Here is a 57,671-nt window from a genome sequence, read left to right on the forward strand (position 1 = left end):
ATATTCTTCATCATTTCGTTAGCCATATTCATGCCCATCATCATGCCGGCCATGTCAGCAGCTGTACCGCCGCCATGCACCTTGCCCGATGAGATGCCATCTGTCATGCTCACCTGCTGATACCTTTGCAGATCGCCGATCATGCCCTGAGAAGCGGTCTTCGTAATCATATCCTGAATTTCTTGCGGATAATTGAAGCTCATGACCTGAAACCCCGTGATTGCGATTCCGATGTCACTCATTTCCATGTCCAGATCCTCGCGAATCCCCCTCGCAATATCCGAGGCATTCGCCTGCAGATTGAACATGTCCTTGCCCTCGCGACTGATCCACTTCATCAGCAGCTGATCCAGCACAGCGGTCATTCGAATTTTGACATCCTCCACCAAATAACTTTGCTTAATTCCCGCGACCTTATCGATCAGCACCATATAGTCATTCAGCTTAAAAGTGAACGTGCCGTTGGCGCGAATCGGCATCCCGCCCGGAAGCTGCGGCGTCGGGATCAGGACCGGATTCTGCGTGCCCCATCTGACGGTAAATTCCTTCGTGTTCACGAACAGAACCTCGACCCGCAAGCCGCTGTTGAAGCCGAATTTGAAGCCCTTCAATGTCGATAGGAAAGGAATGATTTCCGAATCGATGCTGAATGACCCTTCCTCCTGGAAAATCCCTTCCACCTTGCCGTTATTGATGAAAATCGCATCCTGCCCGGATCGAATGATAAGCTTGCTCCCCTTTTTAATTTCCCGGTTGCTCCACTTCCAGAAAATCATATCATCCCTGAATTCTTCCCATTCCACCACGTTTGAAAATTGATTTCCGAACAGTCCCATTATAGGCTCATCCCTTCTATATTCAGCATGTCATTCGTTCATTATCAAGCAGTCGTTCTAGGAAGTTAGAAAGAACCTTTGCTTCCACTGTGCGAATGGCCGCCACTACTAACGCCACCACCACCGCCGCCTGAACCGCCGCCATCGTTCTTCGAAATTTTGCTTTTCGTTATCGTTGTTCGAATGTACTGATCCGCATGATCCAGTACGGCTGATGTGCCTGAATCCTCATACGTTGCCCGGTTCACCGTAATCCGGCCGCCGGAGCGGTAAACCATGATGCCGACGATCAGCCCTCCGATGATGACAGCCGCTCCCACCTGAAACCAAAGGGCAAATAAGAGGTTATCCGGATTTACGCCGGGTTTATACCCCATATATTTATGTGCAAGTGTCATATACCGTTCAAAAGCCTGTTTATAATGCCCGCTCGTCAAATCCGGCGAAATCGCCTCTCTGATTAGATCCAGCCTGCCGCTGTCGAGGGAATCTTCCGCTTTCGCAAAGCCAGCCAAGTAAACCTGCCGATTCTTCATATCCATCGTCAAGATGACGGCATTGCCGTGAGCCTTATCATAACCAGGTGCTTGATCGTCATAAAAATCCTCTGTGATCCGCTGAACATCCTGGTTCGCTTGGTTCGTCGAAGTAAAAATAATGATGTCCGTCTTTCTTTCGGCCCCATATTGATTAGCCAAAGCGTTCAGCTCAGCTTTATCCTGCTGGCTAAGCAGATTCGCTTGATCATAGATCAGATTTTTGGACTCAACTGCCGCCGCTGTGGACCCGATGGGTATCGTCAAGCCTGCCAAACAGCCAACGAACAGGTAGAAAGCTGCGAGAATCCCGACATATTTTCTCATAGAAACCCGCCTCCCATCATCCAAGCGACAACCTTCAAGGACAAGAAAGAAACAGCAGATATGCCTGCAAACCATGCGGTTACCTTCGCCTTGCTGAGCGGGGGTTTACCCACGACCTTCCCCGTCTGACCATTCATTGCGAACGTGTATTCCGTCCGGTTAAAATTGTATTTCACCATCCATACAGGAAGCAGGACATAGTCGGCGTGTTTCAATTTCGTCTGAATTTGCTTGTCGGTATAGCTGACACTGTTGTACCCGGATACCGTCGAAGAAATATAAGCATCGATATAGGAACTGATTTTTTCCTTGGCGCGAGGGAATAGCTGTTCATCGGTATAGCTGTATTTCTCCGCTACATAACCGGCTAGATACGGCGTCTTGAACGTTTTCAATTCCTCGTATGGAAAAGGCTCCAGTTTATCCATCAGTTCATCGTTCATTTTCTCTGCTGCATCGACCGGCAGCCGGGCATAATCCAGACGAATTTTGCGATAGAAGTTAAAATGCTGCGTTTCCGTATATTGATAATCACTATCCGCATAGACCCTGACCTTGGTCCCCTGGCCATGCACCTCAATGCTGTTATGCAAATCATACAGCCAGAAAGGGACGTACATCCCCGTTATTCCCGCTATGCGATCTGCTGTCATAAAACCTTTGGGCGTCAGCAAGCCGTTCCTGCACCATTTCTTGAACGCTGCCGTCGCCGCCTCCTTCGTGATGGAGAAGGGAATCACCATCACCGGCGCATAATGACCGGTCAACCGGTCGCTCAGCATCACGGCGGAACCGCAAAAACTGCAAGCCGTTGCGCTCGTCTCCGGTTCCGTCACAATGACCGCTCCGCAGCTGGTGCAGTGATACTCCTTCACCTCATTTTCCGCAAACGTCACCTTCCTCAGCGGATCGGGAATTTGCTCGATATTCTCCTGTCGCCCGCAGCCGGTGCAAGATAATGTCCCTGTGACCGCATCGAAAACCATACCGCTGCCGCAGCTGGGGCACTTGTATTCAATAACCGCCTCCATAGATTCACCTCGACTTTAGTCTCTCCTTGATTGCTGCCAGCTCATCTTCCACACGGGTCGTCGCAGGTACAGCCGTATCCGCGTTGGCATCCTTCTCGAGCTGAGCGATTAACACATCTATATCATCTTCCTGTCTGCCACCCCTAAGTTCGGCCAGCGCCATAGCTTCATTTAACGCCAGGTTCGCTTGCTCTTCCATCGCGTTAAGCGCAGCGCGTGCACGTCCCGCAGCATCGTTGCCGGCATTGATTTGCTGCTGTACCTTGGCAGCCGCCATCTTGCCTTTCAGCTCCGCATACCGCGCCTCCAGCTGGGTTAAATCGGAAACCAGCTTCGTCTGCATCTGTTTCATCATCGCTGCTTTTGCGGAAGCTCGGGTATATGCGGCTTGCAGCTCTTCGCCTTTTTCCGCTTGCTTCGCCTTCTTTTCCAAAAACTTCAGCGCCTTCTCCTCTTCACCCGACTCTACGGACTTCTCAGCATACCGCTGCAGCTTCCTAACCTCGGTGATGCACTCGTCCAGCTCCCGCTTTGCCCTGCTCTCATCCGCCAGCATCGCAGCCGTCTCCGCTTTCACTTGGCCCAGATCACTGTTCAAGCTGCGCATATACGCATCCACAACCTTCTCTGGATCGTCAGCCCGGTCTAATAAGCCGTTCATATTGGCCTTCATCACGTCCCTAAACCTCGATAAGATCCCCATAACCCGTTCCTCCTTCGAAAGGTGTCATTGGTTTCAGTATAGCAGAAAATTCCACGATTTTTCATAAAGTGGGCGTAAAGAGAAGGCAAAAGGACAGCCGTTTGGGGGCTGTCCTTTTGAAAGAATAGGGGGTGAGCATCGCTTGGCAAACATTGCACCCATTTCAATCTTACACTGGCTTGTTTCTGCTGAACCCGTCACCCCTCCGCGCGCTCCGCCAACTCGAGGCGCTTCTCGAACACGGCGATCACCTTGAACTGATCGCCGTCGATGTCGATAGCGAGCGTGCCGCCCTGCAGCTCGACAATGCTTCTGGCGATGGCGAGGCCGAGGCCCGAGCCTTCGGTCTGCCGCGACTGATCGCCGCGCTTGAAGCGCTCGAACAGCTCCTGCGCGTCGAAATTCAGCTCGTGCTGGGAGATATTTTGGATGATGAAGGTGATGCGCTCGGCATCTTCCATCAGGGACACATACACCCGGGTGCCCGGCAAGGCGTATTTGAGCGCGTTGGCGATGAGGTTCTCGAAGACGCGCCACGTTTTCTTGCCGTCCAGCATCGCATACATGTGCGGGTAGGGCACGTTCACGCGAAAGGTCAGCGAAGACGCCTCGATCTTATCGCTGAACTCGGCCAGTGCTTGCGTGAGCAGCGCGGCGACGTCGACTTTTTCCCAGTAAAGCTCGGTTGCGCCGCTGGCCATTTTGGACGCTTCGAACAGGTCTTCGATAAGCACTTTAAGCCGCTGCGTTTTCCGGTCGAGCACCTCCAGATAGTGGGCGGACTGCTCGCCAGACAAGCCTTCTTTTTTCAGCAGATCCACGTAGTTAATAATGGACGTCAACGGCGTCTTGAGGTCGTGGGAGACGTTCGTGATGAGCTCGGTTTTGAGCCTGTCGCTCACCCTCTGCTTTTCCAGCGATAGTTGGAGCCCGTATTTCATATTGTTGATATGCATGGCCATACGGGAGAGTTGCCCCCGCCCCTTAGCGGGCAGCATCACATCGAAATTCCCCTGCGCCATCTGCTCCACGCCTCGGATCATGGCCCGCAGCTGTTTCACCTTGCGCATCAGATAAGGGAGCACGATGAGCAGGAACAGAATGTACCAAGCGAACGTGAAGACGACAACGACAGCTTCCGCTTCGGAGGCTGCGACCACCACCGGCAAAAAGCCCATGATGCCGACGATCAGCGTGAACACCAGCAGTTTGAACCACAAGCCACGCTGCTCCAACGAGTCCTGAAGTGTGTGCCAGAACGAGGACGTCAAGCTGCGCTGCCATTCCCAAGCCAGCATTTCCGGGTCCTGGAGCAGCTTTACCGCCCCGCGCAGACCGCTGCAGACGATCAGCAGCAGCACAGCCGCAAGCGCCACAACGAGTACCTGATACAAACTGACGTACGTCGGCGCTGCGTAAAAGATGTCATTTTCCATCACCACGCCGAACAGCGCAGCCCCTGCAATAAACGTCGCCCATGCCCGAACGTCGAGTGGAAACACGCGGGCCATCACCCTATGGTAGACTTCCGTGCTGAAGTCGGCCCTGCGATATTTGGCAACATACGCGCTCAACCCCAAGGTTAGGAGGAGAATGCCGATAAATATGTAGACAGAATTCTTGGCTTCCCGCTGCATCGAAAGGTACGAGAGATAGTCGCTTTGTATATTCCCGCTACCGATAGTCGGATATAGAATATAGAGCGTGCCCCTCATGGGGTCCGCCCCATAAGCGTTCAAATAGCGCAGTTCCCGGCTCGGCAGCTCCACGGTATGCATCATGCTGCGCTGCGCCTGCGCCTTCTGCCACACATCGTTCGACACGTTGCTGAACGTTTCCGCCGTTCTTTCATTTTTCACCGTGTAGTACACGGAGGTTTTATAGCTGTCCAGGTTTTTCCTTGCTACAGCAAATTCTTTTTGCTTCGCCTCGACGGCGGCTTTGAACTTTTCCTCGAACGCTGCATTCTTCTCCTTCGTCAGCTCCTGCAGCTTCGCGTCCATCTCGGCCTCGAGCCGATCTACTTCGTCGTTGTCTCCACGGTTCTTGGCGGTGTCGATCCGCGAATCGTATTTCTGCTGGATGTTGTTCCAACGATCCTGCACTAAACGCTGCGCATCCTGCTCCAAATTGTAGTAGCTGTTGTTGCCGATCTGCTCTTCTCGCGATTTCTCGCTGAAATGCGGCGCTTCGATATGCACCTGCTGAATCAGGGCATACAGATTGCTGATTTCGCGCTGGAAATCCGCGCTTTTAAAGTACGCGTCCGCCCCAAAATACTTGCTGTCCCGATACACATTCGCCGCGGCGAACAGCGTCAGCGTCCACATCACAACGACTGCGCCGAGCAGGACGAGCGAGACCGATCTACTTCTCCATTTTGTAACCAACGCCCCACACCACCTTCAAATATTTCGGATCTTTCGGATTAATTTCGATTTTTTCCCGGATTCTTCGAACATGCACAGCTACGGTGTTTTCGGCGTTAAAGGCAGGATCCTTCCATACCTTCTCGTAAATTTCGTCAATTGAAAAAACACGGCCTTTGTTCACCATCAGCAGCTCCAAAATTTTGAACTCCGTCGGGGTCATGCGAACCTCTTCACCGTCCACCGTGACTTCCTTCGTCACCTGGTTGAGGACAAGCCCTCGCACGCAGAGTTCCCCGGTTTCGGAGGCCTCCACCCCGTAATGCCCAAGCGCCGTGTAGCGTCTCAGCTGCGACTTCACCCTGGCGATCAGCTCCAGCGGATTGAACGGCTTCGTCAAATAATCGTCGGCGCCCACGTTCAGCCCGAGAATTTTGTCCGTGTCCTCTGTTTTCGCCGAAAGCATGAGGATCGGCACGTTGCAGGTTTCCCTGATTTTGAACGTCGCCTGAATCCCGTCCATCTGCGGCATCATGATGTCGAGGATCACCAGATGAATCTCCTTCTCCTCCAGCATTCGGATCGCTTCGCGTCCATTGTTGGCCTTGACGACCTCCATGCCTTCGCCTTTCAAGTAGATTTCAATCGCTTCCTGAATGTCGACATCGTCGTCGACCACTAGCACCTGGTATTTCGTCACGTTCCACGCACCCTTTTCCATCATTTCTCTCTACTCCCTGTGCAAGCCTAATGTTAATCCAAACAATTTACGAAAAATCGGATATAATTCTTACGAATTTATGAAGAGGAGTCCGTTATGTAGGTTGGTAGAGTTAGTGTAGCATAGGCGGACAAGCCGAAAAACCCCCGAACCGATTGCGATTCGAGGGCTGGTACTAAAAATCCTATTGCAAATTGTTAAGCCGATTCACTTCCTCATCAAGTGCTTCATTGGCCTGTTGGACCTCAGGGCGATCAGACTGATCGTTGAGTTGGACAAGTGCATTGTTCGCTTGCTCAATGGCGTTCAACGCCTCAACCTCCGTCTGTGCTGTCGGATGCGACAGTGCGTGGGACACGGCGTTGTGCGCGTTTTCGACCGAGTTTTGCGCGGAAGAAATCGGGTTTTGGGCTTGTAGACTGGAATCTTGTTGCGACATAGTTCGTCAGCGACCTCCTCAAGCATAATGGCATACCTTGCTAGGTTGAGGAGTTTGGCTTCATTTTATGCGTGGATGGCTGCATGCAGATCCGGCTTCTGCTTGGTCGCGATTTCACAGAGCACCGACAGGTTTCCAACAACACCGCCGGTCGATATGCGCGGCGACTTTACTTGGCAGGCACAGTGGACGCTTGTCCGCCTTGAGTTTGCCCGCCGGTGCCGCCAGGTCCCCCTTGGCCTTGTCCTTGGCCTTGACCTTGGCCGCCCGCTCCGCCTTGTCCCTGGCCAGGCCCTCCTTGCCGCTGCCCGCCGAATTGTTGTTGGCCATTTGACCCGCCACCAGGTCCGCGGAACTGCCCCATACCTGGCCCGCCCTGCATGTCGCGGTGCACCATTTTACCGCCAAGATGGCCGGTGTAGCTCACAAGCACCACCACGGCAAGCGACAGGATCAGATAGATCACGTTCTGGCCAAGCTCCAGCTTCTTCCACACGAGAAAACCGACACGAACCACCGCCAATACAATCGACAGCAGCATCGTGATCTGTGCGAATTTTTCATGCGCGCCGACTCCCGGATTCGGAGAGTCCGGTCCTGTCAGCACACTGGCGATTGCGCCAAGCGCGCCCACGACCAAGCAGAGCATGCCGGCCGCATGCCATTCGTTCTTCCTGAAGATCAGCGCCAATACGTCAAATACAAAACTAAAAATCAAAAGTGCAATCGGAACGTGCGTAAAAATAAAATGCGCATTTTTAATGATATAGTCCACTGCGACACCTCCGCCAATTGGAAAATACTACACACTACATAGTGTAGTGTTTGTGGGGAGGGCTTGTCAAATGTTTTATCTGGTTGCGAGATGATAGCATGTGATTGATCAGACACCTGGGTGCGATTGACAAGCTAGTTCTTGGGATTATGCTACTTATATGGGGCAAGAAATAGAAGGCTGGGTTCTGGCTAACGGGTGCCAGAGAGCTTATTTGGGCTCAAACGCCCTGAAAACAAACTTAACGGTTGCAACAATGGCTATTTAGAGCAAAACCATTCCGAACTCGCCATTTCCGGACCAATAGCCTCGCCGGCAACCGTTAGGTGCGCATGACCACCCGTTTTACCTGATATAGCCACTCCTACAACCGTTAGACTGTCGGTCATAGCGACGAGCTACGTAGTTCCTGCAATTATGCAGGAATCGTCCCGCAACAACGGCATTTTCCGCAAAATGCCTGCGATAAAGCAGGTTTTAGGAGCTGAATCCGCTCAAAAAGCGGGTCCGGGCCAGAATGCCTGCAAAATCGATGGCATTTCATCGAAGCAAGAGCAGAGACGAGGAAATTCATGCAGATTCGCACGTTTGGATCACCCCCGATCCACATACACCTCTCTCGCATCCGGCTGCTCAGCGGCGCATGTCCGCCTCAAGCGCCGGCTGCCAAAGGCCTCCGGCCTGCCTGGCTGGGCGCATGGCGAGCGGGCCCGGCCCGCACTCGCGCTCGCCATGCAGCGTCGCCGCCCGAGGCGCTAGCACAAACAAGCCTAGCCCGAGCGTCAGCCAGGTCTAGGCCTCTTTGGTGTTGGGCGGCACAGCCCCCAACGTTTAAGCACAGGGGCTAGATCAGCCCCTGCAGCAGCACCAGCGCCGCGACGGAAAGCGCGAGGCGGGCAATCGGCCACCGCACGTCCAGCGGCAGCTCAGGGTCGAGAATGTGACGAATGCGCAGATTCATCGACGATTCGGCAAAAGACGCATGCGACATCGCCATATGCAGCGTCGTTTTCTCGCGCAGCATTTTCAGCAGCGCACTGCCCAGATCGGCCGATTGGGCCATCTGCCCAATCGCGAATTTGTCGGCGCGCAGCTCGATCATGATCGGGTATTTGTGCGACATCCACGTAAACATCGGGATGTAGCCCATCGCCTTCGACATCATGGTCAACAGAAAAATCCCCAGCGGGTCCCGGTACCGCACGTGACACTTTTCATGTTCGATCACGGCGCGCAGCTCGCTCTCTTCCAGCATGGCGATCAGCCCCGTCGACAGCACGATGCGCGGCCGCCATAACCCCACGGTCATCGCCAGTGGCGATGCATGCCGGATGATGCGCAGCTGTTCCGGCCGAAGACCGGAACGAGCGGCAATCGAGCGGGTCTGCTCGGACGCATGCAGCTTCCGGATGAATCTGCCGGCTTTGACCGCGGCCCATGCATGCTGCGCGGATAACCATGCCAGTGTCCCCCACGTCACCGCAATGAGCACACCGACAAACCTCATCGCGAAAGGCGCCGGCAGATGCAAATAGGTAAACAAGACAAAACACAGATCAAACAAATTGGGCATCGGCCTCAGATGAAAGAGATGCCCGATCACAAACTGCAGCATTTGCCAAAGCACCAGGCCAAAAGCGGCAAGAACCGCCGCGTACAGCCATTTGAATCGCGATTCCGTCATCGTTATCGATCCTTTTTCAAAAGTTTGATGTGCTGTTCCAATTGGTCCAGCAGCTCTGGGTCCACCTTGTCCAGCGCATCCACCATATGAGTGACGGCCAGCGGACCGAATTGTTCAATCAGGTCGTACGTCAGCTCTTTCGACTGCGTCTCCATAAAGGCGTCTCTCGTGACGACCGGCTTGTATTTCGAGGAGCGGCTCTCCGCGTTTTTGCTTAAAATCCCTTTGTCCACTAATCGATTCATCACCGTCATCACCGTGTTGAAGTTCATAACTTTATCCTCATCCAATTTGAGCTGGACATCCTTAATCGTCATCTCCGCCTCGGCCGACCATAGAACCTCCATAATCCGGGCCTCCAGCGGACCGAAAAAGCGGTTCAAGCCCGTTTCTCTCAGCTTAAAACTCTGCATTTTCATACGTACACGCTCCTTACTGATTAAATTGTAGAGGTGCTGCGGGGAAGAAGTCAAGCGGTGATCGCGGTGATGGTGTGGTTGTGAAGCGTGCTCAACCATCCCCCTTTGACAGGGAGAGAAAAAAGTTTTATAATACTTACATAAAGTAAGTTATTAAATAATATTTAGCGTAGAGGGGTGCATGGTTATGGCGATTCGCGTATTTTCTGTAGAAGAACAAGGCACTGGCGCATTCGACGGCGGCAAGTTTGTGGAACAGCGTGCAATCTCTTTCCCCGGCGAGAAAACGGCCGTAGATCGGGTTGGCCCTTTATTTTATTGGGCATGGGGCAAAGCATCAGACGTGTCGGAGATCGGCATGCATCCGCATAAAGCATTTGAAATCGTCACGTACGTCATCGACGGTCTGGTCGAGCACCGCGATTCACTGGGGTCCTTGGAAACCGTAACGAACGGCGGCGCGCAGGTGATTCAAGCAGGATCGGGCGTCTACCATGCCGAAGCATTCCGCCGGGCAGGCAGCGAAGCGATGCAAATCTGGTTCGAGCCGCACTTGAGCCAATCCGGTAAAAAGCCGGCCACCTACCGTCAATATAACCACGAGGAGCTGCCAACGGCGCAAGTCGACGGGGTAACAGCCACAACCGTCATCGGAAGCCATTCCCCGATTGTGATTGACGCTGACGTCCGCCTATACGATTGGGATCTGGCGGCTGGCGCCAACTACAGCTACTCGCTGCAGGCAGGCCGCTCGCTGGCCTTCCTCGTCATCCGCGGCAGCGGCACCATGACCGGCGATGAGGAAGCGGTGCTTTCGCACAAGGATTTTGTTGTCACGGAAGCGTCAGCAGAGGCCACACCGCTTGTGTTCCAAGCTGCGGCTGAGCAAGCACTGCGGCTGATTGCCATTGACGTGCCAACCGATCCCGGCTATCCGTTATACCGAAAATAATATGCGCGGCGAAATTGACAGCCTCTCGCGCCCTCCAGTATGATCGAAGTAATCGATTGTGATAACGATTATCATTCTTACATGGGGGCGTGATGAGGTTGGCCGCGGAACGGCATGTTGATTTTTCAATCGTTGAACGCTATTTGCATATTTCCCCGCAAGGAATGGATAACCCGCTCGTTCGCATTCCAGGGGCACAACTGCTGGAAGAAGCGACGATGCGTAGACTGCTCTCGCAAGGCCAGACGATGCTGAAAGGCAAAGGTCTCGATATTGCCGCTTCGCACATGGGCTTGACGATGTTCAATGTCATTTCCATGATGTATCTCTTCATGGCGCAGTACAACTTATGGCTCTCCCTGCTGCCGGAAGATTTGGAGTTCCAAATTGAACAGCACGACGATCACGCACATGCGGGGTTCCAGCTGTTGGCGCTGCGTTGGAAGGAAGTGCCGCTGGTGGACCGCGCTGCGTTCATCGAGCAGGAAATGCGCACACTGATGCAGACGCTCGTCATCCCAGTCATCAACGTCACTGCCGCGAGCGCCAAAGTGAATCCGTCGATGATCTGGAATCAGTTCGGGGCGAGAATGGTGTTTTTGCGGGATTTTGTGCTCGAAAATGACCCGAGACCGCACGTTCGTGAACAATTCGTCCATGACTACGAAGTGCTGTCCAAGCAGCTGACGCCGGACGTGTTTGAACGCAAAACCAACCCGTTCGACCATGAGCCGACGTATTTGTCGAGCCCTTACGAAGAAGGCAAACGCGTCATTCTTCGCTCATCTTGCTGCTTCTACTACCGCCGGGAAAACGGGGAAAAATGCTTCACTTGCCCGCTCCTTAACAACGAGCAGCGCGAGCAGATGCGCGAAGACATCACGCGCCAGCGCACCGCCGCATCCGAGGCTACCGCGGGGTAAACCGCGCTAACTGTTGTCTCGGGTGCTCATAGACATGCATGTAATTTCCCAAGTTCCGCCTCATTTCGCCTATTCTAGGGCTGGATCCGCTAATTTACCTGCACAAAATGCAGGTTGTGTCCCTGGAATTGGCAGCATGGGCTTTTTTAGATGACTTTATGCAGGTAAGACTGCTGAGAATCACCTTTGGACGAAAGCGATCGTTGGAGGCCACTATCCTAATCATCCCACACCCTCTGGTGCCGCACTGCGGCCTGGATTTTACGACACTCAAGCCAAATACCCCCGCGGCAATTGAGCGCTGTGCTCCGCCAGGGGGGTATCTCGACTATCCAAACCCTTCGCCTAGAAACCGTTCTCCTCCTCGTCCTACTTGCCTTCCTGGCATAGTAACGCTTGACCGTCGTATACTCCTCCGTAGGACGGAGCCAGTGTCAAGAACTTTTGGACATATTCGCTATCAAACTGCGTACCGCTATGGAGCAGCAGCTCCTCTACCGCATCATGGATTGGCATTCCTTTACGGTAGGGACGGTCGGAGACCATGCTATCAAAGGAATCGACAATGCCACAAATCTGAGCCAGTACGGGAATATTTCTGCCGCCCAGGCCCAGAGGATAGCCTTTGCCGTTCAAGCGTTCGTGATGAAAATGGATGATGTCAATAATCTCGGGCTCTACTTCGTAATCGAGAAGTATTTGTGCGCCCCACTGTGTGTGCTGCTGCATGATTTTCCATTCGTGGGGGCTTAGTGCCGACGTCTTAGTTAAAATATACTTGGGCACAAACATTTTTCCCACATCATGCAAATATCCCCCAAGAAGTAACCACTTGGCTTGCTTCTCATCCAGACCTAACGGAGCTGCCATTGCCGCGCACAACTTCCCAACCCTCACACTATGCTCATACGTGTTCAGGTCTTTTTTCAGCAGTTGCTTCATCACGTCTTTGTAGAGGCAATCCTTCACCAGCATCTTCTCCTTTCATCCTACAGCCTGGCGCAAGAACCGATACATTCAATCCCTCCGCACCATCAGTCCCTGCATAATAGACCAGTCGAACTTTGTCTGCTTCCTTTGTACATTGGCTAAGTAAGTGGACCTTCTCACAGTACTTTCCATACGTTAGCATGATTGCCTGCATGATCTCCGCTCGAAACGATTGTTGAATTTTCATTACATCCAAATCATGGTAAAGTGAAGATTCGCACAATTATCGTTGTTCGAATCATTCAGGGAGGAAAAAGCTTGTCATGTTAAATTCTGGAATCATTTCTCGGCAATTGGTTCAAATCCACAACAATGGGAGCTACTCTAACGATCAAATCGTCAATATGTTTTTCGCAGCCTATCCACGCTCTAAGTATACGGTACGCAATTATCGAAGCGCCTTTGACAAGTTTCGAAATTTTATCGGGGACAAGTCTTTAAACGATGTGACCTGGAAAGAGGTGGAGATCTACAAAATCGGATTAATGGAGGGACTTTTAGGCAAGAAAAATAAACCTAAGGCTCCAGCTACTGTTGCTATTCATATAGCGCCTTTACGTACTCTATATAAGTGGGGAAGCGACTCCAATATCGGCATTTTCCAACACAATCCACTAACCAGCGTCAGGACACCCAAAATATCGGTCACAAGCAAGAACAATTACTTAACCAAGCGTGAGGTTATCCGGCTTTGTGAGCAATTGAAAAAACAAGGTCAACGTGAGTACTTGATCGGATTAACCTTGATCCTGCTCGGACTTCGGGTATCCGAACTGGTTGCAATGGAGTGGGGCCATTTTCATACCGACCCTGAAGAAAGCTCGATGTGGCTGACGGTTTACGGAAAAGGCGAAAAACAACGCGAAGTGAAGATACCTCCATTGCTTTGGAGTTTATTCACGAAGTACTTCCCTCCACTTACGCAAAAATCTGCAGCGTCAGATAGAAAGATATTTCCGTTGTCCGTCAGGCGCATTGAAAAGATGATTCAAACAGCACGCGAGCAGTGCGGCTTAGAAAAAAAGGTCACGCCTCACTGGCTGAGACATACCAATGCTACTCTGGCGCTGCTAAACGGGGCAACTTTACAGCAAGTTCAAGAATCATTAGGGCATTCGCATATCAACACTACCCAGCGCTACCTGCATACGGTGCAACAAATTGAAAAAGCTGCTCCCGATTTTGTGGAAAGCAGCCTGAAAGATAGTTTGTAGAAACTTCCAGAATCATAGGTCACTTGAATTGTCTGGTAAAATTTAATATAATGCACAATATCGGATTATTGTAGAAGTAAATCATAATATGAAGGAATTTCATAGAATATGTCGAACAACGATAATTGTGCGAATCTTAGTTTACTATACTTTCATTTATGAGCATTCTGCAAAATTTCTAATCTTCATCGGCGACACTTCTTGCACACGACTACTTTGTATTGAATTTCTCTATTTCATACATCGTTGTAAACGACCTATCGTTTCCTGCAGCGGCTCTCACCACCATTACGCCAATTAACCTTCCGGGTTAATTGGCCTGCAAGCTTCTCCTCATGCTCCTGCTTCTCCCGAAATGGCCTTTCTTACGTTTGATTTCACTTCCATTTTCCCTACCTTGATACTAGCTCAACAATCTAGCTTTCCATCTCCGAAGCTTAGCTTTAGTATAACTGATCTATTACCTCCTATGGCTTGGGCAATGTGAAGCTAGCAGCTTAAATTTCGCACTCTAGCGGCTACCGACATAGTCAGTATGCCACAGATGTCAAATACCCCCGCGGCGGGGCGCTATGTCTTGCGCTCCGACACGAGGGTATTTTGCTGTTCAGGCTTCCGACTAGAAATCGTTGTCATCTTCATCCCATTTTCGGGAGTAGGCCTTCTTCGTGACCCAGATCGTCAACCCGATTACAATCAGAATCGTAATAATGCTCAGAATAATGGTCAATACCATACGGAAACGCTCCCTTACTGTCTGTCCGGATGCTCTGCCACCTATTGTAGCAAAGTTGAGCGGCTATGGCACCCTGTCTCCGTCCAATCCCCTTCACTCAAACAGCGCCATCTGCTCCGGCGGCTCCGGCGGCAGTTCCCTTCGCTCCTGACCGAGCATCTCCATCAACTGCCGCGCATTCGCGGCCGCATCTCCGCCTGAGTTGTTGTTGAAAATAACGCACAACTCCTTGCTCTCCCGCTGCAGCTTCTCAAGGCGTTCTTTCCACGCCAGCAGCTCCTCCTGGCTGTACTTATACAAGTACCGCACCGCGCGCCAATCGTCCTGCCCGTTGTTCGTCCACCCCGGCGCATTGCGCCCGTGAAAACGGACTACCGTCAGCGCCGGGTGCGTCGCCTCCGGCACAATCGGCACCGAGCCCGGCATCACCTGCGGCTCATCGCAGACGCTGTGCGCCCAGCCTTCGTCTCGCATGAACTGCAAGGTTCGCTCCCGCATGCCGGGTTCGAACCAGCTTTGGTGCCGGAACTCCAGCGCGAGCGGCACATCGTCCATCCGCCGCCTGGCGGCGCGCACAATCTGCACATGCTCTCGCGTGCAGTCAAACCAAGGCGGGTACTGAAACAGTACCGCCTTCAATTTGCCCGCGTCGATCAGCGGTTCCATCGACGCCCTGAAATTCCGAAACAGTTCCGCCATGTCACTGTCCGAATACTTGACCTGCGATTGCCCCGTCATGCCTTGGAAGGCCTTCACCAAAAAAGTAAAATCCGCGCTCGTTTCCGCCGCCCATTTCTCAAACATCTCGGGCTTATGAATCGCATAGTACGAACTGTCGACTTCCACCGCCTTGAAATAGCGATTATACGTTCTCAGCTTATCCGGCTGGCGAATCCCCGGGCCATAGATCAGGTCGTGATCCCCCCAGCCGGCCAGGCCAATCGTTATCATAAGCTCTCCGCTCCGATCCCCGCGCAGCCGGCTCCGAAACTGCGACGAAATAAGGTATACCGCAAACTTCCCGCAGCTCCCTAGACCCGGCTCTCCACCGGCACCCAGTTGGTTACGCCGTTATCTTCAATAATGCCGATGGTCACGTCCGTAATGTCCGGGTCAAGCAGCAGCTTGTCGCGAATGCGGAACTTAATATCGTCGGCATCCGCCAGCGATAATCCGCGCTTCAGCTCGATCAAGCCCTCAACGTGATAATAACGGCCTTCCTGCAGCACACGCAGTTGGTAAATGTCTGTGACCTGTTCATTTCCAAGGATTAGCCGCGCAACCTTCGCTTCCACATCCGGAGGGGCCGCTACACCGATCAGACCGACCATATTGTCATACCCGACGCGGAACGCAACGCCGACCATGAGGAACCCAATAAGCATCGTCGCAAGTCCGTCGAATACAGCAAGATCCGTGAATGTGGTGACAACGACCGCAATCAAAGCCAGCAGCGAGCCGGTCGTCGCGACCAGATCTTCATAGAATACAAGACGCGTCGGAGGCGCCGCTCGCTTCACATTCCGAAATGCAGCGGCAAAGACCGCCACCCCTTTCGCTTCATTACGGGACTCGTGCACGATCTCTTTCATCGCTTTCACGAGCACGTAGCCATCAACAAGAATGGACAGAATCAGAACGACAAAATTTAATATAAAGCCCGACGAGTGCTTCACAGGATGGGCAATTAAATGAAAGCCCTCTTTGATGGTTTCATAAGCCATGACCGTCACAACAATTACGGCGACCATACAAAATATATTTATAACCCGCCCGAATCCAGTTGGAAAACGGCGAGTCGGTTTCTTCTCTGCAAGAACGCTGCCGACAAAAACAAAAGCCTGATTGATCGCATCGGCGATCGAATGCATCGTAGAGGCGAACATCGCGCCATTGCCTGTCAGCACGGCGGCGACCCCCTTAACGATCGCAATAAACGTATTGCCAATGGCTGCTGCCATCGAAGAGGTGTTGCCTTTTTTAACTAACTGCCAAAAACTTTCCTGCTCTGATTCCATCTGAACGATGATACCTCCTGTTATTTGTTATGACAACTACATACGCGTGTCCGCCTGAAAAGTTCCAACCGCAACCGGCTACGCCTGAACCGATTGCCCAATGGCTCCACCTTCTTTCCGACGGATTTTAGGCGGCAAATTTTCCCATGCCGCCACGCTTGTCCTGTGATTTTACCCAAAAAAGCGCGAATTTTCAAATAGATCTAGAATGCCCATTGCTTTTTATATCGAGCCTTGATATACTCACGTTACGATATATCATAACACGATATAACGAATCGCGATGCAAGACAAGGAGCCTCCCATGAGCCAAGGAAAATTGTATCAACACTACTTGCCTATGTCGGAAACCGCCTACTATATATTGCTTTCATTGACTGAAAATCGCCACGGTTACGGCATTATCCAATTCGTCGAGGAACTGACCGGCGGTCGGATTCGTCTAGGTCCCGGAACGATCTACGGCAGTCTCTCGCGCATGGAGAAAGACCGGCTGATTGCAGCGATTGCCGAAGAAGACCGACGCAAGCTGTACCGGATCACGCCTAGCGGAATCGAGCTGCTGAAGCTTGAAATCGCACGGCTCAAAGAGCTTTACGAAAATTCAAAACTGCTGGAGGGATATGGAGATGAGTGAAATCAAACACGTGTTCAAATGGTGGAGCGCAGGCCGGTCCGATCTGCTTGAACGGTGGCTCGAAGACATGGAGGCGCAAGGCTGGCATCTGGATAACATTGACCGTTTGGGAACCCGCTTCCGATTCAAGCGCGGGGAGCCGCGCAAGATGAGCTACTGTGCTGATTATCAAATCCGAAAAGACCCCAACTATATTCGGATCTGCGAGGATGCCGGCTGGCGGCAGTATTATTCCGGCAGCGGCTGGTATATCTGGGGCATCCCCTATGAGGGAGCCAAACGTGCTCTGTTTACCGACAGCGACTCGCTTATCGAACGTAACAATCGGCTAATTGGTCTGTTTGCCTGCGTGCTTGCTGGGCAAGTTCCGATGATTACCATGAATTGGGATCGCCCTGCTTTCCTATATTTTCTCATTCTCTACATTCCTCTGCTGGCGCTGATTGCTGGAACGCTCATTCAACTGGCTGCCGCCAACAAACGGCTGAAGCATAAAAAGAACGGGTTATAGCGGGTCCATGCGAAGTCGAAGATCTGTTCCTGCAAGTGCTTTTTTGCCCAAAAGTCTTTACTTGCCCTGCCTGCCCCTGTATAGTAAAAACTGAAATCACATAATGCACGTTCCGGAGGAGTCTGTCAAAGCAGGCTTCTTTTTGTCTTTTTTCGGACATAGAGCGCCACTCCTCTGGAAAACCTATGCAGAACACTATTCTAGGAGGCTCTATGGAAGATCAAGCTTACTGGGCAATCGGCATCTTTGTGCTCATCTATGGCATTATTATTTCTGAAAAAATTCATCGTACCATCATCGCCATGGCAGGGGCCGTCCTGATGGTCGCCTTCGGCATCGTCAGCCAGGAAACGGCGGTGCATCATATCGACTTCAATACACTAGGCTTGCTGGTCGGCATGATGATTATTGTGGGTATTACGGCCGAGACCGGGCTATTCAAGTTTGTCGCCTTGAAAGCCGCCAAACTGGCGAAAGGCAAGCCTAGCCGCATCTTAATCGCTCTCGTCGTCATTACAGCTGTCTGCTCGGCGTTTCTGGACAATGTCACTACCGTTCTGCTCATGGTTCCGGTTACGCTGAGCATCACCAGACAGCTCCGTGTACATCCGTTTCCCTTTCTGTTCACGCAAATCATCGCTTCCAACGCGGGAGGTACGGCAACGCTCATCGGTGATCCTCCCAACATTATGATCGGGAGCTCCGTACCAGAGCTGACCTTTATGGCATTCATCGACAATTTGGCTCCGATTGTGCTCATCATCATGGTGATCTATATCCCCATCTTTCTGCTGCTTTTCGGCAAGCAAATTCGCTCCACGCCTGAACTGCAGATGAGCATCCTGAATATGGATGAGAATGCCATGTTGACCGACCGCAAGCTGCTATGGAAATGCCTGATCGTGCTGGGAGTAACGATTGCCGGGTTCTTCCTGCACCAGAGCATCCACCTGGAATCGGCGACTGTCGCCCTCGCCGGCGCATTCCTGCTGCTGCTCCTAACTGGAGAGCGCATGCTGGAGCCTGCGCTGCACAGCATCGAATGGCCGACAATCTTATTCTTCGTCGGATTGTTCGTACTCGTCTCCGGGCTGGTGGAGACCGGGGTCATTGCCGAGCTTGCTGCCAAAGCGATTGAGCTGACAGGCGGCAATGAGGTTGCGACCTCCATGCTCATTCTATGGATGAGCGCAATCGCCTCTGCCTTCCTGGACAATATTCCCTTCGTCGCCACTATGATTCCCATGATTCACGAAATGGGTAACATGGGCGTGAACAATCTGGAGCCGCTCTGGTGGAGTCTCGCGTTAGGGGCATGCCTTGGCGGCAATGGCACACTGATTGGCGCCAGTGCCAATCTAATTGTAGCAGGGCTGTCCGGTAAAGAAGGATATCCTATTACATTTATGAAGTATTTGAAATTCGGTCTACCTTTGATGTTGTTATCCATTGTACTGTCAAGCTTCTATATTTATCTGCGTTATCTTATGTAATCATAAAATTGGGAGGTGCTTGCTATGCTATCCTACACGTATGATGCCAGCCAGCTCACGATTCAAGAATCACAAAACGGCGACGACATCGAATTCCGGATTCATGTACTTGGCGGAGATGCCGTTGACGGGCAAATCAAGGGGGTACAGCATGATTTCGAGAACAATCATGTGCTGACCGATGTCCTGTTCTATGCTTACAAAAATCACGACTACCAATTTATCGTACGCCCGGATTTCTACGACGATTTCCTGCTCTCACTGATGAAACATCGTTTGCTGACCGGACTAACGTGGACGTAAATTAAACGGAAGGTACGGCATGCAAAAAAGAAGCACGGCGTTCAAGAGAACTACCGTGCTTCTTCTTATGAAAATGGCTTCAGCGGCTACAAACCCGCTTGCTGAACCAGCTTCGTGCTCTCCTCGTTCAGCCCGACAAGCTGGATTTCGATGCCCAGCGCTTGATATTTTTGTACGGTCTTGGTAATCGCCGTCACTGCTGAATGATCCCACACGTGGGAACTGCTGAAATCGATAATGACATGGGCAGGGTCTTCTCGATATGTGAACAGATCGACAAAATGGCTCATCGTGCCGAAGAACAACTGACCCGTAATCCGATACACCTTCGCCCCTTGCGGGTCGATGTGCGTAAGAGTTTTGATGGTGGCAGATTTCCACCCAAACGTAAGCGCGCTGAGGACGACGCCGGAGATCACACCGATGGCGAGATTCGACGTCGCGACGACAATCGCCACCGTCACGACCATGACGAGGGCGTCGCTGCGCGGGATTTTGCCCAGTGTGCGAAGCGAATGCCAGTCGAACGTACCGACCGACACCATGACCATTACCCCGACAAGCGCGGCCATCGGAATCTGCTTCACCACACTGCCGGCAACGAGAATCAGGAACAGCAGGAACACCCCCGCGACGAACGTCGATAACCGTGAGCGCCCACCGGATTTGACATTAATGACGGTCTGCCCGATCATCGCGCAGCCGGCCATGCCGCCGAAAAAGCCTGTGATGATATTGGCAATGCCTTGACCGCGAACCTCTTTATTCTTGTCGCTTTTCGTCTCAGTCATTTCATCCACGATCGTCGCCGTCATCAGCGACTCGGTGATACCCACGACCGCGAGCGCCAGCGAGAACGGCAGAATATGGCCGATGAGGGACCAGGAAAGCGAAATATCCGGAATGTGGAAGAACGGCGGTGCCTGCGTAATATCGCCCATATCGCCGACGGTGCGCAAATCCAGATGGAACGCGACAGAGAGGATTGTCATCACGATGATAGCAACCAGCGCCGATGGCACTGCCTTCGTAACAAGCGGCAGTCCATACACAATCGTCAACGTACCAGCCACCATCAGATACATCGCCCAGGTAGCTCCGGCGAAGTTCGGAAGCTGCGCCATAAAAATGATGATCGCCAGCGCATTCACAAATCCGGTAACGACGGAATGGGGAATAAACGTAATAAAACGGCCGAATTTGAGTATACCCATCAAATACTGAATGACACCGGTCAGCACCGTCGCTGCAAACAGCGTCTCAATGCCGTATTTGGCCATCAGCGGCCCCATGAGGGAAGCCATCGCGCCCGTCGCGGCGGAAATCATGCCGGAGCGTCCTCCGATGAATGAGATCGTCACCGCAATAACGAAGGATGCATACAAGCCGACCATGGGATCGACTCCCGCCAGCAGCGAGAAAGCAATCGCTTCCGGAATCAGGGCGAACGCCACCGTCATGCCGGCAAGAACGTCCTTGCGCACGTTGGAGAACCAAGCTATTTTCAATTGTACGAACAACCAAAACCACTCCTCTTTCATCAAAATTAATTGGTTTTCCACTCTCAGAAAAACCGGGGCCGATAGTCAATGGTTCTAATTATACATAGGTTTGGCAAGAAACGAAACAACAGATATTAGGAGGTTCCTATGATCCACTACTGGTTAGTGCTGACGGCGATTGCCGTAGCGATCGCATATATCGCTCACCTGATTAAGCAGCCTTACCCTACGCTATTAGTCATTGCGGGGCTGGTGTTGGGTATCGTCCCTATTAGCGCGCTGCACGACATCAAGGAATATGTTGCATCCGATCATGTATTCCAGACAACGGTCATTCTGATTTTCCTCTCCGCGCTCATTGGCGATGCCGCCCTCAAGCTGCATTTTCACGAGGTCAAAGAAAACAAGCGCTCCATTCTGCTGCTGGCGCTGCTCGGCACGCTGCTTACTTTCCTGCTGATAACGGTGCTCTGTCACCTGCTCCTCGGCCTTTCCTTGCAGAAGGCACTCGTCTTCGGAGCCCTGATGGCCGCTACGGACCCCGTGTCAGTGCTCAGTATTTTCAAATCACTTGGCCTGAACAAGCGACTCTCGATCATTGTCGAAGGCGAGAGCCTCGCCAACGACGGCGTCGCCGTCGTCCTGTTCAAAATCGCCTTAGTGACCACCGCGCTCAGCGTATCCGGCGTCACCAGCGGTGCCTTATCGTTCTTGAAGGTGATCGTCTTCGGCATCGCGATCGGGCTCATTGGCGGCTATCTCGCATCCCGCATTACATCGCGCATCGACAATTATCTCGTCGAAATCGGACTCTCCATCGTGCTGTTCTATGGCGTATTCGAAATTGCCGAAGCCTTTCATCTCTCCGGCGTCATCGCCGTCGTCTTCGCCGGTCTGATTCTCGGCACTTACGGCAAGAACGTCGGCATGTCCGATACGACGCTGGAGAAAATGGATTCCTTCTGGGAGGTGATCGCCTTCCTCGCCAACGCCATTATCTTTTTGATGGTGGGTCTTGAAATCTCCAACATCAATTTTGTCGACAAATGGCCGGAGATTGGCGGCAGTATACTGATTGTACTCGCGGCAAGATTTATCGCGGTATACGCAAGTCTGGCGCTTGACCGCACCGTTCCCGAAGCATGGAAGCCGATTATCGCCTGGGGCGGCCTGAAAGGCTCCTTATCCATCGCCTTGATTCTGAGCGTCAGTCCCTCCTTCGAAGGACGTGACTTGCTGCTGGCCATGACATTCAGCAATGTCGTGTTCTCTTTGCTGGTGCAAGGGACGACGTTGAGTAAACTGGTCAAAATATTAAAAGTCAAATAAAACATCCCCGGGCTGTATTAAAGTCCGGGGATGTTCTACGCTCAGGAAACAATTGACTGTCCTATCCGCACATACGTTTCATAATCGCAAATGACGAACAGGCGGGCATCGGGCGGAATCGTCTCCTTCAGCCGCTTGTTAATATCGAGGCGGTCACCTTCGGCAATCAGCGTCGCCCCCTGACGAAGCAAGGCGTGGAAGGCCTCTTCAAATGTCACCCACTCCGACTGCTTCGGAATCTCATACAAATCTTCACCGTCCGGGGTTCGCGTCAGCAATTGGGAGACAATCCGGGAACTGCCGGGATTAAACGCCGCGCGCACCGCCAGTTGGGAAATCGTCTCGCTTCCGAATATAAACTCATCCACATGAATATGCTCAAAATTCGGCAGATTCCGCTTGTCCCGCACCTCAACAACGGTGTACACATGGCTGTAATTGCGCTCAACGGTTGCGGCGACCAGCAGTGTCCGACCGTCCACATAAGACGGATCGCGCACCGTATTCTGATACATCGTCACCTCATCGGCGAAAATAAATACGGCTTTGGCCTGCCCGGTATTCGCCATTTCGAGTGTCTCTACATGTTGAGGATTGCCTTGAATATAATGGACCCGCTCATGCCGAATCGGGCTTCTCTCCATCATGTCGATCAGCACAATTTCCGCCTGCGGATCCGTTTGCAGAATCTCCTTCATGGCATTGTCCGCATGCTGCGTCCAATCAATCAATACAAAGTGACCCTCACCTGAATATTTCAACTTCCCTTCCTCCCTCCGTCGCTGGTACACGAACAGCGCATCGACCACTTTGCTGATGGTAATGGAAATGATGCCAATGCCGAACATATACACAACAATTCCTAAGCATTTGCCCGCAACCGTATGTGGATAGAAATCGCCGTAACCCACCGTCGTCACTGTCGTCATGACCCACCAGAACCCGTTAAAGCGTGTTTCAAAGGTGTCCGGCTCCATCGCATACGCCAACAGGGCACTGAAGACGATGAAGAGCGCAGCGCACAGCACAACAAGCCAATTATTCAGGTGAATCAGCCGTCGCAAAAATTTTGCGAAGAAAAGCATCCTGTCCCCTCCCGCACCCATCCTAATCTTTCCAATACGTTTATTGTAGCATGAAATGAATGTAAATATTGCGAAGAGACGGGGCAAACAACTGAGCAGGGCAGGCTCTCCATTCGTTTGCATGCAAACGAAAAAACCTCCCGCTGATTCGGGAGGTTTCCTTCGTAATGGCGCCGAGGCTGCTTATTGCTTCGCCCGCTTCGCCCACTTCGCTTGCAATGCGCTCTGGATCTCGGCAAACACCTGCGCCGTCGTCTTGCCGTCCGTAGAGATGCCAAGCTTCGCCGCCCTCTTGTTCACAGCGTCCGCTTTTTTGGCATCGCGTTCGGATTTTTTCGCAGCCTTAGCGGCTTTCAGCGCCTCTCGCAGCTCCTTATTCGTTTTGCCGTCACTGCCGACACCAAGCTTATCGGCTTTCGCTGCCAGCTTCGTGTGCACAGCCGCCTGCAGATCTGTCTTCAACTGCTCCGCCGATTTACCATCTGTGGCGATGCCGAGCTTCGCCGCGGCCGCCTGCAGACGCGCCAAACGGTCCGCCTCGCTTGCGCTTTTGATCTCCGCTTTTATTTGCTCTTTCGTCTTGCCGTCCGTTGCAATACCGAAAGCCGCGGCTTTCTCCTGGAGCAGCTGCTTGAGCGGGTGGAACGCCTCCGCCTTCGGAGCCGTCCCCGAGGTATTCTCCGCAAACGCCATGGTCGGCACGGCAGCTATGATGGCGCCTACGAGCGCGAGACTTGCTAACTTTTTCAACATAGAAGATCACTCCTTGGTTTAGATAAGTTTGGATCAAGTTTGCCTGACTTGCTGACAGTTCCTATCTTACTGCAGAGTTATGTCATAAGTTTGTCGCGGAAAAGTTTCCTTGCAGTTGACTTTTTCAACTGAAATCAACGACGAATCCATTGCTCCACATGGCAGAAATCAGAGATAATTGGGTCAAGGAGATGATCATCACGCCATGAAAGAAATTCAACTCGCTACGATTCTAGCCGCCAAACGAAGAGAAAAAGGCATTACCCAAGACGAGCTTGCCGCCTATATCGGCGTGTCCAAAGCATCGGTTTCCAAGTGGGAGACAGGCACCAGCTATCCGGACATCACGTTCCTTCCCCAGCTGGCCGCTTATTTCAATATCTCGATTGACGAACTGATGGGCTATTCGCCGCAGCTGCCCAAAGAGGAAATCACCAAACTGTACCGACAGCTCGCTGCCAAATTCGCCTCGCAACCGTTCGAGGAAGCGCTAGCGGAATGTCAGGCATTGATTCGAAAATATTACGCCTGCTTCCCCTTGCTGCTGCAAATGGCGGGGCTGCTGCTGAATCATCACATGCTGGCTCCCCATCCAGAGCAGCAATCAGCTGTCCTTCGGCAAATTAGCGAACTCTGCGAACGAACCGCCCGCGAAAGCGAGGATGTTTGGCTGGCGAAAGACGCCGCGTTCCTACACGCTACATGCCGTTTGATGCTCGGCGAGCCGCAATCGGCGCTTGGCCTGCTGGGTGAAGAGGTACGCCTCGAATTGCCGGCGACCAGCCTCATCGCCCAGGCGTACCACCAGCTTGGTCAGGCCGACAAAGCGAAAGAGGTACTCCAGGCCGCCGCCTACCAACATGTGATGAGCCTGCTCGGGGCGATGCCTTATGAACTGCTTTTACACGGGGACCAGCTGGCCAAAGCCGAAGAGATTCTGCGGCGCGCGGAAGCGCTCTCCGGCATTTACCGCGTGGAGGCGCTCAATCCGAATCTGATGATCCAGCTGTATATGGCGGGAGCGCAGCTGTATCTACAGCACGGGCTGCCTGAAAAAGCGCTCGACATGCTCGGCAAATATGTCGAGATCTGCGGCGCGTTTCGCTTCCCCGCGGCGCTGAAGGGAGACGATTTCTTCGATCGCATCGGCCCATGGCTGGCCGAAACCGCTACGGCGGCTCCCCGGGAGGAGCCCGTCATCAAAGCCAGCATGGTGCAGGGGCTGACAGCGAATCCCGCATTGGCCAGCTTGACGGAGCTACCCGCTTTTCACCGTCTGATAGAGCGTTTGAAATCCAAATTGGAGGTGCAGTAACATGCGATGGATCCATTCCCATGCGTTACGATTCGCTCTGGCCATGCTGCCTGTCGGCCTGCTCGGGGGAGCGCTTGTTGGACTCACCACGTTCACCGACGAGATCGCCGCTCAAGCCCATCTGTCCAAATCCGCCTATGTGCTGGTGACCGCTCTGCAAACGGGCGTGCTGTACACGGGACTGCTCGGCTATTTCGGCTACGTGCTGGCCGGCAAACTCAATCTGCTGCGGCGCATCAGCTGGAACACATCCACCCTCTTGCCCGCAGTGTTCACTGGCGTGATCGGGATGCTCTTCTTCCTATTCGACTATGCTTTCTTCGGGCCCAAAATCCCTCAAGTTGCTGACAGCTATACGAAAGCGCACTACAGCTTACTGCAAGTGTTAGCCGGCGTTGTGTACGGCGGCATCATCGAGGAGGTCATGTTGCGGCTGTTCATGCTCTCGCTGCTCGCCTTCTTGCTGTGGAAGCTGACCCGCGGCAGGCGCGACGCTGCACCCGTCGCTCCCTGGATCTACGTCTGCGCCAATATCGGCGCGGCGCTCCTGTTCGCGGCAGGACACCTGCCGGCTTCCTATGCGCTTTTCGGCGAACTCCCCGCGTTGATCGTCATCCGCTGCTTCCTGATGAACGGTGTGCTCGGTCTGCTTTTTGGCTGGCTGTACATCAAAAAAGGCCTACCCGCCGCCATGCTCGCCCATGCGCTGACGCATGCGATCACAGCTGTTGTCCTGGTAAGCCTGGTCCTATAAAGGGTTACCTCTGAGCTGACCCCCGGATGAGTCTAACCACACTGCGCGTGCAGCCGTACAGGTTCGGCTCCGCCTCCGCCATGCACGCCTCTAACGAGGCCGGCCCCGGTACAATCGCGAAGATGGCGTCGAATACGTCGAACAGCTTCTCACTCTCCGCTCCGAGAGAGCCGGAGATGAGCACCGCTCGCTTGCCCGCATCCTTGGCCCAACTCGCGACACAGAAGGGCAGCTTCCCGAACAGCGTCTGCCCGTCGCTTCGCCCTTCTCCCGTCAGCACCCAGTCGGCCTGACGGATGTGCGCTTGAAGGCCGGTCAGCCGGGCCACGACCTCGGCGCCGGAGCGCACGCTCGCCCCGAGCGCGAGCAGCGCGAAGCCGAGCCCGCCAGCCGAGCCGGCGCCGGGTGTATCGCGGTGCGCCGCGGTGCCGAGCGCCGCCGTCACGACGTCGGCGTAGCGCGCCAACGCGCCGTCGAGCAGGGCCACCAGCTCGGGCGTCGCGCCCTTTTGCGGGCCATAGACGTTGGACGCCCCCTCTGCCCCGCAGAGGGGGTTGGTCACGTCGCTGGCCACGGTGATGGCGCACGCGGCGAGGCGCGGGTCGAGGCCGCTGAAATCGGCGGCCACCACCAGCGCCAGGTCGCGGCCGAAGCCGCCGACGGGCTCGCCGTCTGCGCCGGTGAACTGCGCGCCGAGCGCGCGCAGCAGGCCGAGGCCGCCGTCGTTCGTGGCGCTGCCGCCGAGGCCGATCACCATGCGCCGGATGCCGCCATCCAGCGCATGTCGCATGGCTTCGCCAAGCCCTGCCGACGTCGTGTGCAGGGGATTGCGCCGATCGGCGGGCACCATCGGCAGGCCGAACAGATTGGCGGCCTCCAGCACCGCCGTCCGCTCGCCTTGCTGATCGATGATGCCGTAGCACGCATCGACAGGCTCGCCCAGCGGGCCGGTCACGGTGACCGGCACCAGCTCGCCCCGGCAGGCGGCGACCACCGCCGCGACCGTGCCTTCCCCACCGTCGGCCATCGGCACGACGGTGACTTCAGCCTCGGGCAGCTCCTGCCGGATCGCCCGTTCAATCACTTCCCCCACCTGGACCGCCGTTAAACTTCCCTTATACGAATCTGGTGCTACGACAAATTTCATGCCTCGATCCCCTTTGGCAAAAAGATTTTGAAAATCGTCCCCGCCTGCGGCCCCGACTCTACCTGAATCGAGCCGCCGTGCGCGTCGACAATATGCTTGCAAATCGTTAACCCGAGCCCGGCTCCGTTGCGGTTCCGGCTCTCGTCCGCTTTGTAGAAGCGGTCAAACAGATGCGGCAGTTTCTCCGCCGGAATCCCTGGCCCTTTATCCCACACCTCGATCCAACGTTCCTGCCGCAGAACGCGAATATGGATGCCCGCATGGGAGCCTTCCGGAATATGATTGATCGCATTATCCAGCAGATTGATCAGCACCTGCCGCAGCCGATCGCGATCAGCTAAGGTCATGTACGCGCCATCACTGGCCGCATGCAGCTCGATGCCCTTCGCTTTCGCCTTCATCGTGAGCTGTGTGACGACGAGACCCGCCAGCTCCGGCACGTCAACCTCTTCAAGGTGAAGCTTCACTTTCTTCTCTTCAAACGAAGACAGCTCCAGCAGATCCTCAACGAGCCGGCTAAGCCGGAGTGTCTCCTGGAGGGAGACATCGATATATTCCTTGGCGTCCTGCGGCTCGACAACGCCGTCAACGATCCCTTGCAAAGACGCCCTGATGGTCGTCAGCGGCGTCCGCAGCTCGTGGGAAATTTCCGAGAGGAACTGCTTGCGGCTTTCTTCAACCTTTTGCAGCTTGCCGGCCATGCGGTTGAGCGAACCGGCCAAGGAAGCGATCTCGTCCTTGCCGCGCACGGGCACGCGATCGCCGAAGTCCCCCGTGGCGAGCGCTTCTGCGGTTCGGCTCATGCGCTGAATCGGCTTCACAAAATGCCGTGAAGCGAAGTAGAGTCCTGCGACAGCGAGCAATGCAATGACCAGCGCTGCACTATAGATCGCGCGATTAATCTCCTGAATCGTGCCCTGAATGTTGACGAGAGGCGTGTACAGAAAAATCGCCCCCACTACCCGGTTGTCCTGTTTGACGGGACGGCCGACGATCAGCATTTTGACGGAACTGTTCTGTGCAAAAATGCCCCGCGTCGTCACCGGATTGCCGGACAGCACCTTTTCCAGCCACACCTGCCGCACGGGCTGTTCCCCGATCGTCATCCCGCGTTCCGGATTGGCCCGAGGCGTTTTCATCACCGCTACGCGTACGTTTGACGACTTTTCGAGCGCCTGAATCTGCTTGCGGAAATCCTTGATCGGCGTCTCGTTATTGAAATAGTCCGCCGTCAGCTCCTCCACCTGCTCCACCTTTTCCAGCAGCAGCTTTTCGCTGCGGTCGTACGTTTTCTGCTTCATCGTATACGAGATCGTGCTCGAAATCGCCAAAATCGATACCAGCGTAATCGCGATATAGATAAACAACATCTTACGGTAAAAGGAATTCAGCATGCCCCCGGCCCCTCAAACTTGTAGCCGACGCCCCAGACGGTGCGGATGCTCCAGTCGCTGCTGCGTTCGGTGAGGGCGGTGAGCTTTTGCCGCAGCCGCTTGATGTACAGGTCGACGACACGATCTTCGCCCTCGAAATCCCAGCCCCAGATTTTCGTAATGAGATCTTCCCGGGTGAACACCTGGTTCGGGTTGCGCATGAAAAAGAGGAGAAGCTCGTACTCCTTCTTCGGCAGCTGCACGGGATGACCCTCCACGGTGACCTCGTGGGAGAGGCTGTCGAGGCGCAAGCTGCCGCTCTCGTAGATATGCGGCGCCGCTTCCGGCGCGGCTCGCTTCGATGACCGGCGCATAATCGTCGCCACGCGCGCCACCAGCTCGTTCGGGTCGAACGGCTTGACGACGTAATCGTCGGCGCCCATCTTCAGCCCCTCGACCCGTTCGTCCACTTGCCCGCGCGCCGTCAGCATGAGGATCGGCACGTCGCTGCGTGCCCGAATGCTTTGGCACACGGCCCAGCCGTCGCGCTTCGGCATCATGATGTCAAGCACGATGAAATCCGGCTGGATCTCCTCGAACTGGCGAAGCGCCTGCTCGCCATCGTTCGCCGTCACGACCTCGTAGCCGTTTTTCTCGAGGTACAGCTTTGTGATTTTACAAATGTTGATATCGTCATCTGCGACCAGAATCGTTGCCACTCACGCACGCCCCCAGACAGGTTTTCTTCTATTGTACTGGAAAAGTGTGAAGGAAAAATTACTTTTTTTCGCAAAAAAAAGCCATCCCCCGCCTGCTAACAAGCAAGCGGAGAATGGCTTGAAACAACGACAGTATCGGACTTACGCCTTACACCTCTATTTCTTCGTATACCACGCGTTTAACGCGTCGGTGACTGTCTTGCCCGCAAGGGATATGCGATAGGATGTCTCTCCATTCCAATTCGATACGAAAGGTTTCACGGGCCCCTTGTTCGTGAGCAGCGCTGAGCTGGCGGATTGCCGTTCGAACTTGACGGCATCAGCCCTCGTATAAATCATGTCCGCCGGAAGGGTTGGTGGATCTACCGTCGTCGGAGTCTCTCTGGTTAAACGAACATACTCGGTGCCGTCTCCTGTAAAATCGAACGTGCCCAGATTCACCCAACCCGACGTGCCGACAGTCGCATCGATATACGTGACCTCGGTAACCGACTGATGCTTCACTTCCACTTTAACATGATTATCGTTTGCCGTCGTATGGACGATTTTGTAGATAGAGACCGTATATCTCCCCTCTGGAAATTGAGCCTTCCATGTCGCCGACGATCCTTGCACGGTTGAATAACGGGACTTCACGCCAATTTTGTAGCCGGCTAAATTACTTTGGCTCCATGACCCTTCCGTCGTATATAACCCGGTCGTATTCGTGCTGTCGACGATAACCGTCAGATCCTTGATCGCGATGGTCAAAGGCGGCGTTGTTAAGGTCGCTCCGTCCATCGTTACTGTGGCCCACACCGCGATATGATCCGTAATCCCATCAAGACTTTGCAGAGTCAGTGCACCGTTACTGTCTACATGAGCTAGATCCGTTCTATCAACAAAATACTGCACGTTTGCCTGCGTTAAATCGGCGATCAGACCGTTATCCAAATGGCCAACTACGTTCAGTTGAGCAGCTTGAGTCATCTGCAGTTCATCCCGATCCGACAGGATCGCCACTGATTCCAAGTGGTGCGCCTTATTCGGATCCACCCACATCATGGCATCGGCCACTACCCGTGACTTGTTGGCCATATTGGTTAATTCGACATACCCGCTATCGCCTGCTGCAAAAGGGTAGGCTCCCAGGAACACCCACGTCCCATTGGCCGCTGACTCATCAACGGTCACCGTCTCGGAGCCCCCGCTATAATAAACGGTAAAAGCGGCATTGGTTGCCCAATTTTCGCTTGAGGCAGTGATTTGCGGCAGCTTGTAATACACGCTATACGTGACACTTTGCGGCAGCTCTGGCCGCCATTTGATTGTACTTGTGGCTGTACCGGCAGTCGATTTGGCATATACGTAGTTATCGTAGTAATAATCATTGGCGGTTGTATCTCGTATCCAAATGCCTTCTGTCTCCGCCTCTGTATTATCTACAACAATGGATGGTCCCTCCTGCCATTCCGGTTGAACCGGCGTTGCCGCTACCTGATCAGGCAGATATAGCGTCCGCGCGCGGGTCTGCTTGCCGTCCGATTCCACGTAATAAGTAAAGGTTTTGGATAAATCGTTTACCCGTATCGACCATTCCATCGGATAGATGGTATCCGGAACGGTCGTGTACGTGGCCCCGCCATCCAAAGAGTAATGGATCGTCGCCGGTTTCGTCGTTTTGGCCTCTACGTAAGCATCGTAGGACGTTTCGTCGGGCTTAACGATGAGCATGCCTTTCACCGCATCGATTGGGCTGTGCACATCAAAGAAATAGCTTGCATCCGAGGAATCGGCTGTTCGAACCTGATGTAACGGCACATCAATGTTCAGCCCCTCCACAATGATTGCTGTTATTCCCTTGCCTGACACGGTGGCTTGGATGATTCCGCCGCTCATTATCGCTTGCTCTGGTGCCCCATTGTCGCGGATGATCGTTACGTTATAATTTTGTGCTGGGTTGAACCCGATCATCTGTGCATTCAATGCGATCGGCGTCTGGACCTCGGCCGTCGATTCGTTGCTTAAACTGATGTAGAACTTATTTCCGCTCTCTCCCGTTATCCAGTTCAATTGCGGATCGTTCGTCTGAATGATCCCTTTGGGCATCCAGAGCCAAACGTTCGAATTGCCGTAGAATTGACCTGGCTTATTCCCATAGAGGTGATATTTGAACCACAGGAAATTCGTTTCGAACACGGAAGGGAAGGTAATGCTTCCATTCGATTTGAGCGATTGTTCGCTAATCAAATAATCCATCGTTTGCCCGAGCTGCGCCGGCATATGGTGATAATAGATGGATGTCGCCCCGCTTGGCCCCTCCAAAGGAAAATCCGGCTCGAGTTGACTAACGGCGAAGCCCTTATAATAATACCCCGGATAGCTGGAATAGCGTCCGATGACTGCATTATGGGCAATATCCTGCAGCAGTTTATCGCCGGTATAGAGCGATAATCTCAGCATGAATGGCGCCTCCTGCGCATTCATCCGATAATAGCCGGTCGTACTTCCCGCTTCAAACGTCAATCCGTTGGGTGACACAAGCCAACTGTCCGCTTGTACGCCCCCGGCTGCATCTTCAGGGAGTTTGGTCCTTGGATATGCGTATTTACCACTTTCCGGCCAATGGAACGATTCCGCGTAATTATACGTCTCCGGCTGCGGGATCGTAACGGTGCCTTCAGGAACCGGACGAGCTACAAACATGGTGGCGTATCGTTTGGCTTCTTTGTACGCGGCATTCAAGTATTTGGGATCCTTTGTTTCTTCGTAAAGCTCCAAGATCTCCATCCACAGCTTGCCGTAGTAATAAATAAATTCATTTTTACTCACATTCACGGATGCAGGCGTATCGATATATTGAGCGATATAGTTGTCGGCTGCATCCTTGGCAGCCTGTAAATACTGCGTATTACCTGTCATCCGATACATCATCAGGGGCTGAATGACAGGTCCCCGGTCTTTCTGATCAGGATCGCGCATCAGGTACTCTTCCTGCCCCAGCGCCCCAATGCCAGCCGAAGTGCCCAGCATTTGATTGACGGCGGCTACGCTGGAAACATCAAACGGCAAGGTTGCCATTTTCCATAACGACGGTACACCGTATACCGGCTTCTGTGTCGGCGACCAACCGATCCCGTTTCGCGATACCCCGTACTGTATGGACGGCAGCGCCCGCGTATCGTAAAGCTGGTCGTCCCCTGTTAAATAGTAGGCCCCCAGAAGCGCCGCACTGGATGTTGTTCGTACGCTATCCTCGTTCTCGATATCAATGAAACCCTTGGCCCGGTTCCACCACCCGCTGGGAGACGGGACATAATTTACAGAATCATCTCCCTGCGGTTCGATCTTGAGCAGATCAATCATATTGAACATGGCGTCCGTCAGCGATTGACCCGCGACATTTTCCCGGTACGCCGAATAATCGTATTCACTGCGAAGAATGTCTTCGTAGGCTTCATACAGACTGCTTCTCTGAGCGATTAGCCCCATATGAAATTGATAGGTGTTTTCCGCAGTCATTTGCGAATACGTCCCTAGCTGCGGCGCGTACAGGATCGGCTGCACGCTGCCTTCGTTGTTGACAAGACTCATCCCAAGCCGCTGTTGGGAAACGCCTCCCGTCGGTTCAAATTCGACCGGCAGTTCATCCGACGGTACGAATACGCCATACGTCAAGGCGTTCCCCGCACCGTCATTCTTTTCAACCAGACTCATCGGAGCGCTTAACTCCCTCAAGCTGGTCGATTCCACCGAACCTACCATTTTCGCATGCGACCTGAAGCCATTTAACACTTCATTGATGCCAGCGGTTGACTCTGCTGTGAAAGACTGATAGCCGACCACATAATTGCCATCCCGGCGAGGCGTAAAATCGAAGGATACATCAGGTTTGTCCCCTGCCATGGACCATTTCACTTGTAGATCGTAATCGCTTCCATGCAAAGAATCGGTTAATATAGCCGTATGGCTGTCTGGAAATTGAATCCCGTCAAATGTAATCCACCGTTTGTTCATCGTATCGTAGTAATTGGTCCGACTCCCTGCATTTCCATCCAATAAAACCCATTGCTCTTCAAGTCGTTCCGCGACATTATTAATGGGTACCCAGTTTCCTGTACCCGTATCCTTGTAGAACAGATCACGAACGATGGTTTTGCCACCATCCCAAGCTGCTTCATAGAAAGTTGCCTTATAGTTTGCGTTTGCTATGCTGCCTTTCTCCGTATAACTGAGATTCGCTAATGTGCGGCTGCGCAGCGGCGGCAAAGGTGGCGCTTGCTGCCGAATATTCCCTTCGAACTTGACGCTATCTGCCCGCGTAATGATCGTTCCCGTCGTAGGCTGCATGCGAGTCAACCTGACAAATTCGGTATCATTTCCACTAAAATAATAAGAACCTAAATCAACCCAACCGACGGATGGGCCTGATGAGGGCCTTAGATCCATAAACATAACATCGGTAATCCCATTGTGAACAATTTCGATTTTCACATTACTATCTGCTTTATCCGCCCAATCAAGCTTGTAGAACGATATTTTCGCCGTTCCCGCTTCCAATCGCGGATTCCAGGTGATAGTTCTTCCCACAGCATCTGTATAGCTGGAACTGGAATTATTGTACCCCTTCACCCCCGTACTGGTACTCCAATAAGGAGCCGAGTATCCGTTATTCTTGTTATCCACATCGATGGTGACGACACCATCCGTCGTGATGCTTCCATTATCAATAATGATCGTCTTATAAGGCCCTTTCTGCTGGATATTCCCTTCGAACTTGACCGCATCCGCACGCGTAAGAATCGAACTGCTGCTGGCGGTAGACCGGGTCAATTTAACGTATTCTTCACCAATCCCGGAAAAATAGTACTCGCCCAGATCGACCCATCCCACAGGCGCCCCGAACGAAGGTCTTAGATCGATGAACTGAACATCCGTACTACCATTATGGACGATTTCGATTTTCACATTGCTATCTGCTTTATCCGCCCAATCAAGCTTGTAGAACGAAATTCTCGCCGTTCCTGCTTCCAATCGCGGATTCCATGATATGGTTCTGCCAACTGTGCTTGTATACTTGGAACTGGAATTATTGTACCCCTTTACCCCTGTACTTGTGGTCCAATTCGGAGCCGAGTATCCGTTATTTGCATTATCTGCATCAGGGGTCACGACACCATCGATTGTGAGGCTGCCATCATCAATGATGATTGTCTTATACGGTAAGGACTCCGCCTCAGCGGTTCTTATTCCAAGAAAGCTTAAAGGAATGATCATCGTCATCATCAAAACCATTAAGATCAGCTTCCTTTTCATCCTATCACTCACATCCTCTCCATAGATTGTTTGCGCTTTCAAAACATCATATCCTCCTTTGCTGGCATGATCGCAAAGAAACGACTAGCCCTATTCCGGCTAATCCTCCTCCGTCTTGTTTATCATAGCATCTCACCTAACCGCGAAATTTCTTTGATTTCAAGAATTTCTTATAAGATTTTAAGTAAAAAAAGCCTGTCTCGAATCTGACCGCTCCATCGCAGTCAGTTACAAGACAGGCCCTCAAGAGGACACTTACTGTGGCGGTTGCACCAGCAATAACTTCCCAAGCTGGATCACCGTTTGATCATACCAATCGGGATGCTGCCGAACATGCTCTCTACTTCGTTCATTGCCGCATGCCTCAAACACAGCCGCTTTGTCCGTCTTCTCGTGATCGATTTCGAAACGAACCGTGTGTTTCCCGTTCGGAAGTTCCGGCAAGTACACATACTGATTCCGATTATGGTCGTTGTATGTAGTGAATCGGTCGACAAGGAACGGTTCCCCGCCATCCACCGTCACCTTCAATCTGCCGGAATCCGGCCCTCCGATATCGAACAGCCCGATGTGCGTGCCTTCGAACTGCACCGTGAATGCCTCTCCAGGATCGACCGCACGCCATAAGCCAGGGAACAACCAATGATACTCGCGGGCTAAAGTGAAATCATCGGCGGTCATGTAGGACCATCCTGCCGATAAAACGGCATGCCCCTCCAGTGGCAGCATAGCGGCGTACTCCCAAGGATTGGACGGGACCAAAGGGTCCTGCGGCAAGTTATGTGCCACACTTCCCGAACCAACTTGAAGTTTACGAATTCGCTCCAAAGACCGGGTAATCGTATCCGTATAAATCTGATGTCCCTCGGGGATGATCGGATGGATGGAATCATGCGTAAAAACAATGGCCCCCGGAATGGACTTGTCTGCCCCTGAACCCCCTGAGGTAAATATAAGCTTCCCTTCCGACACCAATTGACTGACCCTCACACCAAGATGAATCGATGGAATACCATAATAATCGGCCACTTCCTCCTGCATAAGGGCCCCTTTCTGGTACTCCCCAGACTGAAAACCTGCGACATCTCGCTCCTTCAGCGTGTAAACGAACAGAATATCGATAAATCGGCTCCGCTTACGAATTTGACGGACAATGCCTTCGATCCGCGCCTTCGACTCAGGCACGCCGCCATCATTGCCGACGAACTCAACAAACACAAGATCAGGCTGATGACGAAGCACATCCGTCTCCAAGCGGGCACAGCCCAAGTCGGATCCCGTGCCGTCGATACCCGCATTCACAGCGCGGATATCCGCCTCGGGATATTGCTCACGCAGCCATTCCGCCGTCATGACCCGATAACCTGCAGAACGCGTATTACTACCGCCAAAATAGGCTATGGTCACGGTTTCCCCATTTTCCAGCTTCTGAATGACATTAGGTAATCCTCTTCGAGGGAACAATTCCTGCATCGCGACTTCACCTGACCTCACTGATTATTTTTTGGCGCATACAATTTCACAGCAAACACTTCATGATACGGCGCACCGTAGGTTGCGCAGAAATGAAACCGGATTCGGGTTACACCTCTCGCATCCGCCTTGTGTTTATTCAACGTGAGATAATTTCCACGGATATTGAATTCCCTCTCGGTTCCATCTTCAAAGGTTAAGGTCACATCATAATCTTGGATGAGGGAGTCAATCGGATCGTCGAAATGCTCCAGATCCAGCTGTGAATTGAAAACAAGATGGATTTCGTCTACATTTTTGGGGCTTGCAAAACAGAATTCCAACCATTCCTGCCCCTCCGTACGCTCCGAAATCCAGCCGTTCGGCAGACCATACGGTCGGGAGTAACCGTTGACGACATTCTCGGGATTATACATATGCTGGGCTGGCTGTAGGTCCCTAAAGCAAATGCTCTTGTTGAATTTCTTCAGCCTGGACGGCTCCTCCGGCCTATAATGGAAGCTGACCGCTCCTGTAAGCTTCTCTTCATTGCCGTATACGGCAAGACTCGCCGTTCCTTCCAGTACGATGTAAATTTTATCGTCTGCTGGCTTCTCTAGGCCCAAATCCAGCGTAATCCAGTCGTCATAACCGACGGCAATGGCCAAGCTGTAGTCTTTCAACTGGCTGGCGGGAATATAGTTTTCCTTCCGTTCCCCGCCAAACAGCTTCACATGCAGCGTTTCGGAATGCCTGGAACTATTTTTTATTTTAATCCGCACGCTTTCCGCCACGGAGGTCTCGATCGGCAAGACCAAACATAACCCTTCCTCCAAGGGAATCGCTTCAGTTGGATGAGGATTGTCATAGCTGCGCTGGGATGAGGCACGAATCTGTAATCCGTCGGCGAAGTAAGGATCTAGTTCTTCTTGAAGGCCTACAATTGTTTGTCCGTCTCGAAGCAGCAGCGCCTGCAGCTCGCCCATATGAGCTTCGACGATGGTTGCCGGGTCGACTTCATATTTCGAGCATAACGAAGCAGCCGTTCCAACCGCCTGCCCCATACAACCGCAGGTTGCCATCACCCTGGTGGATCCGAAAGCGACATGAGTAGCGCTTATATTGCGGCCAGCGAACATGAGGTTCGGAATATTCCGGGAAAATAAACTGCGGAACGGAATATTGTACAAGCCAGGTACGAAATTCCACGCTGTAGCCGGACCCTCATCATAGATGCCCTTAGCCGCATGTAAATCCATATACCATCCCCCGACAGCTACGGCATCTTCGAAATGCGGCTTTGTGGTGAGGTCGTTCTGAGACAACATGTGATTCCCCACAAACCGTCTCGACTCGCGTTTCCCCGGAATCGGGCATACATAATCCAGAATAAGATTGTCCACATCGTCAAATTCGCCGCTGTTTTTAATATAATCCCAAATCCCGTACACCAATTTCCGCAGCTCCAAGGCGATGTCTTCATTCTTTGTGATGACATCCAGATGCCCGCCGTATTCCAGCCACCACAATCCGCCGAGTCCGTTGATTTTTCTAGGAAAAGACCGGTGGTTCAAGCCTTTTCTGATACTATCAAAAAAAGGCAGCTTCGTAATATCATACGCAAAGGCAGGCCTCTTGTACGGAACGTGATACTCGACATCACGGGCTTGGAAAAGAATCGTGTCGCCCATGGTGTAGTGGTCCGCCACTTCTGGGGCCAAATCTTCCCCGTATTCATGCTTCGCTTCTCTCCCCCATCGGTAGAGCGCACCTGCCTGATACCCGACGACCCCGTCTCCGGAACAATCGATGTAGGTTCGGCTTTCAAAGCGGAATTTCCTTTCGGAAGCCAATTGAAGGCCCTCCACCCATTGGATTCTGCCGTTCTCCATGCCCGTTGCATGCACGCATGTATTTAGAAATAGGGATATGTTGGGCTCCGCATAGACCATATCCAACAAGACTGTATCCGACAGCGAAAGCATAAGTTTTTTGTTATATAACGGATTATAGTGGAAAATCTTCAACTTGAGCTCTTCCACCAATCCCCCCTCACGCGCATAATAGGAGGGACTTTTTCCGAGATAAGCCGACCCGTTGATATGCACTCTCACCTCGCTGCTGGCATTTCCCCCTAGAACCGGCCGATCATTAATGAGTGACACTTGCAGCCCTTGACGAGCAGCCGCAATGGCCGCACATAGCCCAGCAATACCTCCGCCTACGACGGTTACATCCGCTTTAATAAGCTCCATTTGGTTAACCTCCATGATAAGATACATCTATCATGGTAGTTCTTTTAATCCCCGTTTTTTTACAGGATTTCGCGAAAAACTCATACATTTTTTTGCAACCTTATTTGGATTCATACCGTGTCATTTTAATCCGATATTGCTTAGGTGTATCGCCCGTATATTCTTTAAATAGTTTGCAAAAATACCCTTCATTGACGATGCCTACTTCCTCGCACAATTCCAATAACGAATAATCCCGGACATTTAGCAGTTCGAGGGCCAGTTGAATTTTTTTACGATTGATGTAGCTGATCACGCCTTCGTTCATCGTTTTTTTAAACAGGCTGCTAAAATACGATGGCGCTAAGTTCACATCCTCGGCAATCGCCTCCAAGGTTAAACGCTGTGTCAGATTGTTCTCTATAAACCGTAAGGCTCTCATGATTTCTGCACGGTGCAACAGTTGGCCGGCGTGTACATATTCAAAGGTAAAGTCGCCAATATAGGCGAGCTGCTCCCGAAATGCCATAAACGCCATAGGAAACTCTGCTACATCCAGGGTTAAGGTGTTCCCCGCTTTAAACTTCGCGGCAATATCTCTATACAAGTCCCGAAGCATAGGGGCCATGATGGACTTATGGATTTTATGATCCGTAACAAATTGGTTCAAATCAGCAAGTTCTTTCTCCAACTCTTCCTTAGAGGCCTTCCTTTGCACCCATGCAAGAAAATCGGCGAGCTTCTGCTGAAAGTCCGCTCTTCTGTCGTTACGGTAATGGAACCGATGCGCGGGTGTTTTGACGACTTTCTCTGCATGATAATAGAAATCGTCACTCACATGATGGGCTTCCTGGTAAGCTTGTTGAATGGATTCCCAGCCCCGATGCGAACCGCCAAAAGCTACAGATACACTTTGATTCAAATACTGATGCAAATGGGCGACGAGCTGACTTCCCAAGGCCTGACAAGCATATTCCGTATCCATCTCACTGCGATTGTTCTCCCAGGAAAGAAAGCCAATAAACCGATTATCCGCCAGCTCGGTGGCTGTCCCCCTGCCATAATACATCACCGTTTCTTCGATGACATTCGTAATCGCATATTTCAAGATGTTTTGGTCCGCCGCTGAGTATTCATTTCGGAAGCTTTCATACAGATTCATTTCAACAATAAAGCAGCAATAGTTGGCTTGAAAGAACTGGAACTGCATGCTCCCCGCAAAATGCGATATCCGATGCGAAGGTATTTCGCCTCTAATCAACTCGTTAAAAAATTGCTTGCGGACTCTATATTTATTTTCAAGAACCGATACGTTCAGGGATTGAAATTCTTCTTCTTTTTTCTTAACCTCGTCCAAAATGCCGGCTGCCTTACCCAAAGCCCGATCCAAATCTGCTTCATTTAACGGAACCTTAACAATGTACTCCAATACGTTCGCCTGAATAGCCCGCTGTGCGTATTCAAAGGACGAATAGGCGGTCAGCAGAATGTACTGGGTATGCGGCAGCTCCGGTTTTAACTGCTCAATCATGGCGATCCCATCCATTCGCGGCATCACAATATCGGAGATCACGATATCCGGCTTTAGCTTTAAGATCTCCTCGATCCCCTTCAGCCCATTATTCGCTTTTCCCACCAGGCGGAATCGCCTTTCCCTATGGGAGAGCTCGCTAAAAAATAGTTCCAATCGTTGTATGATTAGATCTTCATCGTCAACGATGAAGCAGGTATAGTCTCTCACCATCATGCATCTCCTTTAAACGTACCTACGGGGAATACAGCACGGACACAAGTTATTTCTTTCGGTATGCTTATGATTTGGAGCCCGAACTGCTCCCCGTAATGAAGTCTTATTCGACCATGAATATTGTTTAACCCGATTCTTTTTCTTTTAACTTCCAGATCACGCGGTTCTGCCGTTAAAATATGCTGGATTTGATCCGCTGGAATTCCCTCGCCTTGATCAATGACCTCGATCATGACGACGCTGCCCTTCCTGTACGCATGAATCGTAATCGAACCTTCGATTCCCCCTCCGTTATAGCCATGGAAGATACTATTCTCCACCATGGGCTGCAGCAGCATTCGAAAAACGGGAAAATCCATTAACCCCTCTTCGATATGCGCAATCAGGTCGAAGTGCCTGTTATATCGGATGTTCTGGATTGCGATATAATCCGATACGTTTTGTAACTCCTGACGTAGGGAAACCTTCACCGAAGCGTCGGCGATCCCGTACTCCAATAATGAAATGAGAGACCCAATCACCACATCGACTTTCTCTATTTGTCCGAGGCGGATGACATTGCTGATAGATCCAAGCGTGTTATATAGAAAATGAGGATTTATTTGTGATTGCAGCACCTGGATTTCCAGCTTCCGCTCCAGTTCATTATGCAGCTCTCCCCGCCGAATCAGTTCCACAATCTGCTGCAGCATCCGGTCGAACGCCCGGGAAAGGTCACCGAATTCGTCATTTCGCTTCATGGTAACTGCCGTTGTCAGATCGCCTTGCTCTACCCGCTTCATTTTTGTTTTGAGGGCATAGAGCGGATTCCTAATATATTTGGCAATAAAAAAGGAAATGAATAGACTTAAGAGCAGACCTGCAATAAGCAGCCCGATATAAAAAGTTTCCAATCTGGATAATGCTGCCGCCATGCGCGATTCATCGTTTATTGAAATGATGAACCAATTGAATTTCTCCGTCGGTTTCTTCAGAATGGAGACCGGTAAACCGTCTTTTGTATGCAATTGAAGGCTTGTTCCCGTAGCATCGAGAATTTGTTCCGCCGACGTTTCCCCGATGGAAAACGTATGCGCTTGAATATTCAGCGGCCCTCTATTTTCCGAGAATCCGGCAATGATTTTACCCGATGCGGTGATCAGGGCCAGGTTCATTTGTTCTTTTTTATTAATCTTGAACAAGGCTTCTTCAATGGCATTTAGATCCAAGTCTACCGCAATGGCCATTGGAAACGGAGCGCCGTTCAGATATCGCACCATCGTAACGGTCCAGCCGGAATACTTGGATTTATAAGGATCACTGACAAATGTTGTCCGTCTGTTCGTATCGACCGCATCAAACAAAGACTTTCTGTCCGATAAAGGCTCATCGAAAATTCGTGTCGGCGTACTTCCGCCTAAAATGGATAAATCACTTTTGATCAAGTAAATGTCGCTGACATAACTACTGTTGAGTTCATAAAGCTCTCTTAATTGCTTTTTGATCACTTCTGTATTGTCAATGTTTGCTTTCACCGATGTTTCGACCGAGAACAAGATGGTCTGAAAGGAGGAAAAGTTAACCGTCAAATACTGGTCAACTTTGTCTACGATTTGGTTTGTGTAGTAAATATCGTTCGTTCTTATTTCCTTTTGGACATAGCGATAGGACAATTGACTTATCAAGATGATGCAGCTTAATACAAACGCAAACACAATTAAAAATAGTTTTAAAGGCAAGCTGATTCTTCTTCGCATCGGTCATCGTCCTTTTTAAAGCAGTAATGAACTAAGCATAGCATAGGACAACAAAGAGAGGGGCCATATATCGCCACTCTCTTCGTTTATTTACTTGATTAAACCGGCTTCTTTAAATTGTTTAACGGCTGTATCTTTATATTTCTGCATGTCGAACTTGGTATCCAAGGTTTTGAGGAAATTATCCCAGTTCGTAAGAGGATCTTTGCCTGTCATAAATTTGACTAAGCTTTCATTAATGAAACGTGTGCGATCCGCTGCCAAGGTGTCGCTCGGGTCTGCCGTCAGTATATTTCCTGGCAACGTCGGCCCCACATATTTCTGATTGTTCGTGAAGGCTTCGGCCGTCTTCGGATTCTGGAAGGAGAAGTACTCGGCATCGTCGCCACGGCGCGGCATTCGATAATGATCCACCCATAGGTACTTTTCTTTCATTTCTTTGGATAATTCAGACGTTTTATTTTTGATCTTGCCGTCTACGATATCCCAATGAATCCCTTTAATTCCGTATGCAAAGTTCGGATAGGCTTCCTTATCTGTAAAGAGATATTCCAGCATAGACAAGATCCGAATGATTTTATCCTTGTCGGCCTTCTTGGAAATGGCCCATGAATTGCCTTGGAACGATTTTCTCTCCACGATTTGATCGCCGTAAGGCCCTTTCATTGGAGGAATGACGATCCATTCCGGTATCTCCCCGCCGATTTCTTTCATCTTCTGTTGGTAATCCGGTTCCAGCCTGCGGGCATCTCTGATCATGAAGCCAACTTTACCTTTAAATAACTTTTGATCCAACAAATCTGGCGTATTCATCGTCACCCAGTCCGGGTCCACAACTTTGGCCTCCATCATTTTATTGATGTAAGCGAGCGCCTCTTTCATTTTGGGATCAATAAATAGGAATACCGGTTTATTGTCCTTCACATCAATGGCTGAAGGAGGATTGACGCCAAACATCCACATCAAGCTATCGAAGCCGTACGTTTGCAGATTGCCTTCTTTATTCATACCGCCGATGAATCCGTACGTATCGTTTTTGCCGTTTCCGTCCGGGTCTTTCTCCGTAAAGGCTTTCATTACTTCGAACAGCTCGTCAGGGGTCGTCGGCACTTTCATATTGAGCTTTTTCAACCAATCGTTGCGGATGAAGTAGCTTCGGCTGATACCGTTTACATTATCATAACCCGGAACGCCAATGGTTTTTCCTTGATAGGATGTCGCATCCCAGGAGTCTTGAGCAAAACGCTTCTTCAATTGGGGAAATTGATCCAGGTATGGCGTCAAATCCGCAAGAACGCCTTGGTCATAATATTGCGCGAGATCGGCCCGGCTTTTCAAGAAGATCAAATCCGGAATATCTCCGCCTGCAATGAGTGTGTTCAGCTTGGTTGTTGCTTGCCCAGCTTGGGGAATCATCATGTCCAAGTCAATGTTCATCGCCGACTCCAACATTTGGCGTTGAATATCTTCTTCACGCGGAGGTATCGGAGCGGCGGCATTGAACGTACCTTGGTTAAACATCGAAATTTTCATTTTGTTTGCAAATTTGTTTGCCCCTGCTTGAGGGCTGCTCGAAGCTGTCGGCTTTACTTCCGCTTGATTCCCACATCCTGACAATAGCGTTCCCAGCCCTACAATTGCAGTCAGAACCGTAAATGAAATCTTTTTACGTTGCATATTGACCTCTCCTTTTACTTGTATCTATATTATCACGGTGTCCCGTAACAACCTAGGCAGGCATTGCTTCTAGCCTTTAATCGATCCCATGAGCACACCCTTCGTAAAATGCTTTTGCATAAACGGATACACAATCAGAATTGGAATCGTCGTCACGACGACAGCGGCCATTTGCACAGCAAACTTACTAACCGCCTCGGAATTGGCCATCGAATCAGCGCTTTGGGCTGCGATGTTCAGCAGAATGTTGCGCAAGACAACTTGAAGCGGCATTAATTTCGCATCATTCAAGTACACAATCGCATCGAAATAACTGTTCCAATGCCCCACGGCGTAAAATAAGGAGATGGTGGCAAGCGCCGGCAGAGACAGGGGTAAAATGATTCGCCATAGCGACTGAAGTTCACTTGCGCCGTCAACCCTTGCCGATTCCTCGATTTCAGCAGGCAACTGCTCAAAGAAGCCTTTTATGATGACCAGATTAAAGGCACTAATGAGATGCGGAATAATCAATACCCATGGACTGTCCAGCAAGCCCAGTGAGCGGATCAACAAGTACGTCGGAATCAATCCGCCGCCGAACATCATGGTAAACACAATGAATAGCAGGAAGGTGCTGCGCCCCGGCAAATACTTTTTGGATAACGGATACGCCGCTATGATCGTAAAAAACACATTGAGCGCAGTACCAACAATCGTTCGAAACAACGTAATTTTATACGCCTGCCCGATCCCATGAGAGATGAATACCTCTTTATAGGCTGCAAAGGTAACCGATTCCGGGATAATCACAATTCCTTTTCTTAGCACTTCCGATTCTGGCGTCACGGAAACAGCGACGACATATAAAAAGGGAAGCAAGCACACCAGGGATAGCACAATAAGAATCATATAAACAGCTGCTTGCCATACTTTTTCCCCGACTGTCATGTTGATCATATGAAAATCACCTCACCAAATTTGCCCATCGAATTTCTTGGCGAGCTTGTTTGCAGCCAAAACTAAAGCAAATCCGATGATAGCTTTAAACAGTCCCACAGCCGTCGCCAAGCCAATCTTAAGTCGCTCTAAGCCTTCGCGGTAGACCCACGTGTCGATAATGTCGATCTTCTCCTGGTTAAAGCTGTTGGCGAACATGAATATCTGGTCAAAACCGGCATCCAGAATATGGCTTAACTTGAGGATCAGCATCAGAATAATCACGCCCCGAATGCCGGGCAATGTGACATGCCAGAGCTGTCTCCACTTGGAAGCGCCATCCATTCGGGCCGCTTCATACAGACTCGGATCGATCCCCGCTAATGCGGCGAGGTATAAGATCGCTCCCCATCCTATATCCTTCCATATCTCAGATAAGATGATCAGCAACCGCCCCCAGGCAGGTTCCGTCAGAAAAGAGATAGGCGCAACGCCATTGTCCTTCAACACCATGTTAAAAAGGCCATCCCCGGGTGCTAATAATGCCACCATCAGTCCGTAAACAATGACCCATGACAGAAAATGAGGCAAGTACGTGATCGTTTGTACGACTTTTTTAAACCACTGGGTATACACTTCATTGAGCAGCAAAGCAAGTAGGATGGGAGCAGAGAAACCGAACAATAGCTTATACAGCGATATGATGATCGTATTTCTCATAATGTCCCAGAAGTAGACACCGTTTATAAAATCTTTAAAGTTCTTCAACCCCACCCAGGGGCTGGCCCATAGTCCCAAAGCCAGATTATAGTTCTTAAAGGCAATAAGGATTCCTGCCATAGGAATGTATTTGAATACCGCAAAGTACACTAAGGCCGGGAACAAAAGGGCATACATCACTCTATACTTGTGAATCGTACTTATCCATGAATTCCGCTTTTTGGGGAGGGGAATGGTGTCCGCTGCCAATTTCGCTTGCATATCATCACCTCGTCTTTGTTTATATGTGTATCATAGCACCCGCCTATTGGATAAATTTCTGTGATTTCAAGAATTTCTTATAAGATATTAAGTAAGTACCGTTGAATAAAAGAAAGGAGCATCTGCCGCGGCAGCGCTCCTTCTAGTCTCATCCCTATTTTTTTGTATACCACTCGTTCACTGCATCGATCGCCGTCTTGCCGCCCTTCGCGTCAAATTCCTGTACAAATTTGTCGAATTCTGACAGATCGCGTTTCCCCATAATGAATTTCATGGAATTTTCTTCCGCATAATTGCGCAGCTCTGTGAATTTCGAGTCATACGCCTCAATGGACGGGGCAAAATTCGTTTCTTCACGCGGTTTGTTATATTTCAGTTGAGGCTCATAATACGGCAGCAAGTTTTTCGCTTTCAGTCGCGCCGCAATGCCAAAATCCGTATCGCCTAAACCGTACATGGAGCGCCAGCTAATTTTATCGCTTTGCTCTTTGGTTTGCGTGTATTCGCCGTTTGCTTCTGTGTAATCCTCGCCTTTAACCCCGTAGTTAATGAGAACATCCGCGTCCTTACTGTACAGGTAATTCAAGTATTGCGCTGCACCCAATTTGTTCTTCGCTTGTTTGGGGATGACTACAAATTGCGTCGACACCGATGTGTCCTGAATACCGGATTTTCCATCTTTCCCTACAGGCGGCGCAATAAACTGTACATTGCCGCCTGTTTTCTTATCCTGCAGCGCCTTATCGACATCAATGCCGGAGGAGAAATATAGCGTATTAAACACGGCAGTTCCGTTGATGAGCTTTTCTTTGCTATCTTTGTTAACGGCAAATTCCGGATCCAGCAGGCCTTCGTCGTACCATTTTTTCAGCGTTGTCAAGAATTCCTTATATTCCGGCTGAACCCAAGAGAATTTCAGCTTCCCGTCTTTCACCACCGTCGGTGTCGCTACGCCATATGCAGCGGCGAATGGAAAGAAGCCGTCAAAGAAGGAGCCCGCACTTGATGTTGCCATCGTCAAAGGCGTAATGCTTTTCTTTTCTTTAATTGTCTTCATGGTCGAGGTGAACTCATCAATCGTTGTAGGCGCATTCAAATTCAACTCTTTGAGAATGTCCGCTCGCTCGATGAGGCCGTTGCCTACTTTTAAGGCATTGCGATACGGAATCGCATACACTTTCCCGTCGTAACGCAGGGCATCCAGCGCTTCTTTACTAGCCATAGTGGACAAATTCGGGATTTGCTTCGCAATGAGATCATCCAGAGGCTCAAGCGCACCTTGTTTGGCTAGTTTGAAATAATCCGACTTGCCGGCGACCATGATGATGTCCGGCACGTCGCCGGAAGCAAAGATAATGGATGTCTTTTGTGAAGGATTTTCATTCGGCAGTGACTCATACTGAATGTTGAAGCCTGAACCTTCTCGCAGCTTATTAATAATTTTGTTGTTATTCATGGTGTCCGAACCTTTAAATTGCTCCATAACGCCGTGGTAGAGCCGAGTGATTCTCAAGTCTTTCAGCGCTTTCGCTTCTCCTCCACTTGCACTCGTTGCCGCCGCCTTCTCGGTTCCAGCTGGACCCGCATCCTTGCTTGTGCTGCACCCCGACATGAAAAGAATACACATGATGACGCCGATACTTATTGCTGTCTTTTTTCTAAAAACCATGAATTGCGCCTCCCCGTCTACTATATGATATATGAAAGTTCGGACAAGTGGCCATTTACCCCTTAACCGCACCTAACATAACGCCCTTAACGAAATATTTCTGAATGAACGGATACACACACAGGATGGGGAACACCACGCAGACGATCGCCGCTGCGGTTGTCGATTCCGGTGTCAGATCGTTCAAGGCTCCGCCTACCGCCATATCCCCCGGCTTGGAATTCGTCACCAGCTGCATGAGAAATACTTGCAGAGGCATCAGTGCTCGATTGGTAATGTACATCATCGCTTGAAAGAAGCTGTTCCAATATCCAACGGCATAGAACATCGCGATCGTTGCAATGCTCGGCAAGGACAGCGGCAAGTAGATCCAGGTCAAAATGCGAAGATTGGATGCCCCATCAATAACGGCCGATTCTTCCAACGCCTCCGGCAAGCTAAAGAAAAAGTTGCGAATTAGGATGAGATTAAACGGTGCCAAGGCCATCGGCAGCATGATCGACCACAACGTATTAAGCAATCCTAATTGCTTCACAACGAGGTACGTTGGAATCAAACCGCCGCTGAAAAACATGGTGATGACGAAGAACAGCATCAGTCCTCTTTTGAGAGGAAAGTGTTTACGCGACAGCGGAAAAGCCGCCAGTATCGTTACTGCCATGGAGATAACCGTTCCGATGACGGTAATGAGAACGGAATTATAAAAAGAGATGTAGAACTGCTTGTACGAGAGCACATACTGGTAGGAATCGATCGTAGCCCCTTTCGGCCACAGCCAAATATCCTTGGCTAGGATGTACGCCTCTCCGCTCAACGACTTTGCGATGATATGAATGAACGGCAGGATCGTCGACAAGGAGAGCAGCGACAACAGCAGCACATTCACATAACTAAACAGGGCTTCTCCCCGTGATGGTTTCACATCCACCTCTCCTTCCTTGCTAAAAAATTCCTTCTTCTCCCATCTTCCGGGCAAATGTATTCGCGAGCACAAGCAGCACGCAGCCAATGGCCGATTTGAACAAACCTGCTGCAGTTGTTAGGCCAAATTGCATGGAGCCTAGTCCCACTCGAAAGACGTACGTATCGATAATGTCAGCCACATCATAGACGGTCGGATTATACATAACGAGCACCTGTTCAAATCCTGCATCCAAGATGTACCCAATCCTCAGCAAAAGAATGATAATAATCGTCGACCTTAGACCTGGCAGTGCAATATGCCATATTTGCCGCAGGCGATTCGCTCCATCCACGGTAGCTGCCTGGTACAGCTCCTCGTTAATTCCGAGCAAGGCGGCAAGGTAAATAATCGCTCCCCAGCCCGCTTCCTTCCACACATCGGAAAGTACGAGAATCCAGCGGAATATCCGTTCATCCGACATAAAGAAGATCGGTTGAAAGCCCAGCATTTCAATGATGCGATTGACGATCCCGCTGCTCGGTGACAGCAGGTCGATGGCAAGCCCTCCGATAATGACCCATGAAATAAAATGGGGCAAATACGTAAGCGTTTGCACGGTCCGCTTAAACTTGAGAAATTTAAGCTCATTGAGCAGCAAAGCCAACACAATCGGAATCGGAAAGCCGACGAGCAGCTTCATCAGGGAGATCATCAGTGTATTTCGGACGACTCTGGGAAATTCATCGAACATAAACAGCTCACGAAAATATTGCAGTCCCACCCAATCGCTTTGCCATACGCCTTTCATCAGATTGTAGTCTTTGAAGGCAATGAGGACGCCGTACATCGGCATGTATTTAAAGAGGATGACGAGGATGACGGCAGGCAATATCATGAGATACAAATCCCAATATCTTAGGAATTTTATCAATCTGGAACTCCTCATAGCTGCTTCCGTCTGTCTGCTTACTACCCAAGAATTTGTCTTCATGCTTGTGTCTCCTTACCCTTCGTGCTTTTCTTCTTGTCTTAACTATAGCGCTGCAAATACGGAAAATGTAGACTAATCCTTCTACTTTAATGACAACAAATTCTACGTTTTCAGGGTAAAAAAAGACACCAACGGTTTGTGTTGGATGTCTCTTTCCTGACCTATGGCTTATAAATCTCACTGGGCTTAATCCCCCAATACTTCTGAAAACTCCGTGAGAAATAATTCCCGTTCTTATACCCGACACGTTCGGCCACTTCGTACACTTTGCTCCCCGCAGCCAGCAGCTCCTTCGCCTTTTCCATCCGCAGCCGCAGCACGTTGTCCGAGAACGAACTGCCCGTCACTTCCTTAAAAACGCGGCTGGCATAGGCGTAATTCATATACAACTTCTCCGCGACAAAATACAGGCTCAGCTCCTCCTCATATAAATGGCGGTCTACGAAAGCCAAAATTTCGCTCACCGTGACATGCGTCCCCGATCTCCGGCGCTCGCTAATTGAGCGGGAAATCCGCGCCATCATGCGGTGCAGCCACTCCACGAGCTGTTCCTTCGCCAGCAGTTGATTAAAATTCATAAAATCGTTATAATCCTCGACCAGCGTCTCGCGCAAACTCCACCCATGGGAATGGACAATGCGGGTGAGCAGCGCCGTGATACGAAGAATCATCTCCTTCGCATCCGCAATCGGATGGTCTGGAGAAAAACCGATGGCCATCACATGGCGAATCAGCTCCGACCGCTTGCTCTCATTGCCGGTTTCCACGGCGATTTCAATCTCTTTCTCCAAATCCGTTATATTCAGCCATGGCGTCTTTGAAGGCACGTCATTTCGGTAGGGAATGACGGTTTCATTGCCCAACACGATGCGTTCTTGCAATGCCATGCGGCTCATCTTGTATGCAATCGGCAGCAGGGTCGGATCCTCCACGCAGGTGCCGATGCCGGCGCTAGCCGTCAGCTTTAAACACGTTTTCACCGTACTGAGCAGTCTCCCCAGCAGCTGGTTAACTTTTCGTTGAAACGCTGTCACTTCCGCACCGGTAGGCGCGAAAAAAATAACAGCCGTTAATCCGTCATCATCCTGCAGCACGATACCATCCGAATCCTCCATGACATCACGCGTAATATTATAGAGTGAATACTGAATCAACGGCCGCTCACCTGCCTGGAAACGGTCTTCCGCTTCAGCAATCGGATCCATATCGAGCGTAACCGGTAAATAGATATTGCCCGCCAGGGACACCCCGATTTCCTGACTCCGTTTCTCGAGTTCCCACGAAGACAAGCGTCCATTCAGCCAGTTTTTATAAAATAATTGCTTCAGATGCGGCAGATGCTCGATCCATCTTTGTTGAAGCATTGCTAGATGATGAATTTCCCCCAGTTCCTGCTCACGAAGCTGCTTGGCCTTCAGCACCGCCTCCAGCACAACTTCATTCTCTGCCGGCTTTACCAGGTATTTCAATACGCCATAATCAATGCTGTCACGCGCATATTCGAAGTGATCAAAGCCCGTTAAGATGATAATTTTCACATGCGGATACTCCTGCTTCAGCACCTTGGCCAGCTCGAGACCGCTCATATCGGGCATATGAATATCAGTAATGACGAGGTCGATACAATCCTTCTCCACAGCAGCGACAGCTTCCCTGCCATTTCCCACAGCGCCGGCCATTTCAATCTCATAGTCCGCCCAGGTAATCCCATAGGCAATCCGCTCCCTGACTTGAAACTCATCTTCAACGACGAGCAGCTTCATACTCCTCTTCCTCCCTGTGTATAGGAATGATTAAGGTGACCTTCGTGCCAAGTCCCTCTTCGCTTTCAATGAGCACGTCCGCTTCTTCTCCGTAATACAGCTTCATTCTTGACTTCACATTTTTCATCCCAAAAAATTGACTCGCCGGGCTCTCCTGCGGCACTCGGTACAGCTTGCTTGTCAGCAGGCTAAGCTCCTCCTGAACTTGCTTCAATCGGGCAGCCGGCATGCCCAGGCCTGTATCCTCGACCTCGATGTATAGCAGATGCTGATGTACCTTCGAGCGAATGTGCAGTTCCCCTTCAAACGGGCATTTCTCGATGCCGTGAATTACCGCGTTTTCGACAATGGGCTGCAGCAGCAATTTGAGCACAGGGATACTCTCCGATCCTTTTTCCAAATCGACCTCGACCGTAAAATGGGCCGTTCGCATCTGCTGCACGCGGATGTAATACAGGAGATGCTGAACCGTTTCCTCGACGGTAAACGTAATCTTCCCTTTGCCTAGGCTGACTCTGAAAAATTTGGCCAAGTTCAAAACCATCTCACTGATTTCTTTCATGTTGCATTTGACGGCAACCGAGTAGATCGAGTCGAGCGTGTTATACAGAAAATGCGGATTGATCTGCGATTGCAGCAAACTGAACTCCGACTTCGCTAGCCGCAGCTCTTTCTCGTAATCCTCCTCAATCATCCTTCGCTGCGACTCTGCCATGTGATTGAAACCGTTCATGACAAATCCGAATTCATCCCTGCGCCCATGCCGAATTTGATAATTCAGCTCACCGCTGCCAACATATTTAAAAGCGCTCGATAATTGGCGCAGAGGCTTAATAATCTGAATATACATCAGCCAGGCTGTCCATACGGCAAGAAGAACGCTCAGAAGAATCGTGAGGTAGGTAAACAGTTGAAGCCGCTCCGATTGCTTGAAAATTTCATCCTTCGGCTGCTCGAGTTGAATGGCCCACGCTCCGCTGGACTCTTTCATGGAGAACATGTCGGACGCATAAGTCATCTTAGCAGCGGGGTTCGTCTCCAAAATCAAATGATGATTATAAAATAAGGAGATGTTCATCCGTTCCGTCGTTTGGAGATGTTGAATCATGTTCTGCAAGGCCAGTTTATTGACGCCAAAAATCAACACGTTCGGCTCTGGCGAATCCCTTAACGCGTCAAGCAGCCGAATATAGTAGATGTTAGCGTCTTTTAAATAGAGGTTCTGCCCTCCGCCGGGGCTCGAAGTCGGCATATAAATGACCAATGCGCCAATGCTTTTCACCACCTGCTGGAACCAGGCTTCCTCTTTGACTTTCGGCCATCGCATCGCGCCCAGTTCCGTCGAAACGCCGTTGCCGCTTGCGCCATGAACAATATACGCTTCTTGGATGGCGCCATTGATATTGGTCAGCGAGCTCAACTGCTGCTGTACCGTGTGAATATCGTACAGATGATTCGGGGCCAGCGGGTCCTCAATATCTCTAAAAATATTGACGATATTCGGGTTGGAGCTGATGAGCAGCGTCTGCTGGTCCATGTTGCTCGCAATTTGCTCCATATAGGCCAGGGACGTGAGCAGCGCGCCTTTTGTTCGGTCGCTAATCTGGACATTCATAATGCCCTGCGAGTAATGATTTGCAAACATGCTCACGCCAACAAGCGGAATCAGAATAAGCAAAAAAGTGAAGGTAAGCTTCAGTTGTAAGGACATTGAACCCAGCATGCTTCTCACGTCGATGACTTCCTCTCTATTCCGGCATCTTTGCAGGTTTCCCTCCAAGTACCCGGCGGAATGCCGTAATACTTGCTGAACGCGTGAGTAAAGGCGTAAGGATCCGAATAGCCTAACAGCAACGAAACCTCACTGATCATAAAATGGGAGAGCAGCAGTTCAGCCGCTTTTTCCATCCGCAGCCTCTGCAAATAGTGGACAGGCGATATGCCCATCTGCTCGGAAAAGACTTTCGAGAAATACGCGCGATGCACCGCCACATAATCGGCCACATCCTGTACGGTGATCCCCTCCATATAGTACGTGTCCATGAAGGCCACGCTCTTGGGAATCCAGTTTTCCTTGCCGATCATCCGCTTCTTGGTATCATCGGCTGACAGCATAAGACCAAACATCCGATATATCATCGAGATCAGCTCGTTATGGCGCTTGAGGTCGTAGGGCTGCGGAAGGAACAATTGACGAAGCGTAGATTCCAGTTCCTTCGACAAAACACCGCGCAGGTAGGGAGACTGCTTGTTGAAACCAACTGCATCGAATAAATCTGGCGCCTGTGCGCCGTCAAAGGACACCCAGGTCATCTGTAACGCCGTCTCGCTTGGAGCCAGCCGGTATCGGAAAGTGAGGCCCGGGAACATGGCAAATACATCCCCTTTGGCAAGCACAATCTGTTCATTGCCAAACGTAAACTCGACTTTGCCCTCCGTAATAAAATGCATGTTGTAATATTCCAACACCATCGGCCCCGCTTGATAGTTGGGTTTGGCGATATTGCGGCCAAGACGAAGCGGCCAGATACCGCCTTTTCGCGCGAACGCATCCGGGACAAATAGTTGTGATTCCAAATATTCCTTGGCTGTCTCCTGCATACCCACTCACCATCCTATCCGTACTCTCCTCCATTGTAGCAAACGAAAGAGAAGCTGGAATACAAAAACCTCTCTGCGCAGGAGCCTCAGCTTGCCCCTAAGAGAAAGGTTTTTGTGCTTTTACATATGAAGGACAATATGATCTTGCTCGACAGAGACGCCAAACTTCTCGACAGTCACATCGTACGTCTTCGTGCGCATCACCGCATCCGTAATCATGCAGCCTGTGGCAATGTCAAACTCCCATTGATGCCAGGGACAGCGCACAATTTCGCCCTCTCTTTCAAAGTGATAATCGCCGGGACCCTTGGATGACACGTACGGGGTTACCAACCCTTTGCACAGCTCCGCTCCTTGATGGGGGCAGATGTTGCGCAGGGCATGAAACTTGCCGCCGATGTTGTAGATGCCCACGCTGCGTCCTTCCACGACAACGATTTTATGGGAGCCAGGCGGGATTTCTCCCACTGTCCCTACCGTATGCATCGACCCTGGTTTCATTGGGATGCCTCCGCTTTACGCCCAGGCAGACCATATAGCTTGGCGGCATTCTGGTAGTAGATGTTATCCCACAGCTCAAGCTCCAGCTTAGGCAGCGCTTGGCTTGGTGAGTCATAATCCCAATGCGGATAATCGCTGCAGAACATCAGCGTTTCTTTGGCATAAATGCTCTCCAGCATATGGTCCAGGACCTCGCGATTCGGCGTCTCCTCAAAAGGCTGCGTCGTCACGCGAACGTGCTCACGGAAGTATTCGCTTGGCTTCTTGCGAACCCACGGGGTTTGCACACGCAGGCCTTTCCATTCCTGGTCAAGCTTCCATAAGAATGGAGCCAGCCACAAGACGCCCGCTTCTTGTAATACGACCTTCAGCGTCGGAAAGCGCTCGAACACGCCATCGAAGATGAAGCTTGCAAGATGTGCGGCCATGACCGCAGGACGCGCGCACCGCTGCTCGATATAATGCGTCACATAGCCGGCTCCTGTGTGCGGGCTATTGATGCCTTCCCCCTCCAGTCCGACGTGGATGGTGAAGGGCAGGTTATGGCGGACGCACGCTTCATAAATCGGATCATAGTGTCTATTTCCGTAAGGCTTCGTCGCCCCGCTCGAAACCACCACCTGCACCATTTCGGATCTTCCGCCGATGCGATCGATTTCTTGTGCGGCAAGCGTCGGTTCCTGCTTCGCAATGAACACCGAGCCCCGCAAGCGGCTGTCCTGGGCGAGCCAGTGGTCCATGGTGTACTCATTAATGGCCCGACAGAACGCTGCGGCATACTCATAGTTCGGCGTTGCATGAATGGCATAGCCTTCCCCAGTCAAAATCCCATACTCGACGTTATAGCGGTCGAGATGCTGCCTTTGCATCAAGGCCAGATCGCTGCCGGCTGAACCGCCGCCCTCCGGATAGCTATCGGCCATTCGGCCGCCCACGCCGCCATTAAAATGCATGCCCCCCGGCAGCGCCGGGCCGTACTGCTCGATCAGTTCGCGGTAAGCCCGTGGCAAATACGGCTTGATCGCCTCTAGGCCCGTCGCTTGATGAATGTCGCAATCAATGATCGATCGTTTGAGCTTCGGACGTTGATCCCCCGGTAACTTTGTGTCGGTATTGGTTGTCTGCATCGTTTATGCCCCTCCAAAAGTTCACATTCGTGATCAGGATGACGGGCTCGCAGCAGCCCGTCACCCTGTCATCTTGACTCTCATGTTACGCTGCAGGTGGCCAAACAACAATGCTGTCCTGTCTTGTGTATTTTGTTATTTTGTAAGGTGGCTACATGTCCCCTACGGAATAGCCCGCACGTAAACATCGTCAAAATAGGCTTGTGCAATATGCGTGTATACGCCGATTTTTCCCTGCGAGAATGTACTGTCGGTGGCGCTGATCTTGAGCGTCCCATTCACATAAGCCTTCAGTGAACTCCCGTTTACCTCCAGCTTGAACAGATGCTGAACGCCTGTGCTTAACGTAAGCGGCACAGAGGCAAGCGTACTATCTGAATCGTTGACAAGCTTCCTTAGCGTAAGCTGATGGAGGTTGTCATCGTAGTAGACATAATAGAAATTTTTGTTGTCCATGAGTCTGGCAATCAGCCCCATCCGTCCGTAGATACTGCTCCAGCTATTGGCTTTCACTTTCGCCTCGACGCTGTAATTTTGCCAGGATGTACTCCCGGCTGAGGCTTTGGAGCCGCCGTAGCCGAGATTGTCGGCAAAATAAACGTTCGAACCTCCGTCTGGCACAATACTAAAGAGGCCGTAATGAACTGTCCACGCGCTGTTTCCACCTTCAAAACCATCATAAAAGATGATATCCGAAGTCGTAACCGAAGCCGTGCTGCTCACAGCCGAAACGTTCCCGGATGGGTCGAAGGCCTTGATCGCATAATTGTAGGTCGTATTCGCAGATACTGCCAGGTCCGTGTACTTGGTCACGTTTCCGTTCAATGACGCGATTTCCGTGCCATTGCGGTAAATCTTGTACCCCGCCACGCCGACGTCGTCCGTCGATTTGTCCCAAGATACATTTACCTGCGTGGAGAAAGGAGAAACGGTCGCTACATTTGTCGGAACGGTTGGCGCGCTCACATCGGTGCCAATGAGCGGCGCGTACACCAACTCGAAGCCGTAGCCTTTGTCGGTCTCGAGCGGAATCGTCATCGTATCGCCGAGCACGCTGATCGGAATCTCCTGCAATCTTACACCATTCATGGCAAGCTTGTAGGCCTTATAGGCGCTTGGCGTTTTGGTTGTTGTCAGCTTTACTTCGGCTGTGCCGTACTTCGCCAGCGTCGGTAAGGTTCCGCGATAATACGTGGTTACACCGCCGCTTACCGTTTCTTCATGCTCACCCGTTGCTGCCGCGTCCGTCGTATAAATCATCAGCATTCTATCGCTCTCATCCAGCGGCTGATCATCCAGGGACGCAACCGACAACGTGCCTTTCGGCAGATTCGCCTCCATCGTGACCGGGCCAAGCTCATAGCTGTTGTTGTTCATCGTTCCTGCAGCCGCCACTACGTAAGGGGTGTTAATCAAATACGTGTTCAAGTTCAGGTCAAAGAGCAGCTCGCCTGTATCGGAAACCAGTTTATTATTATTCAAGTTCGCCAGCATACTGGTTTTGAGGCCGGTATCATCGATAGCGTTAATAAACGTTTCTGCTACTTGCTTCATCGTCATGCTGTTCGTTATCGTAATCTTGTTGGCAGCGGGAATATCGCCGGCGGCAATCTGCGCGTCGGTGAGGTCCGGCGTAATTTTATAGATCGCATACGGCTCTCCCGGCTTATCCGCATAAACCGTTACCGTCTTGAACAGATGCGGGATGTACATGCGATTCTGTTCAGGAGATTCATTCTCTGTTGAGGAGCTGTGCGTCTTTACATAGGTTTGGTCCCGCACGATCACGAATTTGGCATCCGCCGGCGTCAGATGCGCTTGTCGAAAGACGAGTGCGCCCTGATATTCAGACATCGTAGCGATCACATCGGTCAAGGCGTCAAAGGAAGTCGTTCCTCCCTGCAGCGTCTCGTTAACGGCTTCTTTGACACGGCTGACATAATCAAATCGATTCAGCATATCCCATCCCTGGTAAGCCCCGGCCGCCGCCGTCATTAAGCCAATATCGTCACGGCCTTTGTTCGGAAACTCGTGATTCCATTCGGTTAAAGCAAAAGGCTTGTTATACAGCTGCCCCAGAGCAAGACCGGGAACATAATTTTTGAAAATAAACGAGCCGTACTGCGGCACATAATTCGCGCTTGATTCAGGGGCGAAGATCATACTGTAACGTGGATGTGTCAATGGATTGTAAGTGAACGATGCATTTCTTCCATCGACAATCCCATTATACAGATGCGTTTCATGAATATCGGCCTGCGTCCGCCAATAATTCGCCAAGGCATCATTGATATAATTGATGCCGCCAATCGGTGCTTTAACGCCAATGGTATCCTTCAAGTACGACTTCATGGCACCGTAAGTAGCAAACTGCTTCTCGGTAAAGTACTCGGCGAGATCGTTCTTCATACTTGTCGGCGCGCCCCAGAAATTATTTGGAAACGTAGTAATTGCCGGACGTCCTTTGCCAGCCAAAAACGC

46 protein-coding genes (1 of these 46 running past the window's edge) are annotated in these 57,671 nt (G+C 51.3%); 10 read left to right on the forward strand and 36 right to left on the reverse strand.

Annotated features, from left to right (window positions below):
* The 10 genes from EJQ19_RS00840 to EJQ19_RS00885 form a co-directional block, all read right to left on the reverse strand.
* Positions 1 to 836 (reverse strand): SPFH domain-containing protein (locus tag EJQ19_RS00840; RefSeq protein WP_126139320.1); only part of this gene is annotated, 836 nt, incomplete at its 3' end.
* Between the two features lie 65 nt (positions 837 to 901).
* Positions 902 to 1,699: a TPM domain-containing protein gene (locus tag EJQ19_RS00845; protein ID WP_126139321.1), complete on the reverse strand. Its 798-nt coding sequence runs from the start codon at positions 1,697 to 1,699 to the stop codon at positions 902 to 904.
* Positions 1,696 to 2,730: a TFIIB-type zinc ribbon-containing protein gene (locus EJQ19_RS00850; RefSeq protein WP_126139322.1), complete on the reverse strand. Its 1,035-nt coding sequence runs from the start codon at positions 2,728 to 2,730 to the stop codon at positions 1,696 to 1,698. The genes EJQ19_RS00845 and EJQ19_RS00850 overlap by 4 nt, the downstream gene beginning before the upstream one ends.
* Before the next feature lie 4 nt (positions 2,731 to 2,734).
* Complete coding sequence (locus tag EJQ19_RS00855) at positions 2,735 to 3,433, reverse strand: PspA/IM30 family protein (RefSeq protein ID WP_126139323.1); 699 nt, start codon at positions 3,431 to 3,433, stop codon at positions 2,735 to 2,737.
* 197 nt (positions 3,434 to 3,630) lie between these two features.
* A complete protein-coding gene (locus EJQ19_RS00860) occupies positions 3,631 to 5,823 on the reverse strand; it encodes a histidine kinase dimerization/phospho-acceptor domain-containing protein (RefSeq protein WP_126139324.1) in 2,193 nt (730 codons plus the stop codon).
* Positions 5,801 to 6,502 (reverse strand): response regulator transcription factor, encoded by a 702-nt coding sequence (locus tag EJQ19_RS00865; protein WP_126139379.1) that lies wholly within the window; start codon positions 6,500 to 6,502, stop codon positions 5,801 to 5,803. The genes EJQ19_RS00860 and EJQ19_RS00865 overlap by 23 nt, the downstream gene beginning before the upstream one ends.
* 205 nt (positions 6,503 to 6,707) lie before the next feature.
* Positions 6,708 to 6,962 (reverse strand): hypothetical protein, encoded by a 255-nt coding sequence (locus EJQ19_RS00870; protein ID WP_126139325.1) that lies wholly within the window; start codon positions 6,960 to 6,962, stop codon positions 6,708 to 6,710.
* Between the two features lie 169 nt (positions 6,963 to 7,131).
* Positions 7,132 to 7,737, reverse strand: coding sequence for a DUF2231 domain-containing protein (locus tag EJQ19_RS00875; RefSeq protein ID WP_126139326.1), 606 nt, complete (start codon positions 7,735 to 7,737; stop codon positions 7,132 to 7,134).
* Between the two features lie 844 nt (positions 7,738 to 8,581).
* Entirely contained in the window at positions 8,582 to 9,421 is an 840-nt protein-coding gene (locus tag EJQ19_RS00880) for a M56 family metallopeptidase (RefSeq protein WP_126139327.1), read from the reverse strand.
* 2 nt (positions 9,422 to 9,423) lie between these two features.
* Positions 9,424 to 9,840, reverse strand: coding sequence for a BlaI/MecI/CopY family transcriptional regulator (locus tag EJQ19_RS00885; RefSeq protein WP_126139328.1), 417 nt, complete (start codon positions 9,838 to 9,840; stop codon positions 9,424 to 9,426).
* Between the two features lie 187 nt (positions 9,841 to 10,027).
* Between EJQ19_RS00885 and EJQ19_RS00890 the strand changes: the two genes are divergently transcribed.
* Positions 10,028 to 10,792 (forward strand): pirin family protein, encoded by a 765-nt coding sequence (locus EJQ19_RS00890; protein ID WP_164716246.1) that lies wholly within the window; start codon positions 10,028 to 10,030, stop codon positions 10,790 to 10,792.
* A 92-nt stretch (positions 10,793 to 10,884) separates the two neighbouring features.
* Positions 10,885 to 11,715, forward strand: coding sequence for a (2Fe-2S)-binding protein (locus EJQ19_RS00895; protein WP_126139330.1), 831 nt, complete (start codon positions 10,885 to 10,887; stop codon positions 11,713 to 11,715).
* 369 nt (positions 11,716 to 12,084) lie between these two features.
* Here the strand turns inward: EJQ19_RS00895 and EJQ19_RS00900 are convergent, their stop codons facing one another.
* Positions 12,085 to 12,690, reverse strand: a complete 606-nt coding sequence (locus EJQ19_RS00900; RefSeq protein WP_126139331.1) for an HD-GYP domain-containing protein — start codon at positions 12,688 to 12,690, stop codon at positions 12,085 to 12,087.
* Positions 12,691 to 12,968: 278 nt separating this feature from the next.
* Here EJQ19_RS00900 and EJQ19_RS00905 point away from each other — a divergent pair, with 278 nt between their 5' ends.
* Complete coding sequence (locus tag EJQ19_RS00905) at positions 12,969 to 13,919, forward strand: tyrosine-type recombinase/integrase (RefSeq protein ID WP_126139332.1); 951 nt, start codon at positions 12,969 to 12,971, stop codon at positions 13,917 to 13,919.
* Between the two features lie 829 nt (positions 13,920 to 14,748).
* On the opposite strand, the gene EJQ19_RS00910 is transcribed toward EJQ19_RS00905, so the two are convergent.
* Both EJQ19_RS00910 and EJQ19_RS00915 read right to left on the reverse strand, forming a co-directional pair.
* Complete coding sequence (locus EJQ19_RS00910) at positions 14,749 to 15,606, reverse strand: DUF72 domain-containing protein (protein WP_126139333.1); 858 nt, start codon at positions 15,604 to 15,606, stop codon at positions 14,749 to 14,751.
* A gap of 80 nt (positions 15,607 to 15,686) precedes the next feature.
* Positions 15,687 to 16,673 (reverse strand): cation diffusion facilitator family transporter, encoded by a 987-nt coding sequence (locus EJQ19_RS00915; protein ID WP_126139334.1) that lies wholly within the window; start codon positions 16,671 to 16,673, stop codon positions 15,687 to 15,689.
* A gap of 304 nt (positions 16,674 to 16,977) precedes the next feature.
* Between EJQ19_RS00915 and EJQ19_RS00920 the strand changes: the two genes are divergently transcribed.
* From EJQ19_RS00920 to EJQ19_RS00935, 4 genes are all read left to right on the forward strand, one after another.
* The gene (locus tag EJQ19_RS00920; protein WP_126139335.1) at positions 16,978 to 17,310 is read left to right on the forward strand and encodes a PadR family transcriptional regulator; all 333 of its coding nucleotides are present in this window, start codon (positions 16,978 to 16,980) and stop codon (positions 17,308 to 17,310) included.
* A complete protein-coding gene (locus EJQ19_RS00925; RefSeq protein WP_164716247.1) occupies positions 17,303 to 17,821 on the forward strand; it encodes a DUF2812 domain-containing protein in 519 nt (172 codons plus the stop codon). Before EJQ19_RS00920 ends, EJQ19_RS00925 begins: the two co-directional genes overlap by 8 nt.
* 212 nt (positions 17,822 to 18,033) lie before the next feature.
* Positions 18,034 to 19,314, forward strand: coding sequence for an ArsB/NhaD family transporter (locus tag EJQ19_RS00930; protein WP_126139337.1), 1,281 nt, complete (start codon positions 18,034 to 18,036; stop codon positions 19,312 to 19,314).
* A 24-nt stretch (positions 19,315 to 19,338) separates the two neighbouring features.
* On the forward strand, positions 19,339 to 19,617 hold the full coding sequence (locus EJQ19_RS00935; protein WP_126139338.1) for a hypothetical protein: 279 nt from the start codon (positions 19,339 to 19,341) through the stop codon (positions 19,615 to 19,617).
* 86 nt (positions 19,618 to 19,703) lie between these two features.
* On the opposite strand, the gene EJQ19_RS00940 is transcribed toward EJQ19_RS00935, so the two are convergent.
* Complete coding sequence (locus tag EJQ19_RS00940; RefSeq protein ID WP_126139339.1) at positions 19,704 to 21,137, reverse strand: SulP family inorganic anion transporter; 1,434 nt, start codon at positions 21,135 to 21,137, stop codon at positions 19,704 to 19,706.
* A 129-nt stretch (positions 21,138 to 21,266) separates the two neighbouring features.
* On the opposite strand from EJQ19_RS00940, the gene EJQ19_RS00945 reads away from it, so the two are divergent.
* Complete coding sequence (locus tag EJQ19_RS00945) at positions 21,267 to 22,448, forward strand: cation:proton antiporter (protein WP_126139340.1); 1,182 nt, start codon at positions 21,267 to 21,269, stop codon at positions 22,446 to 22,448.
* 41 nt (positions 22,449 to 22,489) lie between these two features.
* Here the strand turns inward: EJQ19_RS00945 and EJQ19_RS00950 are convergent, their stop codons facing one another.
* Positions 22,490 to 23,533: a potassium channel family protein gene (locus EJQ19_RS00950; RefSeq protein ID WP_126139341.1), complete on the reverse strand. Its 1,044-nt coding sequence runs from the start codon at positions 23,531 to 23,533 to the stop codon at positions 22,490 to 22,492.
* A 183-nt stretch (positions 23,534 to 23,716) separates the two neighbouring features.
* On the reverse strand, positions 23,717 to 24,286 hold the full coding sequence (locus EJQ19_RS00955; RefSeq protein ID WP_126139342.1) for a hypothetical protein: 570 nt from the start codon (positions 24,284 to 24,286) through the stop codon (positions 23,717 to 23,719).
* Between the two features lie 205 nt (positions 24,287 to 24,491).
* Between EJQ19_RS00955 and EJQ19_RS00960 the strand changes: the two genes are divergently transcribed.
* The gene (locus EJQ19_RS00960; protein ID WP_126139343.1) at positions 24,492 to 25,601 is read left to right on the forward strand and encodes a helix-turn-helix domain-containing protein; all 1,110 of its coding nucleotides are present in this window, start codon (positions 24,492 to 24,494) and stop codon (positions 25,599 to 25,601) included.
* A 1-nt stretch (position 25,602) separates the two neighbouring features.
* A complete protein-coding gene (locus EJQ19_RS00965; RefSeq protein ID WP_241242670.1) occupies positions 25,603 to 26,355 on the forward strand; it encodes a CPBP family intramembrane glutamic endopeptidase in 753 nt (250 codons plus the stop codon).
* Between the two features lie 4 nt (positions 26,356 to 26,359).
* On the opposite strand, the gene EJQ19_RS00970 is transcribed toward EJQ19_RS00965, so the two are convergent.
* The 20 genes from EJQ19_RS00970 to EJQ19_RS01065 form a co-directional block, all read right to left on the reverse strand.
* Positions 26,360 to 27,502, reverse strand: a complete 1,143-nt coding sequence (locus tag EJQ19_RS00970) for a glycerate kinase (protein WP_126139344.1) — start codon at positions 27,500 to 27,502, stop codon at positions 26,360 to 26,362.
* Positions 27,499 to 28,896 (reverse strand): sensor histidine kinase, encoded by a 1,398-nt coding sequence (locus EJQ19_RS00975; RefSeq protein ID WP_126139345.1) that lies wholly within the window; start codon positions 28,894 to 28,896, stop codon positions 27,499 to 27,501. The genes EJQ19_RS00970 and EJQ19_RS00975 overlap by 4 nt, the downstream gene beginning before the upstream one ends.
* The gene (locus EJQ19_RS00980) at positions 28,890 to 29,594 is read right to left on the reverse strand and encodes a response regulator transcription factor (protein WP_126139346.1); all 705 of its coding nucleotides are present in this window, start codon (positions 29,592 to 29,594) and stop codon (positions 28,890 to 28,892) included. The genes EJQ19_RS00975 and EJQ19_RS00980 overlap by 7 nt, the downstream gene beginning before the upstream one ends.
* 156 nt (positions 29,595 to 29,750) lie before the next feature.
* Complete coding sequence (locus EJQ19_RS00985) at positions 29,751 to 34,931, reverse strand: golvesin C-terminal-like domain-containing protein (RefSeq protein WP_126139347.1); 5,181 nt, start codon at positions 34,929 to 34,931, stop codon at positions 29,751 to 29,753.
* A gap of 213 nt (positions 34,932 to 35,144) precedes the next feature.
* On the reverse strand, positions 35,145 to 36,362 hold the full coding sequence (locus EJQ19_RS00990) for an SGNH/GDSL hydrolase family protein (RefSeq protein ID WP_126139348.1): 1,218 nt from the start codon (positions 36,360 to 36,362) through the stop codon (positions 35,145 to 35,147).
* A 17-nt stretch (positions 36,363 to 36,379) separates the two neighbouring features.
* Positions 36,380 to 38,596, reverse strand: coding sequence for an FAD-dependent oxidoreductase (locus tag EJQ19_RS00995; RefSeq protein WP_126139349.1), 2,217 nt, complete (start codon positions 38,594 to 38,596; stop codon positions 36,380 to 36,382).
* A gap of 100 nt (positions 38,597 to 38,696) precedes the next feature.
* A complete protein-coding gene (locus EJQ19_RS01000; RefSeq protein WP_338143314.1) occupies positions 38,697 to 40,322 on the reverse strand; it encodes a response regulator in 1,626 nt (541 codons plus the stop codon).
* A complete protein-coding gene (locus EJQ19_RS01005; protein ID WP_126139351.1) occupies positions 40,319 to 42,058 on the reverse strand; it encodes a sensor histidine kinase in 1,740 nt (579 codons plus the stop codon). The genes EJQ19_RS01000 and EJQ19_RS01005 overlap by 4 nt, the downstream gene beginning before the upstream one ends.
* A 90-nt stretch (positions 42,059 to 42,148) precedes the next feature.
* Positions 42,149 to 43,735, reverse strand: coding sequence for an extracellular solute-binding protein (locus tag EJQ19_RS01010; protein ID WP_126139352.1), 1,587 nt, complete (start codon positions 43,733 to 43,735; stop codon positions 42,149 to 42,151).
* A 69-nt stretch (positions 43,736 to 43,804) separates the two neighbouring features.
* A complete protein-coding gene (locus EJQ19_RS01015; RefSeq protein WP_126139353.1) occupies positions 43,805 to 44,674 on the reverse strand; it encodes a carbohydrate ABC transporter permease in 870 nt (289 codons plus the stop codon).
* A gap of 12 nt (positions 44,675 to 44,686) precedes the next feature.
* Positions 44,687 to 45,634, reverse strand: a complete 948-nt coding sequence (locus tag EJQ19_RS01020; RefSeq protein WP_126139354.1) for an ABC transporter permease — start codon at positions 45,632 to 45,634, stop codon at positions 44,687 to 44,689.
* 154 nt (positions 45,635 to 45,788) lie between these two features.
* Positions 45,789 to 47,303, reverse strand: coding sequence for an extracellular solute-binding protein (locus EJQ19_RS01025; protein ID WP_126139355.1), 1,515 nt, complete (start codon positions 47,301 to 47,303; stop codon positions 45,789 to 45,791).
* A gap of 55 nt (positions 47,304 to 47,358) precedes the next feature.
* Complete coding sequence (locus EJQ19_RS01030) at positions 47,359 to 48,225, reverse strand: carbohydrate ABC transporter permease (RefSeq protein ID WP_126139356.1); 867 nt, start codon at positions 48,223 to 48,225, stop codon at positions 47,359 to 47,361.
* 19 nt (positions 48,226 to 48,244) lie between these two features.
* Positions 48,245 to 49,138 (reverse strand): ABC transporter permease, encoded by an 894-nt coding sequence (locus tag EJQ19_RS01035; protein ID WP_241242671.1) that lies wholly within the window; start codon positions 49,136 to 49,138, stop codon positions 48,245 to 48,247.
* Positions 49,139 to 49,359: 221 nt separating this feature from the next.
* Positions 49,360 to 50,961, reverse strand: a complete 1,602-nt coding sequence (locus EJQ19_RS01040; RefSeq protein ID WP_126139357.1) for a response regulator — start codon at positions 50,959 to 50,961, stop codon at positions 49,360 to 49,362.
* Positions 50,942 to 52,684: a sensor histidine kinase gene (locus EJQ19_RS01045; RefSeq protein WP_241242672.1), complete on the reverse strand. Its 1,743-nt coding sequence runs from the start codon at positions 52,682 to 52,684 to the stop codon at positions 50,942 to 50,944. The genes EJQ19_RS01040 and EJQ19_RS01045 overlap by 20 nt, the downstream gene beginning before the upstream one ends.
* 5 nt (positions 52,685 to 52,689) lie before the next feature.
* A complete protein-coding gene (locus tag EJQ19_RS01050) occupies positions 52,690 to 53,562 on the reverse strand; it encodes an AraC family transcriptional regulator (protein WP_126139359.1) in 873 nt (290 codons plus the stop codon).
* A 120-nt stretch (positions 53,563 to 53,682) separates the two neighbouring features.
* Positions 53,683 to 54,063: a Rieske (2Fe-2S) protein gene (locus EJQ19_RS01055; RefSeq protein WP_126139360.1), complete on the reverse strand. Its 381-nt coding sequence runs from the start codon at positions 54,061 to 54,063 to the stop codon at positions 53,683 to 53,685.
* Complete coding sequence (locus EJQ19_RS01060) at positions 54,060 to 55,190, reverse strand: amidohydrolase family protein (RefSeq protein ID WP_126139361.1); 1,131 nt, start codon at positions 55,188 to 55,190, stop codon at positions 54,060 to 54,062. The genes EJQ19_RS01055 and EJQ19_RS01060 overlap by 4 nt, the downstream gene beginning before the upstream one ends.
* 162 nt (positions 55,191 to 55,352) lie before the next feature.
* Positions 55,353 to 57,671: the 3' portion of a fibronectin type III domain-containing protein gene (locus tag EJQ19_RS01065; protein ID WP_126139362.1), read on the reverse strand. It continues 810 nt past the right edge of the window; the window shows 2,319 of its 3,129 coding nt (coding positions 811–3,129); the start codon falls outside the window, past its right edge — the gene reads right to left on this strand; its stop codon occupies positions 55,353 to 55,355.

The organism is Paenibacillus whitsoniae, from assembly GCF_003955665.1.
Classification (GTDB): Bacteria; Bacillota; Bacilli; order Paenibacillales; family NBRC-103111; genus Paenibacillus_E; species Paenibacillus_E whitsoniae.

Excerpts from the sequence above, each read along its gene's own strand:
- EJQ19_RS00845 (WP_126139321.1), bottom strand. The coding sequence starts at position 1,699 with ATGAGAAAATATGTCGGGATTCTCGCAGCTTTCTACCTGTTCGTTGGC.
- EJQ19_RS00850 (WP_126139322.1), bottom strand. The coding sequence starts at position 2,730 with ATGGAGGCGGTTATTGAATACAAGTGCCCCAGCTGCGGCAGCGGTATG.
- EJQ19_RS00855 (WP_126139323.1), bottom strand. The coding sequence starts at position 3,433 with ATGGGGATCTTATCGAGGTTTAGGGACGTGATGAAGGCCAATATGAAC.
- EJQ19_RS00870 (WP_126139325.1), bottom strand. The coding sequence starts at position 6,962 with ATGTCGCAACAAGATTCCAGTCTACAAGCCCAAAACCCGATTTCTTCC.
- EJQ19_RS00880 (WP_126139327.1), bottom strand. The coding sequence starts at position 9,421 with ATGACGGAATCGCGATTCAAATGGCTGTACGCGGCGGTTCTTGCCGCT.
- EJQ19_RS00885 (WP_126139328.1), bottom strand. The coding sequence starts at position 9,840 with ATGAAAATGCAGAGTTTTAAGCTGAGAGAAACGGGCTTGAACCGCTTT.
- EJQ19_RS00890 (WP_164716246.1), top strand. The coding sequence starts at position 10,028 with ATGGCGATTCGCGTATTTTCTGTAGAAGAACAAGGCACTGGCGCATTC.
- EJQ19_RS00895 (WP_126139330.1), top strand. The coding sequence starts at position 10,885 with ATGAGGTTGGCCGCGGAACGGCATGTTGATTTTTCAATCGTTGAACGC.
- EJQ19_RS00900 (WP_126139331.1), bottom strand. The coding sequence starts at position 12,690 with ATGCTGGTGAAGGATTGCCTCTACAAAGACGTGATGAAGCAACTGCTG.
- EJQ19_RS00905 (WP_126139332.1), top strand. The coding sequence starts at position 12,969 with ATGTTAAATTCTGGAATCATTTCTCGGCAATTGGTTCAAATCCACAAC.
- EJQ19_RS00910 (WP_126139333.1), bottom strand. The coding sequence starts at position 15,606 with ATGATAACGATTGGCCTGGCCGGCTGGGGGGATCACGACCTGATCTAT.
- EJQ19_RS00915 (WP_126139334.1), bottom strand. The coding sequence starts at position 16,673 with ATGGAATCAGAGCAGGAAAGTTTTTGGCAGTTAGTTAAAAAAGGCAAC.
- EJQ19_RS00920 (WP_126139335.1), top strand. The coding sequence starts at position 16,978 with ATGAGCCAAGGAAAATTGTATCAACACTACTTGCCTATGTCGGAAACC.
- EJQ19_RS00925 (WP_164716247.1), top strand. The coding sequence starts at position 17,303 with ATGAGTGAAATCAAACACGTGTTCAAATGGTGGAGCGCAGGCCGGTCC.
- EJQ19_RS00930 (WP_126139337.1), top strand. The coding sequence starts at position 18,034 with ATGGAAGATCAAGCTTACTGGGCAATCGGCATCTTTGTGCTCATCTAT.
- EJQ19_RS00935 (WP_126139338.1), top strand. The coding sequence starts at position 19,339 with ATGCTATCCTACACGTATGATGCCAGCCAGCTCACGATTCAAGAATCA.
- EJQ19_RS00945 (WP_126139340.1), top strand. The coding sequence starts at position 21,267 with ATGATCCACTACTGGTTAGTGCTGACGGCGATTGCCGTAGCGATCGCA.
- EJQ19_RS00950 (WP_126139341.1), bottom strand. The coding sequence starts at position 23,533 with ATGCTTTTCTTCGCAAAATTTTTGCGACGGCTGATTCACCTGAATAAT.
- EJQ19_RS00955 (WP_126139342.1), bottom strand. The coding sequence starts at position 24,286 with ATGTTGAAAAAGTTAGCAAGTCTCGCGCTCGTAGGCGCCATCATAGCT.
- EJQ19_RS00960 (WP_126139343.1), top strand. The coding sequence starts at position 24,492 with ATGAAAGAAATTCAACTCGCTACGATTCTAGCCGCCAAACGAAGAGAA.
- EJQ19_RS00965 (WP_241242670.1), top strand. The coding sequence starts at position 25,603 with ATGCGATGGATCCATTCCCATGCGTTACGATTCGCTCTGGCCATGCTG.
- EJQ19_RS00970 (WP_126139344.1), bottom strand. The coding sequence starts at position 27,502 with ATGAAATTTGTCGTAGCACCAGATTCGTATAAGGGAAGTTTAACGGCG.
- EJQ19_RS00975 (WP_126139345.1), bottom strand. The coding sequence starts at position 28,896 with ATGCTGAATTCCTTTTACCGTAAGATGTTGTTTATCTATATCGCGATT.
- EJQ19_RS00990 (WP_126139348.1), bottom strand. The coding sequence starts at position 36,362 with ATGCAGGAATTGTTCCCTCGAAGAGGATTACCTAATGTCATTCAGAAG.
- EJQ19_RS00995 (WP_126139349.1), bottom strand. The coding sequence starts at position 38,596 with ATGGAGCTTATTAAAGCGGATGTAACCGTCGTAGGCGGAGGTATTGCT.
- EJQ19_RS01000 (WP_338143314.1), bottom strand. The coding sequence starts at position 40,322 with ATGATGGTGAGAGACTATACCTGCTTCATCGTTGACGATGAAGATCTA.
- EJQ19_RS01005 (WP_126139351.1), bottom strand. The coding sequence starts at position 42,058 with ATGCGAAGAAGAATCAGCTTGCCTTTAAAACTATTTTTAATTGTGTTT.
- EJQ19_RS01010 (WP_126139352.1), bottom strand. The coding sequence starts at position 43,735 with ATGCAACGTAAAAAGATTTCATTTACGGTTCTGACTGCAATTGTAGGG.
- EJQ19_RS01015 (WP_126139353.1), bottom strand. The coding sequence starts at position 44,674 with ATGATCAACATGACAGTCGGGGAAAAAGTATGGCAAGCAGCTGTTTAT.
- EJQ19_RS01020 (WP_126139354.1), bottom strand. The coding sequence starts at position 45,634 with ATGCAAGCGAAATTGGCAGCGGACACCATTCCCCTCCCCAAAAAGCGG.
- EJQ19_RS01025 (WP_126139355.1), bottom strand. The coding sequence starts at position 47,303 with ATGGTTTTTAGAAAAAAGACAGCAATAAGTATCGGCGTCATCATGTGT.
- EJQ19_RS01040 (WP_126139357.1), bottom strand. The coding sequence starts at position 50,961 with ATGAAGCTGCTCGTCGTTGAAGATGAGTTTCAAGTCAGGGAGCGGATT.
- EJQ19_RS01045 (WP_241242672.1), bottom strand. The coding sequence starts at position 52,684 with ATGCTGGGTTCAATGTCCTTACAACTGAAGCTTACCTTCACTTTTTTG.
- EJQ19_RS01050 (WP_126139359.1), bottom strand. The coding sequence starts at position 53,562 with ATGCAGGAGACAGCCAAGGAATATTTGGAATCACAACTATTTGTCCCG.
- EJQ19_RS01055 (WP_126139360.1), bottom strand. The coding sequence starts at position 54,063 with ATGAAACCAGGGTCGATGCATACGGTAGGGACAGTGGGAGAAATCCCG.
- EJQ19_RS01060 (WP_126139361.1), bottom strand. The coding sequence starts at position 55,190 with ATGCAGACAACCAATACCGACACAAAGTTACCGGGGGATCAACGTCCG.